Below are 55655 nucleotides of genomic sequence, written 5' to 3' on the forward strand. Positions count from 1 at the left end.
ACGGCCGGTACCCGAAGAAGAAACAGTGGTGCCTGGAGCACGTCCACCCGCGGACCGACTGGATCTTCTTCCTCGACGGCGACGAGACGCCCAGCGCGGAGCTGCTGGCCGAGCTGCGGCAGCTCTTCAGTCCGCCGCCCGGGCTCACGCTGCGCCCGGCCGCGTTCGACATCCCGCTCGGCTACTGGTTCGCCGGACGCCGCCTCCGGCACGGGTACACCATCGTCAAGCGGGTGCTGCTGGACCGCACCCGCTGCCGCTTCCCGGAGCCCGACGACCTGGCCGCACCGGGCATGGGCGAACAGGAGGGCCACTACCAGCCGCTGGCCGATCCGGTGGTGCGGCTTCGCGCCCCCATCGAGCACCGGGATCTGGATCCGGTGCGTACCTGGTTCGAGCGGCACAACCGGTACTCGGACTGGGAGGCGTGGCTGGAGCGGCACCCGGTCGTGCGCGAGCAGATCCGGCAGGCCAAGACCCGGCAGGGCCGCCTCTTCCACCGGGCGCCGCTCAAGCCGCTGGTGTCCTTCGCCTACGCCTACGGCTGGAAGCGGGGGTTCCTCGACGGCCGGGCCGGGCTGGACTACGCGCTGGCGATGAGCTTCTACCGCTGGCAGATCGGTCTCAAGGCCCGCGAGGGGGCCGCCGGGGAGCCGGCCGCGGTCACCGCGTCGTCGGCGCCGGGCGGGCGGCGGCACCGGCTCGTTCCCGCACCTGCCCGTACACCTCCCGCAGGGTGTCGACCACCGCGTCGAGAGTGAAGCTCTCGCGCGCCAACTGCCAGGCGGCCCGCGACGCGGCGGCACCGGCGGCCTCGTCCAGCAGTTCCAGCACGGCGCGGCCGATCCGGGGCCCGTTCTCCGGGTCGTCCGGCGCGCTGTCCACCACCCGCCCGGCGCCGGCCGCGGCCACGTCGGGCGCCAGACCGCTGGTGCGGGTGACGACGACCGGCAGCCCCACCGACAGCGCCTCCAGCACCGAGACGGAGAAGGCGTCCTTGATGGACGGCAGGACATACACCTCGCTCTCCCGCAGCCGCGCGAGCACCCCCGCGTGGTCGAGCGCGCCGACGTACTCCAGCGCGTGCCCGACCCCCAGCGAGCGGGCGCGCGCCAGCATCTCGCCGGCCAGCGCGCCGGTGTCCGGCCCGGCCAGCACGAACCGCGCCTCCGGGTACTTCTCCAGCACCGTCGGCATCGCCCCGACGAAGTCCTGGGGGCGTTTGCCCTCCTGCACCCGTGCGCAGTACAGCACCGTGGGCGGCCGGCCCGGTGCCCGCCCGGTGTTGCGGGCGGGCTGCGGGACGACGCCGTTGACCAGCCGGTACGCCGGACCCATCGGCTCCGGCGCCAGCACCGCCTCGGTCAGCTTCCGCTCCTGCTCGGTGAGATGGAGCACGGCATCGGCCTTGCGCAGGACCCGGCGCAGGCCCAGCACGTCCACGGCCCGGGCCACCCGCTTCTCGGTGGGGTCGATCATGCCGTGCGTCTGCAGCACCAGAGGGCGGCCCAGCGCGGAGGCCAGCAGCGCGACCGGGAGCGTCACCAGGTCGCGCATCAGGTGGACATGGACGACGTCGGCCGAGCGCAGCATGCGCGGCGCCGCCGCCAGCAGCGCCGCCGAGGTGATACCGCTGACCTCGAACTGCGGCAGCAGGGCGCGGGCCTGGAAGAGGCGGGCCGGGACGCCGTCCACGGTGCGCGGCAGCCGCCGGCCCGCGGGGAACCCGTCGCCCAGCGCCACCAGGGCCGCCTGGTCGCCCCGCGCCCGCAGCCCGCGGCACAGATTCAGGGCGACCCTGGTGGGGCCGCCGAAGTCATGGGTGGGCGTGTGCAGCGTGACGATGTGCAGCGCCTTCAATGGTGTCCCCTCCCCTGGCCGCGTCGACGATATTAGTCGGTATATCTGCTTCTGCTCTGCTCCTTCATGGTTTCCGCGGGTTCCGCGGGTTCCGCCTCCCGCCGCCGCGGGATGGCGCCGGTGCCGGGGGCAGCCATGAACACCGGAAGTCCGGCCACCGCGCCGCGGCAGCGGTTCGCCGCGACGGCGCCCCGCGCGGTGCTCTCCCGGGCGCTGGCCGTCCCGCTGGTGGCGGCACTCGTCGCGGTACTGCCCGCGGCGGTCGCCACCCAGCCCGGGCCCGGGCCGCACGACGCCGCCTACTGGCTCCAGTCGGCGACCTGCGCCTACTCCGGCACCCGGCTGGCGGCCATGGTGCTGACCACGCACCGCCGGCTCATCCAGGGCGCGTTCTGGCTGTTCTGCTACATCGCCATGGGAATCGCACCGCTGGCCCAGACGGTGCTGGCCAGCACCCCGACCCCGGTGGTCGGGCCGCGCGCGGACACCGTGCTGGCCTCGGCGCTGGTGCTGGCGGGTCTCGTCGCCTTCGACGTGGGCGCCCTGCTGGCCCGCCACCGGCCGCCGCTGCGCAGCCGGATGCACGAGCGCCACCGGCCCGCGGCGGTCGTCGGGCCGCGCAGGCTGTACGCGCTGTGCGCGGTGGCACTGGCGGGCAGCGGGCTGCTGATCGCCAGGCTGGACGGGCCGGGCGTCTTCTTCAGCAACCGGCAGGAGATCAGCGAGACGCTCGGCGGGACGGAAGCCGCCTCGCAGGCGGGCTCCGCCTTCCTGCGCGGGTTCGGCACCGTACCGGCGCTGCTGGCACTGCTCTTCCTCACCCGTTGGCTGGTGGTCTCCCGCGCGGCACGGCGCGGACCACTGGTCCCGGTGCTCTGGCTGGTGATGCTGGCACTCAACGGCATCGTCAACAACCCGGTCTCCAATCCGCGGTACTGGTTCCTGACAGTGCTCTTCTCGCTGCTGTTCACCGCGTTCCCGCGCAGCCCGGTGATGTACCGGGCCGCGCTGGCGACCGGGGTGGCGGTGGCCCTGGTGGTGTTCCCGTTCGCGGACCGGTTCCGCTACGAGGAGGGCGCCGACCGGCCGCGGCAGGCGACGGATTCGCTGCTGGAGCCGCTGACGATGAAGGACTACGACCAGGCCGGCATGCTCGCCAACACCGTCACCTTCGTCGAGTCGGGCGAGGGCCACAGCTACGGGCGCCAACTGGCGGGCACCGTGCTGTTCTTCGTGCCGCGCTCGGTGTGGGACGGCAAGCCGCACGACCCGGGTACCCGGGTGGGCACCTGGATGGGGATGCCCTATCCGAACCTCTCCTCGCCGCTGTGGGCGGAGCTGTGGCTGGACTTCGGGCCGCTGGGCATGGCGCTGGGCTTCGCCGGCGTCGGCTACGGCGCCGCCCGCGCGGACCGGCGCTACGCACGGCGTACCGCCGAGGAGGCCGCGGCGGGCCCCGGCCCGCGGAGGCGACGGGACCGGGCCGGGCCGGGGAGCGTGGCGGCGGTGGCGGTGCCGCTGGTCGCCGGCTACAGCTTCATCCTGCTGCGCGGCTCGCTGCTCCAGGCCATGGGCCGGGTGGCCATCGCGGTGCTGTGCCTGCTGATCGTCACATCTTTCCGGCAGGTCCGGCAGGACCGGCAGGACCGGCAGGACCGGCAGGACCCACGGGACCGGCAGGTCCGCCCGCCCCGGGGCCGGGAGCCGGCGCCGGATCGAACGCGCTGACGCCGCCCGCGCCCGCCGTGCGCAGCAGCCGGGCCGCGCGCAGCCAGCTCGCCGCACCCTTCGCCGCGGAGCCCAGGCACAGCCCCCAGGCCGCGCCCGGCACCCCGCCCAGCGCGTAGCCGCCCAGCAGGCAGCCGACGGAGGCGAGGGAGAAGACGAGTTGGAGGGGCAGCGTCGTGCGCGGCCGCAGCACCCGCAGTGTCAGCAGCCCGCAGGTGCCCAGGGCCATCGCCGCGTACTGGCTGCCGGTGGCGGGCAGCAGCCGGGCCGCGGAGGCCCAGGTGTCGCCCAGCAGCGCGCGCCCGTAACCGTCCGGCAGCAGCAGCAGAACGGCGGTCCAGACGGCCGCGGCCGCGGCGAGCACGCCTCCCGCGGCGGCTGCGGCACGGGCCGCCCGCCGTCCGCCGCCGGTGCGGTTCAGCAGCGGGGGGCCGAACCCGGTGGCGGCGTTGAACAGCACGTTCATCGGCCCGTAGAGCGTGCCGGCGCCCCGCAGCGCGCCCACCGCCAGCGGGTCGGCGAGCAGTCCCAAGCCGATGACGGCCAGTTGGCTGCCCGCGTTGCCCACCCCGAACTCGACGGCGAACCGGCGCCCCAGGTGATCCCGGCGCAGGCAGCGGGCCGGGTCCTGGCCCGCGCCCCGGGTGTGCCGCCCCAGCAGCCACAGCGCCACCGCGAGCGCGGGCAGCGACGACAGGCCCCAGGCGAGCAGGAGCCGCGCCGCACCGGCGCCGGAGGGCTGGGCGGCGAGCGCGGGCAGGACGGCCGCCAGCCGCAGCACGTCGGCCAGCAGCGCGTACCGGGGCCGGTGCAGGGTGGCGAAGGCGTACCGGGTGGTCTCCTGCGTCAGCGCGAGGGGCAGCACCAGCGCCAGCGCGGCCAGCGCGGTGCAGGTCCGGCCGCCGACCGCCCACAGCGCGGGCGCCGCGCACAGGGCCGGGGCCGCCGCGGCCAGCGCGGTGAAGGCCACCCCCGAACGGCAGGCCCGCGCCACCCGTTCCGGCGCGCCCTGCTCCAGGACGAGGGCCTGCCCCACGTAGGCGACGGTGAGGCCGAGGAGCACGGTGAAGACGGTGTAGACGAGGGAGAACGTGGCGAAGGCGTGTACGTCCGACCGTCGCGCCGCCACCACCAGGACGGCGATGTTCGTCGCCGCCGCCACGCCCTGGTCGGCGACGGAGCAGACCAGCGCGGTGCGGGCGCGCGGCATGCGCCGCTCCGGCTCCCGCGCCGGACCGTCACCGGGGTGCTGCACCCGGATCCCCCCTCGTCAGCCACCGGAAGCCGTCAGCGATCCAGCACCCGCAGGCCGACGCCCTCGCGGACGAACTCCTCGGGGCGGGGGCGCGGGGCCGCGCCCCGGTCCGGCGGCGCGGCGGGGCCGGATACGCCGCCGCGTCCGGAATCGCCGCCGGTGCCCTCGGAGTGGAGCAGGGCACCGAGCACGCAGCCGCCCGCGCCGGCGACCAGTTCCCGCACCCGCGCCAGATCGTCCCGCCGCACTTCGCGCGGGTCGCAGACGAGCAGGACGCAGTCGACCCGGTCGATGAGCGCGATGGCGTCGGCGTACGACAGCACGGCGGGCGCGAGGACCAGGAGCACGGAGTCGCTGTCGTCGGCGTGTCCGATGAGCCGGCTGACGGCCGAGGAGGTGAGCGCACGCGGCACCTTGCTGACGCGGTGCCCGGGCACCAGGTCGAAGACGCCCGACTCGCCCGCGTCGATCGGGACACGGGGCCCGGCGGGCCAGCCGATGGTGCCGTGGCCGGGAGCGCGGGCCCATCCCCCGGCCTCCGGTCGGGAGATGCCCCCAGGCCGGAGGCCGTCCGCGTGCCGCAGCCGCTCGGTGAGCGAGGGGGTGCGCAGATCGGCCTCCAGGAGCAGCACCTCCTTGCCCATCTCGGCGAAGGAAGCGGACAGGTTCACGGAGGCGGCCAGCGCGGTGTCGATGCCGCCGCGCGGCGGGACGACCAGGACGCGGCGGCGCCGCGCGAAGGTCTCGTCGTAGGCCAGCCGGAAGGCGACCGAGCGGTACTCCTCGGCGAGCCGGCCGCCGGCCAGCAGCGGACGGGCGCGCGCCCGGCGCTCGGCCCGCTTCCCGCGGCGGCGCCCGCGCCCGCGCGGCAGGGTGCCCAATACCGGGGCGTGCAGGGCGCGCACGACGTCGCCGGGGGTGCGGACGGCGGGGTCGAAGACGAGCCGTACCCAGGCGGCGAGCAGACCGAGACCGACGCCGACGGCGGCACCGAGGCCGAGCATCAGCAGCAGTCCGGGCCCGGCGGGCGCGTCGGGCGGGACGGCCTCGGTGACGACGCGGCCCGGGGTGGTGTCCTCGGCGCGCAGGTCGCTGATGCTGCCGTCGAGTTCGGCGATGCGGCTGACGACGGAGGAGTGCGCGGAGAGCGTGCCGTCGAGCGCGCCCTCCCGGCCGGAGGAGGCGATCTCCTCGGCGAGCCGGTCGCGCTCCTTCAGCAGCGGCTCGCGCTGCTTCTCGTAGGAGTCGACCATGCTCGCGGCGCGCGCCTCGGCGTCCTGCTCGCGGTTGCCGAGGTAGGCCGCGGCGAAGGCGTCGGCGCCGCGCGCCGCGGCCCGGGGGCTGTGCGCGGTGAAGGAGAAGCGCAGCATCCGGGTGTCGGGCGGGTTGGTGACCTGGAGGCCGGCGGCGAGCTGCTGGGGGCGGCGCCCGGAGTCCAGGGTGTCCGCGGCGCGTTCGGCGACGACGCTGCTGAGTGCGGTGCGCCGCTCGGAGCCCATGCTGGTACCGCCGGGGGCCGAGGTGGCGCCGCTGCTGTCGAGGGGCAGCGGGCGCACCGTGATCTCGGTGGTGGCGGTGTAGGAGTCGGCGCCGCTGACACCGAGCCAGCCGCCGCCCAGGATGCCGAGGGCGATGCCGAGCGCGATCAGCCGGCGGTAGCGCAGGAGCTGGCGGAACTGGTCGCGGAGCAGGTCGGGTTCGTCGTCGGGGTGGCCGGCCGGGGCCGGGTCCCGCTCGTCTCCGCCGCCGGGCGCGCCGCGGCCGGTCACGCCGGTCCGCCCTGCTGCCGGACGGTGCCGGCCGCGGCGCCCCGCGGGGAGCCGGGCCGGGCGGGGTGGCCGGTGCGGTGGCCGCCGGGTGCGGGGGCCAGGGCGCGGGCCTCGTCGAGCAGTGCGGTCAGCCGGGCCAGCGCCGCGGTGCGCCCCAGGTGGCCGGTGGCGTACGCACGGCCCGCGGCGCCGAGCGCGGCGGCGCGGGCGGGGTCGGCGGCCAGGCCGCGGAGGCCGTCGGCGAGCGCCGCCGGGTCCTCGGGCGGCACCAGGACCCCGGCGCCGGACCGGCGGATCTCGCCCGCGGTGCCGCCGCTCCCGGCGACGGAGGCGAGGACCGGGCGCCCGGCGGCGAAGTAGGAGGTGAGTTTGGAGGGGACGCTCATGTCGAGCACGGAGGCCCGCTGGGTGACGGCCAGCACATCGGCGGCGGCCAGCACGTCGGGGAAGTCCGCCTCGTCGGCGGGCGGCAGCAGTTCGACGCCGGGCAGCGGGGTCGCCAGCCCGGCGAGGTGGCGGCGCTGGTTGCCGTCGCCCATCAGGACGATGCGCAACCGCTCGCCGTGGAGCAGCCGGGCGGTCTCGAGCAGCACGTCCAGGCCCTGTTTGAGGCCCATGTTGCCGGAGTGCAGCAGGACCGTCTCGTCCGGCCGCCAGCCGAGCCGGGAGCGGGTCTCCGCACGGGGACGGGACGGGGCGGATATGTGCGTCCAGTTGGGCACGGTACGGATGTGGGAGGCCGGGACCCCGAGCGCGGTGACCCGCTCGGTGAAGCTCTCGTGGATGACGCCCACCAGGGTGGCCGCCGCCAGTACCCGACGCTCCACAGAACCGGCGAGGGCGGCCGCCCGATCGCCGCCGCGGATGCCGCTCTGCGCCGCCCCGGCGCCCATCAGGTCCTGGACGACCGGCACGAACGGCACTCCGGCCCGGCGGGCGAGCCGGGCGCCCAGCAGTCCGCCCGCGAGGCTGGGGAGCTGGGCGACGACGGCGTCGGGCGGTCCGCCGAGCCGGGGCGGCGCCAGCAGTCCGTGGACGAGCACGGACGCCTCGTACAGCGCCCGGCGCGCGGCGGTCTGCCGCGGCGGGACGGTGTGCCTGCGGCGGTGCACCCGGACTCCGCCCCGCTGCTCGGTGACCCGCCAGACGCCCCGGTAGGCGGGGTCCGTACGCCAGGCGGGGTAGTGCGGCATACCGGCCAGGACGTGCACGTCCCAGTCGGGGCGTGCGGCCCAGTGCTCGGCGAGCTGGGCCGCGTAGGGCCCGATGCCGGCCTGCTCGGGTGCGTAGTTGGTGGACACCAGCAGCACTCGGCGCCCGGACGCCTCCTCGCGCAGCCCACCGGGCGCGGTCCCGTTTCCGGGCACCGCGTCGCCGTTCACCATGGATCCCCCCACAGGTCCGCCGCTCGTTCCCCGGGGGCAGCGTAACGCCTGCCGTGCGGGCATTCGCCGACCTGTGCCTGATTCCCGCCGGTTGTGGTTGCATGCTGCGATGCGCGGCGGCCGGGGAGGGCCGCGGCGCGGTCAACGGCATGCGTCCTGGGGGGGGACTTCACATGACCCACACGGTCGGCTACGCACCCGGCGCCTACGACCTGTTCCACGTCGGCCATCTGAACCTGCTGCGGCACGCCCGCTCGCGGTGCGACTACCTGGTCGCGGGCGTGGTCTCGGACGAGATGGCCGGGCGCGCCAAGGGGCGGCCACCGGTGATCCCGCTCGTCGAACGGCTGCAGATCGTCCGCAGCATCCGGTTCGTGGACGCGGCGTTCGTGGAGACGGTGCCGGACAAGCTGGAGACCTGGCAGCAGGTCAGGTTCGACGTGCTGTTCAAGGGGGACGACTGGCGGGGTACGCCGAAGGGCGAGAAGTTGGAGGCCGACTTCCGTACGGTCGGCGTAGAGGTCGTCTACTTCCCGTACACCATGCATACCTCCAGCACTCAGCTGCGGCGCGCACTCGACACACTGGCCGCCCCCGCCGGGCCGGCCGCGCCGGTCACCCCGGAGGCGGGGCGGACAGCTCCCGGAACCATTTGACGGCGAACGCGGCGAGGAAGAGCGCGTAGCAGGCGAACAGGGCGGCGTACCCGGCGCGGAACAGCCCCGGGGCGCCGAGCAGCAGGAAGACGGCACAGAAGACGCCGTGGTCCACCGGGAGCAGTGCCACGGCCCGCAGCGTCGAGGGCGGCGCGGGGGCCGGCTCCGGGCCCGCACGGTCGGGCCGGGGGCGGAGCTTGTCGGTGAGCAGTCCACCGAAGAAGAGCAGCACCGCCACGAGCTGGAAGCCCAGCGGCAGCAGCAGCCAGCTCTCGTGCGGCAGGTCCGCGAAGCGGTAGAAGGAGATCAGCACGGCCGAGTGCAGTCCGGTGATCTTGGCGCAGTCCACCACGTGGTCCAGCCACTCCCCGGCCGGACTGCCGCCGCCCCGCAGCCGGGCGAGTTGCCCGTCGGCGGAGTCCAACGCGAAGCCGACGAGGAGCGCGGCCCACACGGCAGCCCCCAGCCCCCAGGACGGCCGCACCAGCGCCACCCCCGCCACCCCGGCGAAGCTGCACACCGCGCTCAGCAGCGTCACCTGGTTCGGGCTGAGCCCCGCGCGGTACGCGGCGGCCGCGAAGACCCTGCCCAACGGCCGGTTCACGTGCCGCGAATACAGCGAGACCCCCTTGGCAGTCTTCTGCGCGGCCCGTAACCGGCGCAGTGCCGTGCCGAATGCCGCGGCCTCCGTGGCCTGGACCATGCACACCCCCTCGGTCGTCCTGCCGCGCATACTGGGCCAGGTACCGCGCGGCACGCCAGACCCCGCAGGGTAGGGTGCGTTCGCCGACAGCACCGGGAGGGTGGGAACAGGTGAAGGGGTTGAGGGCTGGCAAGCCCCCGCGCATACCGCTGGCAGCGGCCGTGACGACCGGAGCGCTGCTCGCCTCGCTCACGGGCTGTGTGACCGTGCACGGCGAGAGCGCCGTGGTCCCCGCGCTGAGCAAAACCGAGGCGGCGAAGGTCCTCAAGACTTTCGTGGCGAAGAACAACCGCGCCAACACCGCCTACGACGCCGAGTTGAACGCCCGGATCGAGACGGGCGCCCTCGGCGCCATCGACCAGGCGGGCCTCAAGTCCCGCAAGGAGGTCCGCCCCAAGGGGAACCCGGACTACCAGCCGCTGAAGCTGACCGACACCCGCTATCTGATCCCCGAACAGGCGGGCTGGCCGAAGTTCTTCGTCACGGACTCGCGCAGCAACCGCAAGGGGCAGGGCCGCTGGTTCTTCGTCTTCCAGCGCCAGCGGGCCGACGGACCGTGGAAGGCGTCCTATCTGTCGGTCGTCGCCCCCGATCGGATCCCCCGCTTCGCGCGGGACGAGCACGGCCGGGTGAAGGCCGTACCGGTGGGCGGCGGCTCCGGGCTGGCCGTCCCGCCGGACGAACTGAGCAAGCGCTACACCCGCTATCTGCAGGAGGGCGCGGGCGACGACTTCGCCGCCGGCCGGCACACGACCGCGCTGCGCGAGAAGCGGGAGAAGGCGCTCAAGCGCGAGAACGTGCGCAACGAGTTCGCCGACCGGGCCGCGCAGCCGCCGCAGTACGCGCCGTTCGGGCTGCGCACGAAGGACGGCGGGGCGCTGGTGTTCTTCACCACCCTGCACCACCACAAGCAGACGCTGCCGCGGGGCTACAAGCCGCAGATCGAGGACCCGCTCGTGAAGGCGATGCTGTCGGGCACGCCGAAGCAGTCGGTGACCTTCGTACGGGTCTCGGAGCAGGCCGTCACCGTTCCGGCCAAGCGGGCGCAGGGGAAGTCCGACGGCGGCTCCGGCGGCAAGGTCGTCTTCCTGAGCCGCATCGAGGGGCTGACCGCCGCGCGCGGCGAGTGAGCCCGCCGGGCCGGGCCGGGGGGAGCGCCGGTCCGGCGGCCGCCCGCGCCCGGCCGTCGGGTTCGCGGGGTCACCGCGGGGGCGAGGCGGCGCCCGGCGGGCGGTCGGCACCCGGGCCTCAGCGCACCGGCCAGGGGGTGTGCTCCTCCAGGCCCTCCACCGTCACGGCGTACTCCGCGCAGGCGTCGGTGAGGGTCTCCAGCAGGGCGAGGGGCTCGGGGAGAGCCTCCCCCGGCTGCGGGGGGCGCAGCCAGTGGACGCCCTCGGCCGTGTCGGGCAGCCGCGAGGGCGGCAGCAGCACATAGCTGCCCCGGCAGTGCCAGCGCAGTCCGGGGTGCTCCTCCATCGTCTCGGGGTGGCTGTCCAACTCGCAGGGCCACCACTCGTCCTCGTCCTCGGGAGTGCCCCGGGTCTTGGTGAAGAAGAGCATCCGGTCGCCGCCGTGCAGCGCCACCGGCCCCAGCTCCGGCTCGGCACCGGAGTCGGCCGCCCGCTCCCGGTCCTCCAGCACGGCCAGCGCCGCGAACCCCGCCTCGGCGGGGACGTCCAGCACGTCGTGCGCGCGGCCGGTGGCGGTGATGAAGTTGGCCTCCGGTTCGGCCCGCAGCCAGCGCTCGACCTGAGCGCGGTCGGTGGTGGCCTGGGTCTGCCAGGCGAAGGAGACGGGGTGTCTGCCGGGGGTCGGACAGCCGATCCGCACACAGGAGCAGCCGTACCCGGACGGGTGAGCGGCGGGGGCCAGCGGAAACCCGGCCCCGGCGGCCGCGAGCAGGAGCGTTTCGCGGTCCTGGGCCGCTTCCGCCGCGGCGGTCGGCCGGTTGCCGCGGCCGCCCCAGCGCCGTCCCCCGGAGCCGCGGCCCGGAGCCGGGGAGCCGGTGTCGGACGGCTCGGTCGTGCCGTGCCCGGCCCGGCGGCGCAGCCATCGGGCGATCCTGCTCTCGCGTTCCATCTACCGCCTCACTCCGCGACCGGGAACCATGAACTCCGAGGGTACGCAGCCCCGCGGCGCGCTGAGGCGGATTCCACGGATCGCCGATGTCCCCCGTCCATCCTGCTCCTCCGGGTGGCGGCTCCGGCGGCCGGGGTGGGGACGTCACCCACGGGGGCGCACCCGGCCGGACGCACTGCCCGGCAGTCCGCCCGCTTCACACCTAGTTTGGGATCATGGTGACAAAGGCGGCTTCTGCTCCGATGGTCTCGTTGTTCATCCTGGCTCTCGTCGCGGTACCGACCGCACCGGCCGCCTCGGCCGCGCCCGTCGGCCGCACCGGCCCCTCCGCCCCCGAGCAGGAGGTCAGCCGCACGGTGGCACCGCGGCTCTCCCGGCTGTCCGGCACCACCGTCACGGCACACCGCGGCGGCGCCCTGGAAGTCCCGGAGAACAGCATGCAGGGGATGACCGCGACCCGGCGGCGCGGCTACGCACACGTCCTGGACGCGGACATCCGCCGACTGCGCGACGGCACGCTGGTGGCGATGCACGACGACACCCTGGACCGCACGACGGATCAGCACGGCAAGGTCGGCGCGCTCGACTGGAAGGCGTGGCAGAAGGTGCGCCTGACCCCGAAGAGGAGCCTGCCGGGGACGTGGCGGCCGGAGCGCCCGCCGGCCGCGCGGGAGATCCTCGACCGGTTCGGCGGGGACATTCTGCTGATGCTGGAGCTGAAGGACCCCGAGGGGCTGCCGCGGCTCGCCCGGCTGATCCGCGAGCGGCAGCTGACCCGCTCGGTCCTGGTGGAGTCCAACGATCCGCGGGTCGCCGCCGCAGCACACGAGGAGGGGCTGCTGACGGCGGTGTGGCGCTCGGCACGCCAGGCGGCCGGCGACCGGCCCGAGCGCTGGAAGGACTTCGTGACGATGCTCAGCATCGACCACCGGGCCGCGGCCGGGGACGTGCGCCGGGCCGTGCGCTCGGGGATCACCTACGTCTGGTCGCACACGGTCAACACCCGCGCGGCCCGGGACCGGATGCTGAAGCTGGGCTGCGAGGGCATCGTCACCGACCGGCCGGGCAGCCTGGCGCCCGTCGGGGCTGGGACGTGACGACGGGGCGGGGAGGCCGGCACCGCCGGTTCGGCCCGCCGTACCGCGCGGGGTGCGGCCCCCGGTGCCGCGCGGGGTTCAGTTCCCGGCGGGCCGGGGGGTGAGCGCGCGCAGGACCAGTTCGACCAGCCTGTCGGTGAACTCGTGGGTCAGCGGGCCGGTGCGGTTGAGCCAGCGCTGCTGGAAGGGGCCGAGCAGCAGCTCGACGGCGAGGTCGGGGTCGACGGCGGGGTCGATCTGCCCGGCCCGCTGCGCGGCGCGCAGCCGCTCCGCGTACAGCTTCCGGCCGGGCTCCTGGAGCCGGACGGCGAACTGCTCGGCCAGCTCGGGGTCGGCGGCCGAGGCGACGGCCAGCGCTCGGTAGGGAGCCTCGAACCCGGCGTCGGAGAACTCGTCCGCGGTGGCCCGCAGCACCGCCTTGAGGTCGGCCTCGAGGTCTCCGGTGTCCGGCAGGCCGCCGTGCTCCTCGGTGTGGACCAGGTCGGTGAACGCCTCCAGCAGCACCGCCGCCTTGGAGGGCCACCAGCGGTAGATGGTCTGCTTGCCGACGCCGGCCCGCGCGGCGATCGCCTCGATGGTCAGCCTCGGATACCCGACCTCGCCGACCAGTTCGACACTGGCCCGCAGGATCGCGGTGCGGGAGTGCGCGCTGCGCCGGGAGACGTCGGGGTTCTTCGGAGTCGTGGAGGGCATGACCCGAATCTAGCAGCGCTTTGAGACGAGACGAACCGTCTTGGCAGGGCGGAGCGTCGCGGGCACTCTCGTCTCACGGAAGACGAGACGATACGTATCGCCTCGATCGAGATCCGGCAGAAGGAGAGGAGACGCCCACGAGCAAGGGACGCGGCGGAAGAGTGCTCGGGGTCGGCGGTGTCCGCACCCATCTGTCCCGCGGCCGGCTCCGCGGCGCCGGGGGCGGCGACGGGGCTCCCGCGGGCGGGAACGACCCGCTGGCCCAGAAGCGCGAACTGCTGCGCAGGCTCCGGGAGTCCCGCATGTGACCCGGCCGCCGCCGTGCACTCACCCGCACTTGACCGGCAATCCACACGAACAGGCTCCTCAGGGAGCACCATGGGCGCACCGCAGCACGCACGTTCCCTGAGGAGCCTGAGATGTACGCAACCCGTCGCTATCTGATGTGTCCTCCGTCCCACTTCCGCGTCACCTACTCCATCAACCCCTGGATGGACCCCGGCAAGCCCGTGGACCTGCCCCTCGCGCTCGCCCAGTGGGAGGCGCTCCGCGACCGCTACCGCGCCCTCGGGCACACCGTCGAGCTCCTCGACCCGGTGCCCGAACTTCCCGACATGGTGTACGCCGCCAACGGTGCGACCGTCGTCGACGGGCGGGTGCTCGGCGCCCGGTTCGCACACCCCGAACGGGCCGGGGAGGCGGCCGCACACCGCGACTGGTACCGCGCGCACGGCTTCGGCGACGTCACCGAGCCCGCACACATCAACGAGGGCGAGGGCGACTTCGCCGTCACCGCCTCCTGGCTGCTGGCCGGCCGCGGCTTCCGCAGCAGCCCGCTCTCCCACGGCGAGGCCCAGGAGTTCTTCGGGCGCCCGGTCATCGGCCTCGACCTGGTGGACCCGCGCTACTACCACCTCGACACCGCGCTGTGCGTGCTGGACCCCGAAGCGGAGGACGTGATGTACCACCCAGCGGCCTTCTCCCCCGGCAGCCGGGCCGTGCTCGCGCGACTGTTCCCCGACGCGCTGCTCGCCGAGGAACCCGACGCCCTCGCCCTCGGCCTCAACGCCGTCAGCGACGGGCGGCACGTCTTCCTGCCCGAGGCCGCCACCGGCCTCTTCGGCCCCCTGCGGGACCGCGGCTACGAGCCCGTACCGGTGGACCTGACCGAACTGCTGAAGGGCGGCGGCAGCGTCAAGTGCGTCACCGCGGAACTGCGCTCCTAGCCGGCTCCCGCCACGCCGACCGGTCCCGGGCCGTCCTGGGCGGAACCGTGCCGCGCGGTCACCACGGGTCGCCCCAGGCGGCCTTGCGGGCCGCGCGGTAGTCGGCGCCCGCCCGCTTGGTGACGGGACGGCGGTGCACGGCGCCGCCGTCCTCGCACAGGTCCAGCAGCACCTGCCCCTTGCGGAGCTGCGGCCTGCGGACGATCCGGGCACCCGCCGGGGTGCCCGGCACCGTCTCCCGCACCGCCGCCACGTAGCTGAACTTCTCGTCCTCGTACGGCAACTCCCCGCCCTTCACCCGGCGGTGCAGCGACGAGCGGGCGACCCGCACGGCGAAGTGGCACCAGTCCTGGCCGGGCACCAGCGGGCAGGTTCCGTCGTGCGGACACGGCGCCAGCACGCGCAGCCCCGCCCCCAGCAGCGCGTCCCGGGCCGCGCGGATCCGCAGATAGCCCTCCGGAGTACCGGGCTCCACCAGCACCACGGCACCCCGCGCCGCGCGCGCCGCAGCGTCCACCACGGCGTGCCGGTCCTCCTCGGAGAGCTCCCCCAGCACATACGAGACGGTCACCAGATCGGCGGCCGCCGGCTCCGGCAAGCCGCCACCGGCCGTACCGCCGCCACCGCGCAGCGAGCCGCGGCGCCACTCGGCCCCGCGCAGCGCCTCCACCCCGGACGCCAGCGCGCGGCCCAGCGCGAGGGCCGGCTCCGCCCAGTCCAGGACGACCGTCGTACGGGAAGTCCCGCCGGCCCGCCACACGCGCTCGGCCGCCCACACCGCGGCGCCCGTGCCGCCGCCCACGTCCAGGTGGCTGCCGGGGGCCCAGTCCCCGGCACGCTCGGCCAGCTCGGCCAGCGCGGCGGAGGCGGCGGCGAAGGTGGCGGGCATCCGGTAGGCCGCGTACGCGGCCGCGTCGGCGGCGTCCCGCAGCACCGGGGCACCGGTGGGGGTCTCCCCGCGGTAGTGGGCGATCAGCCGCTCGACGGCGCCCGCCGCCTGCCGCGCGGGCAGCCCGTCCAGCGCTGCGGCGAGCGCGCCGCGCAGTTCTTGCTCGATCACTTCACCAGTGTAGGAAGTCCGCCGGCGTCCGCTCCCGGCGCCGGGCGCCGCCGTGCGGTGGCCGCGGGCCCGGCGGGGGCGCTCACCGCACGGCACGGGCCAGCAGGCCGGCCGCCGCGGCGCGCGGAGCGCTGTCGGGGGGCCGGCGTACCGGGTGGACGGTGTTGGCGAGGAGCACCAGGAAGGTGTCCGTCACCGGGTCGAGCACCAGACTGGTCCCGGTGAAGCCGGTGTGCCCGGCGGCCCGGGAGCCGGGCCCGGCCAGCTCGCCCATGAACCAGGGGGCGCCGGTGCGGAAGCCGAGGCCCGGCGGCTCCAGGAGCCGGGCGGCCGAGGCGGGCGCCAGGATGCGGGCCGGCCCGTAGGAGCCGCCCGACAGCAGGGTGCGGCACAGCACCGCGAGGTCGCGGGCGGTGGAGAAGAGTCCGGCGTGCCCGGCCACCCCGCCCATGGCGTAGGCGTTCTCGTCGTGGACCCGGCCGTGAACGAGGCCCCGGTTGAGCTTGGCCCAGGGTCTTCGCATGTCCTCCGTGGCGGCGATCCGGGCGCGCCAGGTGCGGGGCGGGTTGAAGCGGGTGTGGTGCATCCCGAGCGGTGTGGTGATGCCCTCACGCACCAGGACGTCCAGCGTCCGGCCCGTCACCTGGTACAGCACGCTCTCCAGCAGCAGCAGGTTGAGGTCGGAGTACAGGCGCGCGGAGCCCGGCTCGGTCAGCGGCTTCTCGGCCCACAGCAGCTCCGGGTGCTCGGCGGTGTTGTGCTCGTAGAAGGGCAGCTCGGCACGGAGTCCGGAGGTGTGGGTCAGCAGGTGGCGGACGGTGATGCCGTGGTCGGTGACCGGCGCGCCCGCCTGGAGATGGTCGGCGACGCGCGCGTCCAGCTCGAGCGCGCCCCGCTCGACCTGCTGGACGGCGGCGATGGCCGTGAACAGCTTGGTGAGCGAGGCGAGGTCGAAGACCGTGTCCACCCGCATGGGCAGCCACTCCTGGCGCGGCAGCTCGACCGGGAGCCCGGCGGCGGGATCCCAGGCGGCGTACCGCAGCGCCCAGCCGGTGGCGTGCTCCAGCGCGACGCAGGGGCCGCGGCCGGCCAGCACGACGGCACCGGCGCACCAGCCCGCCGCGGGCAGGGCGTCGGTGCTGTCGGCCAGCGCGGCCAGCCCTCCGGGGTCGAGCCCGGCCTTCTCCCGGAAGCGGCGCCGCGCCTCGGCACCGTCCAGGGAGGCCACGCTCCTCAGTCTCGTACGCGCCATGGGCGGCAGAGTGCCACGAAGGCGAGAGCGGCGAGGGTGACGGCACCGAACTGGACCAGCGCCATGGGCACGGCGGTCTGCTCGCCCGCCACGCCGACCAGCGGGGAGGCGATGGCGCCGACGAGGAACTGCGAGGTGCCCAGCAGCGCCGAGGCCGAGCCCGCCGCGTGCGGGGTGCGCATCAGGGCCTGGGAGTTGGCGTTCGGCATGATCAGTCCCATGCCGGACATCAGCACGCACAGCGCGGTGGCCAACGGCGCCAGCCCCACGTGCCCGAACAGGCCGGTGGTCATCACCAGCAGTGCCACGGTCGCGGTGCCGACCATGCACAGCCCGAAGGCGAGCACCCGGTCCAGGGACACCCGGCCGACCAGGACCTTCCCGTTGAGCTGCCCGAAGGCGACCAGGCCGATGGAGTTGACCATGAACAGCAGGCTGAAGGTCTGCGGCGAGGCGCCGTAGATCTCCTGGACGACGAACGGCGAGGCCGCGACGTAGGAGAAGAGCGCCGCGAACGCGAGGCTGGAGGCGAGCAGGTACCCGGTGAAGACCCGGTCGGCGAGCAGCCCGCGCATGGTGCGCAGCGCGTCCGGCAGCCCGCCCTTGTGCCGGCGTTCGGCCGGCAGGGTCTCGGGCAGCTTGCGCAGCACGACGAGGACGAGCAGCAGACCGATCCCGGCCAGGATGCAGAAGACTCCGCGCCAGTCGGTGAAGCGCAGCACCTGGGCGCCCAGCACGGGGGCGAGGACCGGTGCGGTGCCGGAGATCAGCATGAGAGTGGAGAAGAACCGCGCCATGGCCAGCCCGTCGTACAGATCGCGGACGACGGCGCGGGCTATCACCACCCCGGCGGCGCCCGCGAGTCCCTGGGCGAGCCGGAAGCCGGTGAGGGTGCCGGCGGTGGGAGCCAGCGCACAGGCGAGGCTCGCCAGGATGTAGCAGCCCATGCCGACCAGCAGCGGGCGGCGCCGCCCGAAGCGGTCGCTCATCGGCCCCGCGACGAGCTGGCCCACGGCCAGCCCGACGAGACAGGCCGTGAGGGTGAGCTGCGCGCCGGCGGCGGGGATGTGGAGCGCTCCGCTGACCTCCGGGAGGGCCGGGAGGTACATGTCGATGGAGAGGGGCGGGAGCGCGGTCAGCCCGCCGAGGATGAGGGTGAGCAGCAGCCCGGCGCGACGGCGGCGGGTCAGTTCGGGGCCGGCGGGTGCGACGGTGCCCGCCCCGGGGGCGGTGCCGGACCCGTCGGCGGTGCGGGCCGCCGGGGCGGCGGGTGCCTCCGGGGCGGCGCCGGACGCGGCTTCCCGGTCGGTGCGGGTACTGCGGGCGGACGGCGCCGCGTGGTGCGGGTGTTGCAGATGCTGCGGGTGCTGTGGGGCGTCGGCGGGTACGGCGGCCGGTTGCGGGGGGCCGGTCTTGGTCATGCACCTCTCCAGGAGATTGTCACGGACTCGAACATTCTCCCAGGAATTCCGGTACGGGCCCACACGTTTGTTCCCCCTTCCGGGAGCGGGACCGGACCGCCGCGCAGCCGGCGCCGCCCGCCGGGCAGGCCCGCGTACGCTGCGCCCATGACGCGCGAGAATCACCCGGCCCCAGAGGCACACCAGGCGGCACAGGCGGGCGACGCACCGGACTCCCGGACCGCCGCGGGGGCCGCGCGGACCGCCGGGGAGATGCCCCGGAGAGCTGCCGAGGTGCGGACCGCCGGTACGGCCCTGGTGACCGGGGCCGGCTCGGGGATCGGCCGGGCCGTCGCCCTCACCCTCGCCGACGCGGGCTGGACGGTCGTGCTCGCGGGCCGCCGCCGGGGGGCGCTGGAGCAGACCGCGCAGCTCGCCGGGGGCGCCGCCACCCGGTGCGTCCCCGCCGACGTCACCGATCCGGCCGCCGTCACCGCGCTGTTCGACTCCGTACGGGAGCACGAGGGCCGGCTCGACCTGCTGTTCAACAACGCGGGCACCTTCGGCCCCGCCGTACCGCTGGCGGACCTCTCCTTCGAGGACTGGCGCGCGGTCGTGGACGTCAACCTGCACGGCGCCTTCCTCTGCGCCCAGGCCGCCTTCCGGCTGATGAAGGACCAGCAGCCGCGCGGCGGCCGGATCATCAACAACGGCTCGATCTCCGCCCACACCCCGCGGCCCGGCTCGATCGCCTACACCGCGACCAAGCACGCCATGACGGGCCTCACCAAGTCCCTGTCCCTGGACGGCCGCGCCTACGACGTGGCCTGCGGACAGATCGACATCGGCAACGCCGCCACCGAGATGACGGCCGCCATGTCCCAGGGCGTCCCCCAGGCCGACGGGAACCGCGTCCCGGAGCCGACCATGAACGCCGACGACGTGGCACGCACCGTCCTGCACATGGCTTCCCTGCCGCTGGAGGCCAACGTCCAGTTCGCCACCGTGCTGGCCACCAAGATGCCGTACATCGGCCGGGGCTGAGCACGCGGAGGAGCACGGACGCCGCCGGGCCGCCGGCGCTGTCGGGGCGTTCGGGGCCGCCGGCGCCGTCCGGGGTGTGGCCATCGGCCGCCGGGGCGGAGAGACTCGGCCCGCAGCGACCCGCGAAGGAGCCCGCACGTGACCGACCCCGTACCTCCGCCGGAGAACTTCGCCGGCTACCAGAACGAGATCTACCTGCACGGCCTCGAGGACCGGATACCGCCCTTCACCACGGATGCCACCAGGCTCGGCGACTCGGCCCGCGCCCGGCTGGACGCGGGCGCCTTCGGCTACGTCGCCGGAGCGGCCGGCTCCGGCGCCACGCACCGCGCCAACCGGGCGGCGTTCGACCACTACCGGCTGGTCCCGCGCATGCTCACCGACGCCACCGACCGCGACCTGCGGACCCGGGTCCTGGGCACCGCCATGCCCGCACCGGTCGTCCTCGCCCCCGTCGGCGTCCAGTCGATCCTGCACCCGGACGGCGAGGCGGCGACGGCCCGCGCCGCCGCCTCGCTCGGCCTGACGGCGGCCCTGTCCACCGCCTCGTCCTACTCGCTCGAAGAGGTGGCGGAGGCCGGCGGCAGCGCTCCGCGCTGGTTCCAGCTCTACTGGCCGAACGACGACGAGGTGTGCGTCAGCATCCTGCGGCGGGCGCGCGACGCCGGCTACAGCACGCTGGTCGTCACCCTCGACACCTGGACACTGGCCTGGCGCCCACAGGACCTGGACCAGGCGTATCTGCCGTTCATCCGCGGGGTCGGCACCGCCATCCCGTTCTCGGACCCGGCCTTCCGGGCGGGCCTGGACAAGCCCCCGGAGGAGGACCTGGGCGCCGCGGTGCTGCGGTGGGTCCCGATGTTCACCGGGACCGACAAATCCTGGGACCGGCTGCCGTTCCTGCGGCGGCACTGGGACGGTCCGATCGCCCTCAAAGGCATCCAGCACCCGGACGACGCCCGCCGGGCCGCCGACGCGGGCATGGACGGCGTGATCGTCTCCAACCACGGCGGCCGCCAGGTCGACGGCGCCATGGCCTCCCTCGACGCGCTCCCCGGCGTGGTCCGGGCCGTGGAGGGCACCGGCCTGGACGTCCTCTTCGACTCCGGCGTCCGCACCGGCTCCGACGCGCTCAAGGCGCTCGCGCTCGGCGCCGGCGCGGTCCTGCTCGGCCGCCCGTTCGCCTACGGGCTGGCGCACGGCGGCGAGGACGGCGTCCGGCACGTGCTCCGCTCGTTCCTCGCCGACCTGCACCTCACCCTGGGCCTGTCCGGCCACCGCACGCCGGACGAACTGAGCCCGGACGACCTCTGGCATCGCTGACCGCGGCGTGCCGGGCCCGCGGGGCACCCGGGGGACGGCCGCGGTCCACCGGGCGGCGGGTAGGATGGGGCACACGGCGGACGAGCCGGCCGGGCGGCCGCGTCGGGGGTGCCCAGCACCCTCGCCGAGGAACGTCCGGGCTCCACAGGGCAGGATGGTGGGTAACGCCCACCCGGGGTGACCCGCGGGACAGTGCCACAGAAAACAGACCGCCGGGCCCGTCTGCGGACGGCAGCCCGGTAAGGGTGAAACGGTGGTGTAAGAGACCACCAGCGCCCAGGGTGACCTGGGCGGCTCGGTAAACCCCATCCGGAGCAAGGTCAAGAGGGGCCGCGACGCGGCCCTGCGCGGATGTTCGAGGGCGACCCGTCCGAGTCCGCGGGTGGACCGCACGAGGCCGGTGGCGACACCGGTCCCAGATGGATGGCCGCCACCCCGGCCGCCGCGAGGCGGCCGAGGCCACAGAACCCGGCGTACAGGCCGACTCGTCCGCCCCTACTTGGGGCTTCTCCCTGGAAAGTCCCAGGCGGACGCCGCCTCCAGCCCTTGTGGGGAAGGTCCGGCGCCACGCTCATCCGCCTTCCTCAGCCCGCCCCGAGGGGTCCTGGGTACGCGGCTCGGTGGCCCCAGGGCGTGCCGTATCTCTGCTGCACGCAGAACCTAGGACCTACACATTACGAGACCACGAGCGTCCAGGTTGCGTGGTGCCCCGTCGTGCCGCCCCGTGACGCTTCTCCTGATCAGACCGTGTGCGGCACGTTGACCCGCACTACCCCGTGATGCACCGTCCAAAGGCGTCTGTCCACCGACGGGGCCGTTTGGCCGGCAACCTCTCGCCGTCCCACCGCTTCCGACGAGACCTCTGAGTCGAAACGATATCTCCCATGATCGATAGATGGTATCGTTTCACTCACGAGAGTATCTGCGAAGGGACCGTCCACATGGCCAGAACCGTCATCGACCTCGATGAAGACATGGTCACCGAGGCCATGCGCATCTTCGGGACCAAAACGAAGGCCAAAGCCGTCCGCCTCGCCATGGAAGACGCCGTCAAGCGACACCTGCGACAGGAGTTCTTCGACGCCATGGATGCCGGCGAGCTCGACTTCAGCGAGATCGTCGAGAGCACCGGCCCCCGCAACGCCGACGGCTCCCTCAAGCACGACGGTGACCGCAGCGGGGGCCAGGCGGCCTGATGCAGGACCGCTACCTGATCGACAAGTCCGCCCTCGCCCGCTGGACGAAACCGAGCGTCAAGGAGGTGCTCAAGCCCCTGCACGAGCGTTACCTCCTCGCGGTGTGCCGGCCCACCGAGTTCGAGATGATCCACTCCGCACGGGACAGTTCAGAAGCAACACGGATCAGCAGCTGGCTCCATGCTTTCGACTACCTCCGCACCGACGACGACACCTTCACCCGCGCGCTCGAGATCCAGCGCCATGCCCTCAACGCAGGCTTCCACCGCGCTCTGTCCCTCCCCGACCTGCTGATCGCCGCCACAGCGGAACTGAACCGGCGAACGGTCCTCCACTACGACGGAGACTTCGACATGATCGCCTCCCACACCGGACAACCCACCGAATGGGTCGTCCCGCCCGGCAGCGCCGACCGATGAGAATGCGGCCTTCCCCCACCTCCGATGAGATGTCTGACGCGGTGCACTGGAGTGGATTAGTTGGGCTGTGGCCGAACAACGCGCGGCCCGACGCGCATGGCCATGCCTCCTCGGGAAGAAGCGGCTACCGAACATGACTTCATCTACTCCGCCTAACCTCGATCTTGCGTGACGGTCCTCGTCAACTGTGCTGACGAGGACTTCTTGCTTTTCGGGTCGATTTTGGGGCGGCGGCAGGCTGGTGGCCCGGCTGTCGCGTCGGGTGGGCGCGGGGTTCCACTGCTCCCAGGGCTGCTTTGCTCGTGCGGACAGGGCTTTTGTGCTGGTCAGCCGGGGTTGGGGAGGAGTGCGAGTCGAGCGTGAGCGGTGAGCAGGTGATCCGTCCAGGGCCAGTGGGCGGCGAAACTGAGTGCGCGTTGTCGTCCGGTGTGGATGATGCGGGCGGCGGCGGAGAACAGTCGCAGCCGTAGTTTCTTGATCTCCCAACGGCGGGCGTCACCGTGTAGGGCGAGCATGGGCATCCAGGCGATCAGGTCGAGCGTGAGTTGGACGATCTCGAGCCAGATCTGGTTCTGCCCGGTGGTGTGAAGGGGAAGGTTGCGCAGGCCGGTGTTGCGGGCGGTGCGGATGCGGTCCTCAGCCCTGGCGCGTTGGCGGTGGCGAAGTTCGAGGTCGGCGAGCTGACCGCCCTTGGTGTTGGTCGCGAAGCAGGTCAGCCGGTTGCCGTCGGCATCGGTGAATCGCAACTGTGCTCCGGGGTGCGGTCGTTCGGCGCGGGCGATCAGCCGCAGGCCCTCCGGCCAGGTCGTCAGGTCGAGCATGTCGGTGATCTCCGCGAGCCAGACACCTTCTCTCGCCTGTCCGTCGGCGTTGCAGGCGGGTGTCCAGGCCCACTTGGGTATGCGGGTGACCGCATGGTGAATCTGCTCGGTGATGGTCATGCCGACCGAGTAGGACAGCCACCGGCCGCGGCGGGCGAGCCAGTCCAGGAAGACGTGGGTGCCGCCGGCGGAGTCGGTTCGCACCAGCGTCCGCCGCCCTCGCCGATGCTTCACAGGCAGCTGTGCCAGCGCCAGCTTCGCGACGGTGATGTGGTCGCCGGCGGTGTTCGCACCGGCCCGGCCGGGCCGCAGCAGCGCGGCGGCCGGCTCACCCGTTCCATCCGGCCCATGGTCGATGAAGGCCAGCAGCGGATGCCCGAAGGTCTTCTTCCAGGTCGGGGTGGCGTCTTCCTTCTCCGAATGCGCAGTGACCAGGGCGGCATCGATGTCCAGGACGACCTGGCCGTCCCCGCCGACGGGGCTGTGGTCGCCGGCCAGGGACCACACTCGCTGCCGCACGGCGGCCCGTGCGGCGCGGATCGCCGCCAGCACCTTCGGCCCGGAACCGGCGAGGCGCTCGACCAGGCGGGAGACCGTGGGGTCGGATGCGACCGAACCGAAGACGCCCGACTCAGCCCGCAGCATCCCCACATCGGCCAGGCAGTCACCACCGAGAGCGACCGATAGCGCCAGATCCAGCAGTGTCTTGCCCGGGTCGTGGACCGCACGCGGCTTCCGCCACGGCGCCAGGGCCGCCGACAACGCGGTATCCAGACCGGACTTGCGCACCGTCTGCACCAGCAAAACACCGCCGGCCTGCGAGACCACCGCCGACGGGCTGGAGCGGGTACGGACACGCGGATACAACCCGGTACGCTTCATCACCTGAAAGTGCCTCCGACGGCGCGGGAACATGGGCCTAGGCAATCCACATTCTCGCAGGTCAGAGGCACTGTTTATTGGGACGACCACCTGCCGGACAGCCCGTCTCATGAAAGCCCGGGGCTAGCACCCGTAAAGTCTTCCTGTGAAACGATCAGCGCCGCTGAAAACCATGGGATTCCCTCGGCTCGACAGTGAGCAATTTTGCCTCGAACGTCGATACAGCCACGACATTTCGAGGAATACTTCAAGTCAACTGCCGGGCCGGAGTGGGGAACCATCTCCCCGGCCCGGCAGCCATGCGACGGACCCACACCGCCCCCCTCAAGCGGATGACCACCCGGCTGCTACTACCAGAGCATCCACCCGGGTTGCTCGTCCGCGCTCCCCGCTGAGAGTTATCGCATGACCTGGTGGATCGGGTCGTCGAAAGCGGCGAACTCGCCGTCCGGGAGGTCGTACTTGCTCCTGAGGCAGAGGCCGTTCGTGAACCAGAGGGTGACCTTGCCACCGAGCATGTTGTATGCGGCGTGCGGCGCCTCGGCGCCCTCCGCCTTCGCGTTATAGCAGATGCTGCCCCACTTTGGCGTCATGCCCCAGGCCTTGCCGGAGTAGTTCTCCTTCTCGTAAAAGCACACTTGGCCCGGGTTGCATACCGGCGTGACGCGAAGCGACTTCAACCGGTCGGAGATCTTCTCGGCCCCTTGGTCGGGCTTCACGATCCCGTACGGCTGGCCGGAGCAGGAGTCGTTGTCGTACGCCTGAACCTGGAAGCGATACTTGTTGGAGAGCGAAGCGATGCGGGACGTCGTGCCGCCAGGCCAATTGGCCTGCGGCTTGAAGCACTGCCCGAGGCTTCCCTGCACTTCCTTGAACTTGCCGTTGAAGGCAGGCTCGGACCAGACGCAAATGTGTCCGGTCGAACATTGATCCACCGCCGCCTGGGCCGGGACCGCGGTGGGAAGCGCCGCGGCGATGGCAGTGATGACACCGGCGGATGCGAGTAGTTTGCGCATGAGGTGCTCCTTCAATCGGGTGCGGAACGATCACATTCTCGGCTCGTTCTGCGGCTCCGAGCGGGTGTTGGCCCGGTGATCACTCGATCGAGGACGGCGGCCTTTGAACTACCCCCTGGCCTCGGGTAAAGAAACTTAGCCTCGATCTTTCGTGACGGTCCGTCGGTTTCTTCGGCGGGCCGTTTCGGTTGTTCGGGGTCGGTGGTGGGCACGCTGATGGCCCGGCTGTCACGTCGGGCGGGCGCCGGGTTCCACGGCTCCGGTCGGGGTGGTGCTGGTTGCAGGGACGGGAACGCGCTGGTCAGCCGGGATTCGGGAGAGTTTCGAGCCGCGCCAGGGCGTCGGTGATCACGTCGGTCCAGGGCCAGTGGCGTGGGAATCTCAGGTGCCGGCGGCGGGCGGTGGTGATGATCTGGGCGGCGGCGGAGAAAAGCCGGAGCCGGAGACGGCTGGGTTCCCACCTGCGGGTTTTGCCGGCCAGGGCGAGCATGGGCATCCAGGCCAGCAGGTCCAGGGCGAGCTGCATGACGCCGGTCGGCCCCTGCTGCTGACGCAGATGAGCGGTTGCCCGGTCAGGAGATATTGCCTCGGCAAAGCCCAGCCCCCATAATGTGAACATGTTCAGCGAACATGTTCAGTCAACGCGTGCCGAACAGAAGCGACGCACGACGACCAGCATCATCGAAGCGGCCGCACGGCTCTTCCAGGAACAGGGCTTCCAGGGCACGACTGTGCGGCAGATCGCTGCCGAATCGAGTGTCTCCGTAGGCGCGGTCATGGCCGCGGGAGACAAGGAATCTCTGCTCAGCATGGTCTACGACGAGGCCATCGCCGCACGAGTGCCGGCGCCACCGACGGCACGGTCCGTGACGTCAGCCGTCGACTACCTGTCCCGCTACTTCGACCCCTTCCTCGAGCTGTTCACCGAGAACGAAGAACTCGCACGGGCGTACTTCCGCGCGCTGACCCGGGGCCGGCCGGAGAACGCGGCCCTCGGCGAGCTGCGCACGGTGACGGAGCACAACCTCACCACCGCAATGGTGAACACGGGGACACCGGAGACCCGCGCCCGGCTCGGCGCCCAAGTGATGTTCACCAGCTACCTGGGCGAGTTGATGCTGCTCGCCGCAGGCTCCACAGCGCACCAACAGACGGCAGCCCGAATCCGGCACACCGCTGAATTCGTCACCGCACACGAACAGTAAGACGACATGTCTCTCTCCGAACTCCCCTCCCCGGTCTGGCCGATCGTGGTCCTCCTCGTGATCCAGGCCGCCGATGCGGCCGTCCTGCTCCGCCCGCCGAAGTTCGTCGTCGACTGCCTGGAGAGCGTAGGGTTCCCGCGCGACTGGTGGTGGGCGCTGAGCATGGCCAAGGCGGCATCGGTCGTGGGACTGACCGCTGGAATCTGGATCCCCGGCGTCGCCATGACCACCACCGCGGCGGTCATCGTCTACTTCACCCTGGCCGCGGCGGCCCACATCCGCGCGCGTGCCCTGACCACCACTTTCTGGGTGAACTGCCTGGGGATGCTGCTGCTGTCCTTCGCAGTGCTCGTGGTGAGCTTCGTGCGCTGGTGACCTGCTGATCACTCCATGCGGCGTCGTGGGATGCCGAAGGAGTCAGGATGAAGGCGTGCCGTGCGCACGTCGGATGAGCGGCACGGATCAGGACAACCGGTCGTCGGCCTCACGCCCCCGGCCCGGCCGGAGAGGCCGGTGTCATGAGGGCGTTGGCCTCGGCGTAGGGGATCGCGTCCGCGCCGAAGGTGAAGGTGCCCAGCTCCTGGATCTCCCGGGCCGCGCGGACGACGGCGCCGAGCGCGGCCCGGGAGAGCGCGGAACCCACGCTGATCCGGCGCACGCCCAGCGCACCGAGTTCAGGCACGCTCAGCCGCAGGGCGGGCGATCCCATCAGGACGTTCACCGGGCGGCCGACGGAGGAGCAGACCGCACGGATCGCCTCGGCGTCCGGCAACGCCGGCGCGTAGAGCACATCGGCGCCCGCCTCCTCGTACGCCTGGAGGCGGCGGATGGTGTCGGGCAGATCGGGCCGTCCCTGGAAGAAGTTCTCGGCCCGGGCGGTGACGGTGAAGGGGAAGTCGAGTTCCCGGGCGGCGGCCACGGCCGCGCCGACCCGCTCGGCCGCCTCGCCCAGAGGGCGGACGGGGTCCTCGTCCCGGCCGGTGGAGTCCTCGACGGAGCCCCCGACCAGACCGGCAGCGGCGGCGCGGCGGATCGTCTCGGCGACGTCGTCGGGCGTCTCGCCGAAGCCGCTCTCCAGGTCCGCGGAGACCGGCAGCGGCGTGGCGTCGACGACGGTCCTGGCGTTGTCGAGAAGGACCTCCCGGGTGACGCGGCTGTCCGGCAGTCCGCGGGCGTGCGCCAAGCCCGCGCCGGTGGTGGCAAGCGCCGCGAAACCGAGCCCGCTCAGGACCCGCGCGGTCCCGGCGTCCCACGGGTTGGGCACCACGAAGGGGTCGGGCCCCTCGTGCAGCGACTGGAAGGTGACGGCACGTCGGTACTGGTCGGGGACGGCAGCGGGCTGCTGCATGGTGGGCCCTCTCCACGGTGCGCTGTTCGGCTCTGTGCACTGCTCCCGGACGCCGTTCGGACGCGGCCACGCGCGCCCCGGCGCCCCCGGTCGGCCAGGGTGCGGCCGGATCACCCGGCGTCGAGATCGACGCGGACGGTCAGCAGATCGGTGCCCACCGCGCGGACCACGGCGCTGTTGAGCCGCGGCAGCACGGCGAGGCGGGCGTACGGATCGTCGTCGGGGAGGAGCCGGGCCGTCCCGGTGTGCCAGCGGCCGGAGACCCGGACCCGCACCCGCGGATCGGCGCGGATGTTGCGTACGTACTGCGCCCGGTCGCCGTGCTCGGACACCAGCCAGAACCGCCGCCCCTCGCGGCGCCCGCCGACCGGTGTGCGGCGCGGGAGACCGCTGCTGCGGCCCGTGGTCTCCAGCAGGGTCTGCCCCGGCATCCGGCGGGAGAGCGGATTGACCACATGGCGCTGAAGCGCCGTGACGGCCCGGAACTTCGCCGCACTTCCCCTGCCCGCCGCGCCCGCCATGTGCGCCCCTTCCCTCATCCGTCGAGCGGCCCCGCCGCGCTGTCGGCGGGGCCTTCCGTCCACACGCAGCCAGCATGTTGGTTACGGATGCCCAGAAGTCTGCCACCGGCCACTGACAACGGCTCCGGGCAGGCGCAGGAGCCGGCCGGCACGGGGGGCGGGGCCGCTGCCACAGATGCGGGCCGTTGGCCAAAGTTGCACTCTGGAGTTATGACTCCTCCGATCGTCGTCCACCCTCCGTCCGGGACCGGTGGACGGAAAGTGACCGCACACACCGAGAGCCTCGGCTTCGCGCACCGGCCCGAGGACGTCGTCGAGTTCCTGCGCCGCGCCGGGCTCGACCCCGCCGAGATCCAGCTCGACGACCCCAACCTGATCGAGTGGCGCGGCGGCGGCCCCGACGTATGGCGGTGACCTCTCGCGGCACCGACCGGGCGAGGTCACCGCGGCACCGACCGGGCGCGCCGGCACGGCGCGTGCCTGCGAGCCCCGGCACCGTCGACCGCGTGATGGCCGCTGGGCGCGGGGCCGGGCGTACGGAACAAGAGGCAGGTGTGCGGCCGATTCGGGCACCGGAGTACCGTCGGGTACGCCCCCGGGCCGCGAAGTGAGGAGCTTGATCACACCATGCCGCCAACGCCGACTCCCCTGCCGATGCCGTCGCACGTGCCGTCCGGGCGGGGCAAGCAGGGCCAGCAGGTCCCACAGGAGCAAGGCAACCGCACCGCTCTGGTCGAGGACCTCATGGAGCGCTTTCCGCACATTCCGCGGGAGGCCGTACTGAAGGAGGACCTGCTCCGCGGCGGGATGGCCTTCGACGACTCGGCGCTCAGCGACACCGCCGACAAGGCGACGGGCGAGATCAAGCCGAAGTCCTACTTCATCTTCTCCTTCGACCACCGCACCCTGCCCGAACTGGGCGAGGCCGCGCTGCGGCGGCCACCCGAGGAGGTCGTGCTGACCGGTGGTCCGTACGACCTGAGCCGCACCGTCGTCTCCGTACGGGTGAACCCGAGTTCGCCGTACCGGGTGCGGGCCGGCGAGGACGGCGCCCTCGGCCTCTACCTCGACGGGCGGCGGATCGCGGACGTCGGGCTGCCGCCGATGCCGGACTACTACCGGCACACGCTCGCCAACGGCAAGTCCGTGATGGAGGTGGCGCCCACCATCCAGTGGGGCTACCTGATCTATCTGACGGTCTTCCGGGTGTGCCAGTACTTCGGCGCCAAGGAGGAGTGCCAGTACTGCGACATCAACCACAACTGGCGCCAGCACAAGGCCGCCGGGCGCCCGTACACCGGGGTCAAGCCGGTCGAGGAGGTGCTGGAGGCGCTGCAGATCATCTCGGACCACGACACGCTCGGCGCCTCGCACGCCTACACCCTCACCGGCGGCTCCATCACCTCGCAGGTGCAGGGCAAGGACGAGGCGGACTTCTACGGGCAGTACGCGCAGGCCATCGAGGAGCGTTTCCCGGGCCGCTGGACGGGCAAGGTCGTGGCGCAGGCGCTGCCCAAGGACGACGTCAAGCGGTTCCACGACCACGGCATCCGCATCTACCACCCCAACTTCGAGGTGTGGGACAAGCGGCTGTTCGAGCTGTACTGCCCCGGCAAGGAGCGCTATGTCGGCCGCGAGGAGTGGCACCGTCGCGTGCTCGACTCGGCGGACGTCTTCGGGGCGCGGAACGTGATCCCGAACTTCGTCGCCGGCGTGGAGATGGCCGCGCCGTACGGCTTCGACACGGTGGACGAGGCCATCGCCTCCACCACCGAGGGCCTGGACTTCTTCATGTCCCACGGCATCACCCCGCGCTTCACCACCTGGTGCCCGGAGCCGACGACCCCGCTGGGCAAGTCGAACCCGCAGGGCGCCCCGCTGGAGTACCACATCCGGCTGCTGGACGCCTACCGCTCGGCGATGCAGCGGCACGGGCTCTCCTCCCCTCCCGGTTACGGTCCGGCGGGCGCGGGCCGCGCGGTCTTCTCCGTCAGCTCGTTCATGGACACCCTGCCGGCCGAGGAAGGCGCGCCGGTCGGGTGAGGCCGACCGTTCGTCACCGATGATTCCCGCCGAGGGCCCCGGTCTCTCCTCCAGCAGGAGAGACCGGGGCCCTCGGCACGCGGGGACCGGAGGCACCGGGACACCCGGGAAGAGACACGGAGGCGAGGACCATGGCCAAGCTGACGCTGACCACGATGCTGTCGCTCGACGGCGTGATGCAGGCACCCGGCGGTCCCGAGGAGGACCCGCGCGACGGGTTCGACCTCGGCGGCTGGGTGGTGCCCTACGCGGACGAGGGACTGAACGAGCTCGTCGGGGACTGGATCGCCCGTGCGGGCGCCTTCCTCCTGGGGCGGCGCACCTACGAGATCTTCGCGGCGTACTGGCCGCAGGTCGGCGACGAGGAGGACCCGGTGATCGCCCGGCGGCTGAACTCGCTGCCCAAGTACGTCGCCTCGACCACGCTGCGGAACGCCACGTGGCAGGGCACCTCGGTGCTCGGGGGCGATGTGGTGGAGGCGGTGCGGGAGCTGAAGCAGCAGCCGGGCGGCGACCTCCAGATCCACGGCAGCGGCGTGCTGGCCCGGTCGCTGATGGCGCACGGCCTGATCGACGAGTACCGCCTGCTGGTCTTCCCGGTGGTACTGGGCAAGGGCCACCGGCTCTTCACGGAGGGCGGTGTGCCCGCCGCGCTCGCGCTGGAGACCGCCGAAGCGCTGCCTTCGGGCGTCACGATGCAGACCTACACCCCGGCGGGGCGGCCGGCGTTCGGCTCGTTCTGAGCGCCGCCGGCCGGCCGCCCGCCCGCCGTTCGGCGGGGCGGGTCCGACCCCGGTTCAGCGGCCGGTGGCGCCGTCGGTCTGCTCGCGGAGGATGTCGGCGTGGCCCGCGTGCCGGCCGGTCTCCTCGATCATGTGCACGAGGATCCAGCGCAACGTCGGCGGCGGGGTCTCGCGCAGAGAGCGCGCCCCTGGCCGGTCGAGGTCGTCGCAGTCGGCGATGATCGCGTCCGACGCGTTGATCGCCTCCTGGTACGCGGCGATCAGCGACTCGCCGGTCTCGCCCGCCTCGGGCGGCGCGTCGTCGTCGAGGAGTTCGCCCTGCCCGGCGTAGGCATGGCCGAACCAGTTGCGCTCCACCAGGGTCAGATGCCGCACCAGACCCAGCAGGCTGGTTCCGGAGGGGACGCCCGGGGCGAGGCCGACCTCGTCGGTGAGCCCGGCGGCCTTGGCGATCACCGCCTCACGCAGATACCGCAGGAACGCCAGCAGGGTTTCCTTCTCGCCACCCGCCACGGCAGGGGGCCTTACATCGCCACGCGCGGAAAAGCCGGTCACATCAGTCATGCCGCCGACTGTAACCAGAATTGGCTGGCGGGGGTGCGGTGGTACTGGTTGGCTTCCGGGGTGACCGTCACCCGCACCCCGCCACCGCGAGGCGCGACCGGTCGTCCCCGGTGGCCCACCGCACCGGCCCGCGGGGCGGGACGCGCCGCCGTACGGCGCGCTCGCGGCCCGGGACGCCGGTCCACGCCCCGGGGTCCGGACGGAACCGCCTCACCCGCCGGTCCGTCCCCTCCCACAGCGGAGTGGATCTTCATCGAGAAGGGGCGGGACGAGCGGAGCAGGGGGCAGCGCAGATGCCGGGAGCGGCGCCGGAGGCGGGGCGCGGAGTGTCGCGGCACGGGGCAGCGGCGGGGAGCGCGGCAAGGAGCGCGACAGCGGCCAGGGGGACGCGGATGACGGAGTGCGGGACGGGCCCGGGGAACGGGAGGGACACAGCGAACGCGGGGAACGCGGGGAACGCGGGGGGCACAGCCGGCCGGACGAACCCGGCGAGCGCGACCGGCACGGCCGGCACGGCGAGGACCAGGAGCCCCGCGAGCACGGCGAACGCCGGGACCGCCGGGACCGCCGGGAACAGCGCGAGCGCGGCGTGGCGGGCGCTCGGCAGCGGGCTGGACGGAACGTTGCTGCGCCCCGGCGACCGGGACTTCACCGCGGCACGCAAACTGTTCAATCCGCGGTTCGACGCGGTGCGCCCGGCCGCGGTGGCGTACTGCGCGGGGCCCGGCGACATCGCCGAGTGCCTGGCGTTCGCGCGCCGCAACCGGATACCGGTCTCGGTTCGCAGCGGGGGCCACTCGTCCGCGGGCTGGTCCAGCGGCAACGGCCGGCTGGTGATCGACGTGCAGCGGCTCGCCGGGGTGCACGCCTCCGGGCGCCGGGCCACAGTGGGCGCCGGGGCCAAACTGATCGACGTCCACGCCGGTCTGGCGGCGCACAAGCGGACGGTACCCGCCGGGTCGGGGCCGACCGTGGGGATCGCGGGGCTGGCGCTGGGCGGCGGGATCGGCGCCGTCGCCCGCGCATACGGACTGACCTGCGACAGCCTCACCGGGGCCAGGATCGTCACGGCCGACGGCACGCTGCGCGAGGTGTCCGCGGACGGCGGGGCCGACGACGCCGAACTGTTCTGGGCGCTGCGGGGGGCGGGGAACGGCAACTTCGGCGTCGTCACCTCGCTGGACTTCCGCACCCATGTGGCGCCCGGCTGCCAGACCTTCTTCCTCTCCTGGCCCTGGTCGCGGGCGGCGGCCGTGGTGCGCGAGTGGCAGCGGTGGGCCCCGGTGGCGCCGGAGGAGATCTGGTCGCATCTGCGGCTGTCGGCCCCGGCGGGCGGCCGGCCGGGCAGTGTGCGGCTGGGCGGGCTCTCACTGGGGGCACGCCGCGAGGTGGAGACGCAACTGGACCGGCTGGCGGGCCGGATCGGCACGACCGCCGACCTGTCGCTGCGCAGGCACGGCTACCTGGACGCGCTGAAGGTGCTGGGCGGCGTCTCGGGGTGGACGCTCGCCCAGGCGCACCAGCGCGGCACCCTGCCCGGCCGCACCAAGCGGGGAAGGGTGGCCCGCGAGTCGTACGCCGCCCGCTCCGACTTCTACACCCGCCCGCTGCCGCTCGCCGGGATACGGGCACTGCTCGACCGGGTGGAGCGGGTCGCCGAACTGCGCGGCGGTGGCGCCGGGAGCGTCGTCCTCGACGCGCTGGGCGGTGCCGTGAACCGGCCTCCGCCGGACGCGACGGCCTTCGTGCACCGGAGCGCGCGCTTCCTGGCGCAGTACGCCGTGGCCTGGCCGGACGGCTCCGACGCCGCGGCGGTGGCGGGACACCGCGGCTGGCTGGATGCCACCCACGCCGCGATGCGGCCGTGGGCGAGCGGGTTCGCCTACCAGAACTGCCCCGATCCGGCGCTGCGCGACTGGCGGCGGGCCTACTACGGTGCCAACGCCGAGCGGCTGGCCGGGGTCAAGGCCGTGTACGACCCGGACCGGGTCTTCTCGTTCCCGCACGCCGTGTGAGTCCCCGGGGCGGGTGCCCAGCGGCGGTGCGCGTACGGACCCGTACGCTGGGGTCCCCCTCCGGCGGCCGGAGGGGATCGCACCACCGGCGTCGCAGGCGGGCGCCGTACCGAGGAACCGAGGAGAAGTGCCGTGCTCGTGCTGCTGCCGCCGTCCGAGGGGAAAGCCGAGGGCGTGCGGGGGCGCCCGCTGGACCTGGACGCGCTCTCCCTGCCGGGGCTGAATCCGGCGCGGGAGACGGTGCTGGAGGAGCTGGTTTCGCTCTGCCGGGCCGACGAGGAGAAGGCACGCGCCGTACTGGGGCTCGGGGAGGGACTGCGCGGCGAGGTCGCCAAGAACACCCGGCTGCGGACCGCGCCGACCCGTCCCGCCGGGGAGATCTACACCGGGGTGCTCTACGACGCGCTGGAGCCGGCCACTCTCAGCCCGGCGGCCAAGCGGCGTGCCGCGCGCTCGCTGCTGGTCTTCTCCGCGCTGTGGGGGGCCGTCGGGGTCACCGACCGGATCCCCTCCTACCGGCTGTCCGCCGGTGTGAAGCTGCCGGGCACGGGTGGGCTGGGCGCCTTCTGGCGCGGCCCGATGGAGTCGGTGCTGCCCGAGGCGGCGGGCGGCGGGCTGGTGCTGGATCTGCGCTCATCGGCGTACGCGAGCATGTGGAAGCCGAAGGGAGAGCCGGCGCGCCGTACGGCGACCGTGCGGGTCCTGCAGTCCCGCCTGGTGGACGGAGTGGAGAAGCGGTCGGTCGTCAGCCACTTCAACAAGGCGACCAAGGGCCGCATCGTACGGGCGCTGCTGGAGTCCGGTGCGGCGCCGAAGACCCCCGCGGCGCTGGCCGGGACACTGCGCGAGCTGGGGTACACCGTGGAGGGCGACGCGGGTCCGGACACCCGGGCACTGGATGTGATCGTCACCGAACTCTGACCGCCGATCCGATCTGATTGCACATATCGCAACGGCCGTTGCGAAGCATGCTGCCCGCGGGCACGATACGGGCATGACTTCCGCGCCCTCCGTGCTCGACCTCGCCCCCGTCCTCCCGGTCGTCGTACTGGAGGACGCGGCGGACGCCGTCCCGCTGGCCCGGGCGCTGGTGGCCGGCGGCCTGCCCGCGATCGAGGTGACGCTGCGGACCGGCGCCGCACCGGAGGCGATCCGCGCCGTCGCGGACGCCGTCCCCGAGGCCGTCGTCGGCGCGGGCACGGTGCTGGGTCCGCCGGACGTGGAGACGGCGGTGGCGGCGGGTGCGCGCTTCCTCGTCAGCCCCGGCTGGACCGACTCGCTGCTGGAGGCCATGCGGGGCTCCGGAGTGCCCTTCCTGCCCGGGGTCGCGACCGCCTCCGAGGTGATGGCCCTGCTGGAGCGCGGAGTGACGGAGATGAAGTTCTTCCCCGCGCGCGCGGCAGGCGGCACGGGCTATCTGAAGTCCCTGGCCTCCCCGCTGCCGCGGGCCCGCTTCTGCCCCACCGGCGGCATCGCGGCAGACGACGCGGCCGACTACCTGGCGCTGCCCAACGTCGGCTGTGTGGGCGGCACCTGGATGCTGCCCGCCGACGCACTCGCGGCCAGGGACTGGGAACGGATCCGCGGGCTGGCCGCCGAGGCGGCGGCGCTACGGGGAACCCGGTAGACGGTCAACCCCGCCCCCGCGCCCGCACGCCGACCGGGCACGGCCGCCGCCTGCGCCACGGCCGCCCCGCGCACCCGACCCGCCCCGGCACCGCGACCGTCGATCACACCGCGACCGCACCCCCGTCCAGCGCGAGCCGCCTCCCCTCGAACCGGCCGCGCAGCGCACGGTCGTGCGTGACCAGGACCACCGCGCCCGGGTAGCCGGTCAGGGCCTCCTCCAGTTCCTCCACCAGGGCGGGGGAGACATGATTCGTCGGCTCGTCCAGGAGGAGCAGGTCGACGGGGTCCGCGACCAGCCGGGCCAGGTCGATGCGCCGGCGTTGGCCGTAGGAGAGGTCGCCGACGCGCAGGTACAGCTCCGCCGGCCGGAAGAGGCCGAGGGAGAGCAGCGCATCGGCGTGCTCGTCGGCGGATCCGGGACGGCCCAGCGCGAAGGCCTCCGCCACCGTCAGGCCGGGGGGCCACGGTGTCTCGTCCTGGCGCAGATGGCCGGCCCTGCCCGGCACCCGCACCGCGCCCTCGTCCGGCCGCAGCTCGCCGGCCAGCAGCCGGAGCAGGGTGGTCTTGCCCGCGCCGTTCGGTCCGGTGACCAGCAGCCGGTCGGTGGGGCCCAGGGCGAGGGACTCCAGGTGGAGGCGGTCTCCCACCCGGACTCCGGTGAGTTCGGCGGCCGCGCCGGACTCGGCCGCCGCAGTGCGGATACGGGCCGTGAAGGAGAGCGGATCGGGCGGCGGCGCGACCGGTTCGGCCCGGAGGCGGTCGACGCGCTCGCGGGCGTTGCGGATACGCGCCATCGCGCCGTGCGCGCGGCCGCGGGCCCGGAAGCCGCCGTGGCCGAAGTTGGCCAGCGGCACCTTGCGCGGAATACCGTCCAGGCGGGCGGCGTTGCCGGCGGCCAGCCGCTCGTTGCGGGCCAGCTCCGCGCGCCACTCCTCGTACTCCTGCAGCCGGCGGCGGCGGTCGGCGGCCTTGGCGGCGCGATAGCCCAGGTAGCCGTCGCCGTAGCGGGTGATCCTTCCGCCGTCGGCCTCCAGGATCGTCGTGGTCAGGCGCTGGAGGAAGACGCGGTCGTGGGTGACCGCGAGCACCGTCCCGCGGTGTGCCCGCAGTTGCTCCTCCAGCCAGGCGACGGCCCCGTCGTCCAGATCGTTCGTCGGCTCGTCCAGCAGAAGCAGCTCCGGGCGGCCCGCCAGGACCGCGGCCAGGGAGAGCCGGGAGCGCTCGCCGCCGGAGAGCGTGCCGACGCGGCGCTCGCGGGGCAGCCCGGGCAGGCCGAGGTGATGCAGGGCGGTCTCCACCCGGTGGTCGGCCTGGTAGCCGTCCCGGGCCTCGTAGCGCTCGACGAGCGCGGCGTACGCCTCCGGGCTGCCGCCGTCGCCGAGTGCCCGCCCGGCCCGGCGCAGCTCGGCCTCCAGCGCGCGCAGGTCCGCCATCGACAGGTCGATGGCCTCCTGGACGGTGGCGGTCGGCGGGAGCGGGAGGGTCTGCGGCAGGTAGCCGACGCCGCCCGCCGCGGTCACGGTCAACTCGCCGTGATCCGGGTGCTCCCGCCCGGCGAGGAGCTTGAGGAACGTCGACTTGCCGGAGCCGTTGTCCCCGATGAGGCCGGCCTTCTCCCCCGGCTTGAGCGTGCAGGAGACCTGGTCGAGGACGGTACGGCCGGAGTAGCGCTTGGTGACGCCGCGCAGGGTGAGTTGTGAGGTGCGCAAGGGTCGGTCCCTCCTGGCCCGGTACGGGCCGGAACGAGGCGAATGACGGCTCGGCGGGGCGCGGGACGGCGGAGCGGTGCTCTACGCGGTCGGCGCCATCGGTCTCAGAGGGAACCCATGAGCAGAAAGGTACGGCACATCCGACGCTTTGACAAGACGAAACGTCTCGCCTCGTTCAGGTGTTTCACGAGCCCCGGCGGCGGGTCGGCAGAGGGCGCTGCGGCTGCCCGAACCCCCGGCCGCACCACCGCCGCAGACCCGCTTCCGCTCCCCCCACCGGCGACCGAGAGCGCGCCCCGGACCGGCCCGGGGGGCCGGGTCCGGCCCGTACCGAGGACCGTCGCCGCCGAACTCCCGGTACGGGGCCGCCTCGAACGCCGGTAGGTTGCCCGCATGGCGACTGACAGCGCGCCCGGCGGCGACGGGGCGATATGCCCCGGCTGCGGCGGCGGCGAAACACGACCCGTGCCCGAGGCGCGCACCGGCAAGGGCGCGCTCCGCAAGGAGCTGGGCACCCGGCTGGCCAAAGGGCCGGAGAAGACCGGCGACGGCTGTATGCACTTCCTGGAGGGCATGGTGCTCACCGGAATAGGTGTGGCGCTCGCCTGGACGGGCATGGACCAGGACAAACCGCTCCACCTCGGCGGCGGCATCCTGCTGGCCGCCGTGTGCTTCATCGGCACCATCGTCGTGGTGCGCGGCGACCGGCAGGAACAGGACGCGGAGTCGGCCGGTGCGGCGCGGGCCGACGCACTGTGGGCGCCCGCCCGCTACTGCTACGGCTGTGAATCCGTCTTCTGCCCCGGCGGGGAACCCTGGCCCGGTGTGCTGACGCCGGAGGAGTTCCGCACCTACGTGTGGACGGAGGCCGGCTACGCGGACCAACTGCCCCAGCACGCACCCCGCAGCGGGGCACGCGGCGGCCGCCACCGGGGCACCGGCTAGCGCACGGCCGCGCGGGCGCCCCGCCGTGCCCCGCTACCGGCGCAGATGCCCCGTGTCGTTCAGGAGCCGCAGCGAGGCGTTGCCGTCGGCGTAGTAGGCGACGGCGGAGAGGGAGCCGGCCGACAGCTCCATCCGGAACAGCGCTTCGGCCGGGGCGCCCAGCGCGAGCCGGGCCAGCGTCTTGACCGGGGTCACATGGGTGACGAGCAGCACGGTGCGACCGGCGTAGCGGGCCAGCAGCTTGTCCCGGGCCACCGCGACCCGGCGGGCCACCTCCTCGAAGGACTCGCCGCCCCCGGTGGGACGGGCCCCGGCGGAGGCCAGCCAGGCGTCCAGGTCCTCCGGGTGGCGCTCGCGCACCTCGGCGAAGGTGAGGCCCTCCCAGGCGCCGAAGTCGGTCTCGCGCAGCCCCTCGTCGGTACGCACGCTCAGCCCGAGGCGGTCCGCGACAGCGGTCGCCGTCTCCTGGCAGCGGCGCAGCGGCGAGGCGACCACGGCCTGGACGGTGCCGCGCGCGGCGAGCGCCTCGGCGGCCGCGGCGGCCTGCTGACGGCCGACCGCGGAGAGTTCGGGGTCGGAGCCGCCGCTGCCGGAGAACCGTTTCCCGGGCGTGAGCGGCGTCTCCCCGTGCCGCAGCAGCACGAAGGTGGTGGGGGTGCCGAGGTCGGGCCCCCAGCCCGGGCGGGCGGCGGGAGCGGCGGTACCCGCCGTGCCGGTCCCGTCGTCCGCCGCGGAAGAGGGCGCCCTCGCCGCGCTTCCCGTGCTCCCGCCGGAACCGGTGCGGCCCGTACCGGACCCGTCCTGGCCGGCGCCGGACCCGCTCGGGTGCGCGCCGGGCCCGGTGTCGAGCTCCGCCCGGGAGACGTCCGGCTGCCAGCGCCCGCCCCGCTTCCCGGCGTCCATCGCCTCGTTGGCGAGCCGGTCCGCGTGCTTGTTCTTCTCGCGCGGGATCCACTCGTAGCTGACCGCGTCCGGCGGGAAGACCGCGGCGGCCTCCGCTGCGAGGGGCCGCATGTCCGGGTGCTTGATCTTCCAGCGGCCCGACATCTGCTCGACGACGAGCTTGGAGTCCATCCGCACCAGCACCGCGGCGTCGGCGTCGAGTTCGCGCGCGGCGCGCAGCCCGGCGACCAGGCCTCGGTACTCGGCGACGTTGTTGGTGGCCCTGCCGATGAACTCGGCGGTCTCGCGGAGGGTCCCGCCCGAGGCCGCGTCCTTGACCACGGCACCGTATCCGGCCGGGCCGGGATTGCCGCGCGAGCCGCCGTCGGCCTCGACGACGAAGGTGCGGCGCGCCTGGCCCCCGCTCATCGCGGACCTCCGCAGGCCACCGGGCTCACAGCCCCGACTCCGGGGTGCGCACCAGGATGCGGCGGCAGTTCTCGCAGCGCACGACCGCGTCGGCGGGCGCCTCGCGCACCTCGTTCAGCTCGGTGATGTTCAGCTCCAGCCGACAGCCCTCGCAGCGGCGCTGGTAGAGCTTGGCGGCGCCGACCCCGCCCTCGCGCTCCCGGATCTTGTCGTAGAGCTTGAGCAGTTCGCCGGGGACGGCGCCGGCGACCGTCTCGCGCTCCTTGCGGACCCGCGTCAGCTCGGCGTCGATCTCCTCCAGCGCGGCGTCCCGGCGCGCGGTGGCGTCCTGGACCCTGGCGCCGACGGACTCGACCCGCTCGCCCAGTTCGGCGGAGCGCTCGGCGGCGGACTCGCGGCGCTCCATGACCTCCAGGACGACGTCCTCCAGGTCGCTCTGGCGCTTGGCGAGCGAGGCGATCTCGCTCTGCAGGTTGGCCAGGTCCTTGGGGTTGGTCACCGCTCCCGAATCGAGGCGCTGCTGGTCGCGGACCGCGCGCTGACGGACCTGGTCGACGTCCTGCTCCGCCTTGGTCTGCTCGCGGGTGGTGTCGCTCTCCTCGGTCTGCGCGGCCACGAGCAGGTCGCGGAGCTGGGCGAGGTCGGCGTCCAGCCGCTGGATCTCCTCGTGCTCGGGCAGGGTCTTGCGCTTGTGCGCGAGCTGCGTCAGGCGCGTATCGAGTGCCTGGACGTCGAGCAGGCGGATCTGATCGGCGGGCGCGGCGTTCAGTTGGGGGCTCCCGGAGTGAGGTCGTGGTCGGTCGATGCGGTCTGCTGGGCCGTGGCCGGGCGGGAGAGCGGTGACTCCTGCGGCAGCGAGGGCGCGTGCGCGGTCCACGGGTCGGTGACGGTACGCGAGACCTCGGTGCGCAGGTCCCAGCCCTCCCGCTCGGCGACGGCGTCGAGCTGCGCGGCCGCCTGCTCGCACCAGGGCCACTCGGTGGCGAAGTGCGCGGCGTCCAGCAGGGCGAGCGGGGAGTGTTCCCGGGCCTCGGAGGCGGGGTGGTGGCGCAGGTCGGCGGTGAGATAGGCGTCGACGCCCGCGGCGCGCACCGTCTCGAAGAGGCTGTCGCCGGAGCCGCCGCACACGGCGATCGTCGCCACCGGCATGGCGGGGTCGCCCGCGGCCCGGAGGCCCTGCGCGGTGACGGGCAGCGCGGCGGCGGCCCGCTCCAGGACGTCGCCGAGCGGCAGCGGGCGCTCCAGTTCGCAGATCCGGCCCAGCCCGCGCCGGCCGGCGGGGTCGGTGGGGTCGGGCACCAGCGGCCGCAACACGCGCAGCCCGAGCGCCCCGGCGAGCGCGTCGGAGACGCCGGGGTCGGCGGTGTCGGCGTTGGTGTGCGCGACGTGCAGGGCCACGCCGTTGCGGATCAGGGTGTGTACGACGCGGCCCTTGAAGGTGTCGGCCGCGACGGTGGTGGTGCCCCGCAGATAGAGCGGATGGTGGGTGACCAGCAGCTCGGCACCCTTGGCGACGGCCTCGTCGGCGACCTGCTGCACGGGGTCGACGGCGAACAGGACCCGGCTGACACGTGCTTGCGGGTCGGAGACGTCGCCGCAGACGGTGCCGACGGCGTCCCACTGCTCGGCGCGGTCGCGCGGCCACAGGGTGTCGAGCGCGGCGATGACTTCGGAGAGTGTGGGCTGTGCTGGCACGGGGGCAAGGCTACCTGTCCGCGGCGACGGCGCTCCCGGCCCGGTGGGCATACCCGCACGCACCCGGCACCGGCCTCGGAGCGGGCGGCGCGACACTCCTGGACCACCCGCGGACGAACACGAATTCGGTCACTCGTACGCGTGAAGCGGCTCAGCTCCCGCTGTCCGCGCCCGAATCCGGGGCCTAGCTTCGTGACCGGAGGTGACCGCAAGATGACGGTGAGTGCCGCCAGGGTCATGAACGAGAGCTTCACGGTCGCGGCGGACGGCTCCTACGCCGCCCGGCTCACCGCGCACGCCGGGACGGAGCTCTGGTATCCGGAGCGCTGGACTCTCGACGGACCGGAGCCGTACGCGGTGCCGCTCCCCGTGGCGCAGCCGGAGGACGCGGACAGCGGCGTGCTGCCGCTGTCGGACGGGCGGGTGCTGATCGCCCGCCGGACGCAGGGACGTTGCTCGCTGGCGCTGCTCTACCCCTCGGGCCGGGAGACCGGCGAGCGGCGGCTGGGCACCGTGGAGACGGATGCGCTGCGGCTGCTGCCCCCGGCACCGTGCGGGACGCGGGCCTATGCGCTGGCCCGGGAGCCGGACGGCAGCGCCACCGGCGTGTGGCTGGTGACCGACGGCTCGGCCCGGCCGCCCACGCGGCTCGCCCGGCTGCACGGCCGCTGGTCGGGCGGCGCGTGGCTGGACCGGGAGGGCCGGATGCTCGCGCTCGACACCGCCGGACCGGACGGCGGCGGCCCCACCAGGACCGTCGCGGTGGACCTCGGCGCGGACGGCGAGACCTCCCCGCTGCTGGAGATCGCCGAGGGAAGCGACGACCGGCTGCTGCTCGCCGATCCGGACAGCGGCCTGCTGCTCGTCCGCTCGGACGCCCCCGGCGAGCCGCGGCTGGGCTGGGGGGTGCTGGGCAGCCACCGCCCGGTCCGGTTCCCCGAGGCGCTGCACCCCAGAGGCACCCGGCTGACGCCGATCGCCGTCCAGCCGGGGCAGACGCTGCTGCCCGAGCGGTGCGCCGTGGCGCTGCGGGTGGACGGGCCGCAGGGCACCTGGCTCGCCGTGTGGCGGCCCGGCCTGCGCGAGGTGCGGCACCTGGCGAGCCCGGCCGGGTGGCTGGCGGGCCACGGGCTGTGGACGGCCGGCGGCGAACTGCGCGTCCCCTGCTCGACGGTGCACACTCCGTGCGGACTGGCCCGGATGCGGGCCCCGCTGCCCGACCCGGAAGTCCCCCGAGCCGCACCAGCACCAGCGCCCCCTCCCCCACCCGCACCGGCAGCGCCACCGGCCCCGGCGGACCGGAGCTCGACGGGGGCGCCCGTCGCGCCGGACGGAGAGCCGCCGCGCACCGCACCGCGGCCGCCCGAGCGGCCGGAGCCCACGGCTCCGCCCGTCGGCGACGTCACGTCTCTACAACATCACGATCACGGAGGGCCACCCTCCGGACTGCTGGGTTCCCTGGTGGGCAGAGGAGTTTCCGCAGGCAGTACGGCACCGTTCGGGGCTCTGGAGGACGCGGCGCGGAAACCGGTCCCGCTCCAACAGGCTCCACTGCCCAGCGGAACGGCGTGACCAGCGGATGGAACGCCCTGAAGGACGTCACCCCGGCTCGATAAACTCCGCCGGGTACGACGGCAGAGCAAGAGATTGACGGAGTGACATCACGATGTCGGACACCCAGACCGAGACGCCCAGCACCACGCAGACGGCCGGCGAGGGGACTCACCGGGGGAAGCACAGGGGGGAAGCCGCCGCACAGGAGGAGCAGACCGTACCGGCGCAGGGCCGGCACCGCCGTCCCGAGCCCGCACAGTAGCCGACGGCAGGCCGTCGGCCGGCGCCGCACAGGCGCAACGGCACCTGGCGGGGCCCCGGCCACCTTCCGACCGATGGTGGCCGGGGCCCTGCCGTGTGTGCGGAAGGAGAACCAGCCCCCGCCCGGCTCCCCCGCGGGCCCGGCACCCGACCGGGCCGTGGCCGGCCAAGGCCGGCAGCAGATGGTGTCCGAGGCTCTTCCTCCCTCTCGGAGTGGCATTTTCCGTTGCGTCGACCATCTGGCGGACTCCACAGGGCGCGCGGTGAGTTTCCCTGCGGGCGATCCGACCAGTGAGTTGGTAAAACCACACCTTCGACCCTTTCCACGAATGCGATTTCCGAAATCTCCACTTTGCGATATTCCCGGGCGCCGCACTTCAAAGCGACAACTACGTGGATATTCCACGGAGTTCGAGGGTCGCGGTCGGTGACACCGACAGACCGATCACCACCCTCTGTTGAACGGCCATCAGGCGAACCGGCTTCAGCGGGCATCGAGGGCCGTGCGGCCGGCGGATCACGCCATCCCGGGTGCGGCGATCAGGACCGTCAGCGACACATCACCGGGAGGGAAATCCGGTTCGGGGAGGGATCCGAGTCGGCATTCAACAGACCTGTCACGACGGTGACGGCATCATTCGCATGCCGCCCACCGATGTCACACTCGCGTCACTTCCGTTGATATTCGCAACTGAGTCCTATAGGAACGGCATGTGGGGAGACATTCACCACTGAGCAGCACAAGGAGTCAAATGAACCGCACCAGAGTGGGCATAGCGCTCGGATCCACCGCGCTCCTGTCCGCCACCGCCGTCGCAATCGCTCCGGGCGCTACCGCTGCCCCGGCATCGGCGCCGGCACTGAAATCGGCAGCTGTCGACTGTTCCTGGTCCAAGCCCGGCGACAAGGACCACTCCTCGTACAAGGGCCTCCGGAGCGGAGTGTACTCGGCCCCCGTACGGAAAGGACCGTACGGCGACTGCAGTGCGACGAGGTGGCTCTACACGGACGATGCCCCGATGATCGATTACCACTGCTACGTCACCAACTCGTACGGCAACACGTGGACTTACGTACGCGTGCAGACCGGAACCCTGAGCGACTACGGCTGGATCTACGACGGCAACCTGCCCTCCAACGGCAGCGGCCACGGATCACCGGTGCACTGCTGATCTCGCTCTTCCGGGAGGGTCCGCCGACGGAGTCGGTGGGCCCTCCCCCTTTTCGGAGTCGACGACGCGCAGCCGAGGGCCCGGTTGCCGCGCCGGCCGCAGCGCCGGCTACGGCGCCTCGGCGGATGCCGGATCGGATGCCGGGCCGGCCGCCGCGGAGGTCCGGTCGCGCACCGTGCGGGGCAGCGCGACGAGCATGAACAGCACGCACGCGCCCAGCAGTACGGCGCCCGCCCGGAAGGCGCTGCCGTATCCGGCGGCCAGCGACGCGGGGTCGTGCCGCCCGTCGGTGCGAGCCGCGGCGACAGTGGAGAGCACCGCCAGGCCGAGCGCGCCGCCCATCGTGCGGCCGGTGCCGAACAGCCCGGAGAGCAGGCCCGCCTCGCCGGGGTCGTCGGTCGCGGTGGCGATGGTCGCCAGGGGCGTGGCGGCCAGCCCGGCGCCGAGGGCCATCAGCACTCCGGGCGCCAGGATCGTCGTCGCGTAGGCCCCGTCCGCGTCCATGGTGCTCTGCCACATATAGCCCGCTCCCGCCATGGCGGCACCCGCGACGGCCAGCAGCCGGTCTCCCGTCCGCGCCATCAGGAACGGGGCGATCTTGGAGCCGAGGACGATCGTCATCGAGTGCGGGATCAGCGCCAGGCCCGCCTGCAGTGGCGTGTAGTCCAGCACGTTCTGGGTGTAGAGGGAGAGGAAGTACCACATGGCGAACATCGCGAGGCCGTTGATGAAGATGGCGGCATTCGCGGCGGAGACGGCCCGGCTGCGGAACAGCCGCAGCGGCACCAGCGGTTCCCGGGAGCGGGCCTCGACGGCGACGAACAGCGCGAGCAGCACCAGCCCACCGCCCAGCGGCCCCAGCGAGCCGGCCGCCGCCCAGCCCACGCTGTCCGTGCGCACGATGCCGTAGGCCACCGCGCCCAGTCCCAGGGTCACCAGCAGCGCCCCGGGCACGTCCAGGCGCCGCACCGAGTCCTCCCGGCTCTCGGTCAGCCACCAGGCCGCCGCCGCCAGTACCAGCACGCCGACCGGGACGTTGATCAGCAGTACCCAGCGCCAGGACAGCGCATCGGTGAGCACTCCGCCCACCAGGCCGCCCGCGGCGCCGCCGCCCGCGCCGACCGCCGACCAGGTGGCGACCGCCTTGGTGCGGGCCGGGCCCTCCGGCACGGACGTGGTCAGCAGCGTGAGGGTTGCGGGTGCCAGGATCGCGGCCCCGGTGCCCTGGATGCCGCGGGCCGCCAGCAGTTGCCAGGGCTCCTGGGCCAGTCCGCCCGCCAGGCTCGCGGCGGTGAACAGCGCCAGCCCGGCCAGGAACACCCGCTTGCGGCCGAAGAGGTCGGCAGCGCGGCCGCCGAGCAGCATCAGGCCGGAGAAGGTGAGGGTGTAGGCGTTGACCACCCATTGCAGCCCGGTCTCCGAGAGGGCCAGGGTGGCCCGCATGGAGGGGAGGGCGACGTTGACGACGGAGACGTCGAGCACGACGAGGAACTGGCCCGCGCAGGCGGCCAGCACGACCGCCCACAGGCGGGGCGCCTCGGCGGCTGCGGGGCCGGATATGGAGCGGGAGCTCGCGGGCTGTGCGGTCTGCGGCATGCGCGTAGTGTGACACCTGCCATGCCGCCCCTCGCGCTCGTTTTCGGGCGGAAGTCGGGCGGCTACTTCGGCGGCTCCGGTCCCGTCACCCGCACCGTTCCGCATCCGACCCGCTTCGCCTCGGCCGCGACGTAGTCCGGCAGCAGTTCGACCGTCGGGTCGTGCTTCCTGAGCAACGACTCCTGTCGCTGCACCAGGAAGGCCACCGGGCCGGTCTGGCAGGTGGCGACGTAGACGCTCATGTCGCCGAAGACGCTGCCGAACCCGTCGCCGCGGAACCGCGGGGTCCCGCTGTAGCCCAGCGGGATGACGAAGGACGCCAGCCGCGGGTCCTCGATCGTGGTGAGCCGGACGCCGTCCAGGTCGAAGTCCCGGCCGTACTCGCACGAGTGGGCGAGCCCCGAGGTGTCGCCGGTGGTCCGCATCGCCCGCGCGGAATCGTCCTCGCCCGTCAGCCAGGACGGCGCGGGGACACCTTTCAGCCCGCACAACCGGTCCTTCGAGTGGGCGCCCGGCCGCTGCCGCTCCACGACCCGCGCCAGCTTTCCCGGTGCCGGATAACTGCCCCGGCACTTCTTCTCCGCCAGCACTCCGTTGGCCAACTCGACCACCGCGCCGGCCATCGCGGCCCGATAGCGGCGCCGCCCGGCCGGATCGTCGTCGTCGGAGGAGCCGAGCCGGCCCGAGGAGAGCGAGACGACGGTCGGCGGGTCGTCGTGCCGCCCGCCCACGCAGGACTCGGGCAGCGCCACCCAGGCCCGTCCGGCGGAGACCATGCCCGGAAGGTCGCCGCCCAGCGGCACCATGACCGGGGAGAGGAACTCGCGCGTCCACTCGCGGGCGCCCCGGCCGTCGAACTGCGCGAGCTGCTCGATGCGGGCCGATATCTCCCACTTGAGCTCGTCGTCCTTCCACCGCTGGAGCCGGCATTCGGCGCTGTACCCGCCCGCGCGGCCGAGGCTTCGGAGCGACAGCTCCCGGGTGCGGATCTCCCCGTCCGAGAACAGCCGGTCGACCGCGTCCGACGAGAGCGCGCCCCAGCACCTGTCCCGGGAGGTGAAGGGCAGTTCCCCGGCCTGCCAGGCCAGGCCCCCCGCGGCCAGCAGCGCGCCGACGACCGCACCGATCACGGCCGCGCCGGACCTGCCCCGCACCAGGCGCCGCAGCCGCCCCGACGGCCGCGGCCCGGGACGCGGTGCCGCGGCGGGCTCGGGAGCCGGCTCGGTGACGGGTTCGGCGCCCGATTCCGCGGCGGATTCCGCGGCGGGCTCGGACTCGGGTTCGGACTCCGCGGCGGGCTCGGGCCCGGATTCCACGGCCGGGGCGGCGTCCGGCTCAGGATCCTGCTGCGGGGCGGGCCGCTCGGCATCGGCGGCCGGCTCCGGACCGGACCGGGCATCCCGCGCGGAGCCCTGCTTCTCCTCGGACATCTGGTCCCTCTCCCTGTGCTGTTCGCCGCTCATGACCGGGGTGCCACCGCGGGGCAGCCGAGGCGGTCGGCGACGGAGTTGGCGGCGGCCGCGAACACCCGGCGCGGATCGGGATCGGCCTGCGCCGCCAGGAAGGCGTCCAACTGCAGGAAGAAGACGGTGGGCCGACCGGCGCAGGTCGCGGTCAGCACCCCGTGCTCCTCGCCGACCTCGCCCGTGCCGCGCCAGCCCTCGCCCGGGGGCCCGTCGCCCGCCAGACCGGTGAACAGGGCCGTGAGCCGGGGCCGGGAGACCGCCGCGAACAGCGCCGCCCGGACGGGGTTGCGCACGTCCGCCGTGTCGAGCACCGAGCAGGTCTGCAGATCGTCGCGGACGGCACCGACTCCGGCGTCGTAGTGGTCGTCCTTGTCCAGGTCGAAGCGGAGTCCGGGAATCCGGCACAGCTCGGCGCCCTGCGCGGTGAGGCTGTCGTCGGCGTCGGCCCGGGCGAGCGGCGAGACGGCCTCGAACGGCTCCTCCGGCGCGCAGCCCGACGCGTGGGCCGCCGTGCCGGCCAGCGACAGCAGCAGGTCGGCGACCTCCTCCTCGGTTCCCATGGACGCGGCCAACGGGGAGGTCCGGGCCCCCTCGACGGTCACCGCGGTGGGCAGCCCGTCCGCGCTGTCGCACTTCTCGGGGAGGACGAAGACGGCGCGGGCCCTGCCGACCAGGCCGGGCAGGCCGTCCGGCAGCGGCGCCGAGTCCGCGTCCAGGTAGGTCCGCAGCCAGTCGCGCCGCTCCTTCGAGCCGCGCGGCACCGTCGCGACCTCGGCCTCGATCCGCTCGTCGTACCCGCTGCCGCTGGTGTCCCGGAGGGTCACGGAACAGGTGGCGCGCCGCCCCTTCCGAGGCGGCGCCGACTGCTCGCCGCTGCGCTCCTCGTCCTCCGGCAGCTCGTCCAGGACATGGGGGACCCGGTCGCCCTCGCGCACCTCCCAGGCGCCCCAGCAGTAGCTCTGCCGGTCGAAGGGCCAGGTCTCGGTGGCCCGGGTCCCCAGACCGGCGCCCGCCAGTACGGCGATCCCGAGCAGGACCGCCAGGCCCCTTCGGCGACGCGCGGCGGATCCCGCGGACTTGTCGCTTCCTGTCATTCCACTCCCCCTGAGCCCCCTGTGCCCCCCTGTGTGCCGGGACCGGCATCGCCGCACTCCCGGATCGACAGTCCGTCGAGGCTACCTGTCGCCCGGAGGGGTGGCGGCGGTAGGGCAGCATGGCACCGAACGCGCACGCCGGGCGTGCGCCCTCGCCGCGCGCGGGCGCACCGCGACCGTGCGCGAGCGAGCACAGCGGCCGCGAGTGAGCACATCGGCGGCCTCGGACAAGAGCAGACGACAGCGGACAACAGCAGAGGAACGCGTGATGAACCCTCAGGTACCCGAGGCCGGCACCCTGGCCGCGTTCGAGGCGGCGAAGGGGTTCATGCCGCTGGACGAAGGACTCGCGCTCTACGCGGCCGCGGCCGAGGCGGGCGCCCTCGGGCTGCCGCTGCTGGAGGTCGGCACGTACTGCGGCCGCTCGACCCTGCTGCTGGCCGACGCCGCACGGCAGGCAGGCGTGACAGCGGTCACCGTCGACCACCACCGCGGCAGTGAGGAGCAGCAGCCGGGGTGGGAGTACCACGATCCGGAGGTCGTCGATCCGGTCGTCGGCCGGATGGACACACTGCCCGCCTTCCGCCGCACGCTGCACGCGGCAGGACTGGAGGAGCACGTCGTCGCGCTCGTGGGCCGCTCGCCCCGGGCCGCCGCGCTGTGGGGCACGCCGCTCGGGCTCGTCTTCGTCGACGGCGGTCACACCGAGGAGCACGCCACCGCGGACTACGAGGGCTGGACGCCGCATCTGGCACCGGGCGGACTGCTGGTCATCCACGACGTCTTCCCCGACCCGGCCGACGGCGGCCAGGCCCCGCACCACCTCCACGAACGAGCCCTGGCCTCGGGCGACTACACCCCCGGCCCCGCCACCGGGTCGCTCCGCGTCCTGCGGCGGAGGTGAGGAGGCGGGACCGGCCTCGAAGAACGCGGAGGACAGGCTCTACCATCTACGCCTGTGTCGAATGGATGCGCTTCGTGAGGCGGCGGTCAGCCCGGCGGACGACGGCCCTGCTGATCGCGGGGGCCGTGTGCGCAGGGGCGGCCGGGTGCGGGATGTCCGGCGGCCATGGCGGCGGCTCGGGCAGCAGCGGCAAGCCTTCCCGCTCCCCGTCGGCCGGGAAGAGCTCCGGCAAGGAGACCGGCGAAACCGGCGGGAGCGGCAGCAAGCACGGTGGTGCGGACAGCCGCGACGAGGACGGCGGACAACACTCCGGACCGCACGGCGGCAAGACCCCGCTGCGCGGCAAGGTGATCGTCGTCGACCCCGGCCACAACCCTCACAATCGCGACCAGCCAGGCAAGATTTCCCGGTCCGTCGACATCGGCACGGGAAAGAAGGAATGCGACACCACGGGCACCGCGACCAATTCCGGTTACAGCGAGGCCGAGTTCACTCTCGCTCTCGCGCACCGCGTCCGCACAGAGCTGCGGAAACGGGGAGCGACCGTGAAGTTCACCCATGACGGCGAGGAGCCGTACGGTCCGTGCGTCGACGAGCGCGCGGAAAAGGGGAACCGGGCGCACGCGGACGCCGCCGTTTCCCTCCATGCGGACGGCGCCCCCAGCGGCAGCCGCGGTTTCCATGTGATTCTTCCCGCATCCGTGCACCGGGGGGGCGCCGACACCCGGGCCATCGCGGGCCCCTCGCGGCGGCTCGGCACCGACCTGCGCGACGCCTTCCGGGAGGCCACCGGCGAACGCCCCGCCAACTACCTCGGGAATGGCGAAGGACTGGACACCCGGGGCGATCTGGGCGGTCTCAACCTCAGCACTGTTCCCAAAGTCTTCCTCGAATGCGGCAACATGCGGGACCCGGCCGACGCCGCACTCCTCACCTCCGGGAAGTGGCGGGAAAAGGCGGCCCGGGGGATCGCGGACGGAATCTCCGCTTTCCTCACCTGAAGGGTGAGGGAAACGTGGAACCGACAGGCGAACCCCCGGGGTCTACCCGTAGTGTCGTCCGTACGATGGGGTGCTCACCCCCGGCGAACCTCAACCATGACAAGATCGACTAAGGACCCCACGTGAACATCCGCTCGCTCACCCGAGGCGACGGCGCGGTGATAGGAGCAGCGGTGCTGCTGTTCATCGCTTCGTTCCTCGACTTCTTCTCCGCAGACTGCGATGGCTCGTCCTGCCCCGAGTTGCCCAACGCCTGGGACACGGACATCCTCCAGCTCACCCTCCCGTCGATCTTCCTGGCGGGGCTCATCGGCACCGGTCTGCTGGTCGGTGGTCGTTTCCTGCCGGAGGGCCGCAAGTTCGGTGCGGTCTCGCTCCCGCAGGCGGGTGTGACGCTGCTGCTGGTCGCGCTGTGGTCCTCAGTCTGGAAGATGGCTGTCGCACCGGACCAGGCCGACATGGGGGCCGGCGCCATTCTGGCGCTGATCTCGCTGCTGATCGGCGCGGTGATCGCGATGATCACGCCGGTCGTCCCGGCGCTGGCGGCCCCGCTGCTGCCCGCGAACACCGGCGGCCCCGCGCCGTACGGCCAGCAGTACCCGCAGCAGGGTGGCGGCTACGGCTACCCGGGCGGCCAGCCGGGCCCCTACGGGCAGCAGCCCGGTCAGGGCCAGCCGCCCTACGGGCAGCACCCGGGTCAGCCGCAGGACGTCCAGCCGGGCCACCAGCCCGGGCAGCCGGGCCCCGGCCAGTCCCCCGGCGGCCAGCAGGGCGCCGCAGCAGGCGCCCCGGACCCGAACTTCCAGCCGTTCTGGTTCGCCGTCCCGATGGCGCGCCCGCTCTTCCCGGAGGACGGTTCACCGCAGCCGATCGCCGAACTGGCGCCGGGCACCTGGTACCTCGCGGTGGAGCAGCGCGGTCAGGCGCTGATCGCGCAGACGCAGGACGGCCGGCGTGGCGTCCTGCAGGACACCTCCAACATCCAGCGCGGCTGAGCCCTCCGGCTCCGCCGTGCGCCGGTGGCCCCTCGCCCTTCCGGGCGGGGGGCCGCTGCCGTACGCTGCCGCAGCAGCGGGCTGACAGCCTGTCAGCTGAGCGCCGTCGGCAGGGGAGGCGGCCCCGATCCCCAGCGGGTGACGGCGGCGGATCCGGTGACGCTGCGGGTGCCGGCCGAGTTGAACGGCTGGCCCCGCGCGGTGGCGCGAGGCGATGCAGCGTGCTGCCCGGCCGGACGCTTCAGCCCTGGACGAAGTCGAGTGCCGCGTCCACGACCCGGGGGGCGCCGAGGACGGCGCGGTGGCCGAGCCCGCGGGTGACGACGAGCTCGGCCCGCGGGCCGTGGGCGGCCAGCAGCCGGTGCGCCTGCCGGAGCGGGACCATCCGGTCGTTCTCGTCGTTGATCAGCAGCATCGGGGTGTCGATCTGGGCGGGCCAGTGCGCCCCGTCGAAGCGCGCCCAGGGATCGGGCACGTGCGGGAACAGGTCCGTCTCGATCCGCCGGCGCAGTGCCGTCCACAACTGCGGGCGCAGACCGAGCAGTTCGGTGAACCGGTCGGCCAGGAATCCGAACTCGCCCACTCCGGCCACCGCGACCAGCCGTCGGGCCGTGATGTCCCCGCGCAGCGCCAGCAGGGCGCAGGTGACGCCGAACGAGTGTGCGAGCACCGCGTCGAAGGTGCCGTACCGCTCCTGGAGCCGGGCGGCGATCTCGACGTTCCGCAGAATCGTCGTCGTCCGTCCGCCCGAGTCGCCGTGGCCGGGCGCGTCGAACGAGACCGGGGTGAGACCCAGGGACCGCAGGCGCGGCACGTGGGCCGCGAAGCGGGAGGCCCGGGACTGCCAGCCGTGCAGCAGCAGCACCGGGCGGCTCCCCTCGCCCCACCGGTAGGTGACCACCCGCTCCCCGTCCACCTGCAACTCCTCGGCCACCGCCTGCGCGTGCACGGCGCTCTCGCCCGGCAGCACCCGCGCCCTGCCCAGCGGGGAGCGGAAGAGTGCGAAGGCCGCTCTGCCGGCGAGCGCGGGCGACAGCACGGCGGTGGCGTTGAGCGCCGCTCCGGTCGCGGCTTCCCGGCTCGTCCGTCCCCGGACCCCGGGGCCGGACGCCGGACCACCGTCCGGTGCGGTGTGCGTTCCGTGTGCCGGTGCCGCCGCTGTCGATCCGTCCTGCTCCTGTGCGCGCATGTCCACAGCCCCCTGAGCATCGTGGCTCCGCGGCCCGTCACCGGACGGAGGTCGCGGATACCGCCGAGAAACTCTACGTACGATCGTGCAGTTAGTGTGCCACAGCCTGGCACAGTGACCGAACGGTCGTCCACCGAGTAGGGTGCTGTACCGGCAGGGAACGGCAGGGGAACGGCCTGGACAGCGCTGCGGCGTACCTGCGCAGCGCGGACGGAGGGCGGAGGAGCGTGGCGGCGACACGGCTCGACGGACGCGTCGAACGCGGCAACCAGACCCGGCGGCTGATCCTGGACCGCGCCGCGCGGATCGCCTCCGTGGAGGGGCTGGAGGGGCTCTCGCTGGGGCGGCTGGCGAAGGAGCTGGAGCTGAGCAAGAGCGGGGTCTTCACCCTGTTCGGCTCCAAGGAGGAACTCCAGCTCGCGACCGTGGAGGCCGCACGCACCATCTACACCGAGCACGTCGTACGGCCCGCGCTGGAGGCCCCGGCCGGGCTCGCCAGGATCGTCCGGCTGTGCGACCGCTGGCTCGCCTACTCCGAGGAGCGGGTGTTCCCCGGCGGCTGCTTCTTCTTCTCCGTCGCCGCCGAGTTCGACGCGCGCCGGGGCCGGGTCCACGACAGCATCGTGCAGGCCCGCACCGCTTGGGCCGCGTTCGTCACCCGCACCCTGGAAGAGGCCCTGCACCGTGGCGAGCTGACCCCGGACACAGATATTCCGCAGCTCGCCTTCGAGGTCATGGCGCTGCTGGAGGCCGCCAACGCCGACTCGCTGCTGCACGACGAGGAGCAGCCCGCCGGTGTCGGTCCCTACCGCCGGGCGCGCCGGGCCATCCTCGGCCGGCTCACGGGTGCCGCCGCCGACCCGTCGGCACTACCGGCCGCGGCCGACTGAGAACCGCGGCCGTCCGAACGGCGACCTTCGGCCGGAGCGGCCGCCGGGCGCACCCGTCGGGCCGGGCCGCGGCCCGACGCGATCAGCAGCAGTCCGGCTCCAGCCCCGTCGGCAGCTCGTCGCCGCGGAAGACCTGCACTGTCGCGTCGTCCCCGCCGAGCGCGGCCACCGCCAGCAGCACCGCACCCGCCGTCCAGGTCGTCCGCTCCTCGGGCCAGACCTTCTCGTCGTCGAAGACGTACCCCGTCCAGTACATGCCGTCCTCGGCCCGCAGGTGCTGCATCCAGCGCAGGATGTCCAGCGCGTGGTCCGACTCGCCCGTCGCCCACAGCGCCAGGGCCAGCTCGGCGCTCTCCCCGCCGGTCACCCACGGGTTGGGGACCACGCAGCGGACGCCCAGACCGGGCACGACGAAGCGGTCCCAGCCCTCCTCGAGGCGCTCCTTGGCCGCGGGCCCGCGCAGCGCCCCGCCGAGCACCGGGTAGTACCAGTCCATCGAGTAGCGGCTCTTGTCCAAGAAGCGCTCCGGGTGGCGGCGGACGGCGTGCCCGAGCCATCCGGCGGCCAGCTCCCAGTCCGGCTGCGGCTCCTCCCGCCGTTCGGCCAGCGCCAGCGCGCACCGCAGGGCCTGATAGACCGAGGAGGACCCGGTCAGCAGCGCCTCGGGGGTGGCGGTGCCGTCCGCGTCGCGCTTCCAGCCGATCTGGCCGCCCGGCTGCTGGAGGCGCAGCACGAACTCCACGGCGGCCACCACCATGGGCCACATCCGGTCGACGAAGGCGTCGTCGCCGGTGGACAGGTAGTGGTGCCACACGCCGACGGCCGCGTACGCGCAGAAGTTGGTCTCCCGCGTGCGGTCGGTGGGGCGGGCCGCGTCCCCGTCGGCGTAGGCCGCGTACCAGGAGCCGTCCGGCAGTTGGTGGGCGGCCAGCCAGTCGTAGGCGGCCGCGGCGCGCTCGTGCTCACCGGCGGCGTCCAGTGCCATCGCGGCCTCGACGTGGTCCCACGGGTCCAGGTGGTGGCCGCGGAACCACGGCAGGGCGCCGTCGGCGCGCTGTCCGGCCAGGATGCCCTCGACCGTCGACCTGGCCTGCTCGGCGGTCAGCACGCCGGGCAGCACCAGCCGCTCGGTCCGCTCCGGGCTGGTCACTTGGCCGCCGCCGCGGACGCGTCCGTCGCCTGCCGGCCGGCGGCCGCGTCCGTCGGCTCGCCGACTTCCGGGCTGTGGGGCACGGGGGGCAGATGAGGTTTGGTGGCGTAGGCGACGAAGCTCTTGCCGATCAGCGGGTCGAGAGCGCGCTCGGCGACGCGGGTGGCCAGCGGCCGCTTCATGATGTCCCAGACGAGCAGTCTGTGGTACGCGCGCACCGGCAGGGCCGCCCGGTCCCCGTCGCGGTCCACGCCGAACGCGCACTTGAGCCACCAGTAGGGCGCGTGCAGTCCGTGCGCGTGGTGGGTGCCGTAGGGGCGGAGTCCGGCCTCCCGCAGCCGGGCGAGGAGTTCGGTGGCGCGGTAGATGCGAATGTGGCCGCCCTCGACCTCGTGGTAGGCGTCGCTCAGCGCCCAGCACACCTTCTCCGGGCCGTAGCGCGGCACGGTGACGGCGAGCCGGCCGCCGGGCCTGAGCACGCGCACCATCTCGGCCAGCACACCCTTGTCGTCCGGGATGTGCTCCATGACCTCGGAGATGATGACCACGTCGAAGCTGTCGTCGGGGAAGGGAAGCGCGAGCGCGTCGCCCTCCATCGCGGTCGCCGTGGCGCCCTCGGGCGCCTCACCCGCCTCGGCCATCGCCGCGAACCAGGTGGCGACTTCGCGGATCTCCTCCGCGTTGCGGTCGAGGGCGACCACACGGGCGCCGCGCCGGTAGCACTCGAAGGCGTGCCGCCCCGCCCCGCAGCCCAGGTCGAGCACGCGATCGCCGGGGGCGAGCGGGAATCGGGAGAAGTCCACGGTCAGCACGGGGGATCAGCCTTCCACATCAGCGTCTGGGGGCGGGGGCAGGGTGCGGCGAACGGGGTGCGGGGGGGGGCAGCGCGGGGTCCGGGTACGGCTGTGCGCTCACCGGCTCTGGGCGAGGGCGGCGGGCGGCTCGGCGGGCCGTCGTACCGCGGGGGGCCGGGTCCGGCGGGCGGGCTCCCCCATGGCCGCGCGATAGCACTCCACGGTGCGCAGCGCCGCCTTCCGCCAGGTGAACCTCTCCAGCACGCGCTCCCGTCCGGCCGCACCGAGCCGGGCCCGCAGCTCCGCGTCGCCCAGCAGCCGCGCCAGTCCGTCCGCCAGTGCCCCGGCGTCCCCGGGCGGCACCGCCAGGCAGGTCTCGCCGTCCCGTCCGGCCACCTCCGGGATCGCTCCACCGGTGGTGGCCAGCAGCGGGGTGCCGGTCGCCATGGCCTCGGCCGCGGGCAGCGAGAAGCCCTCGTAGAGCGAGGGCACACAGGCGACCTGCGCCGAGCGGACGAGCCCGGCCAGTTCGGCGTCGCTGATGCCCTTGACGAACTCGACGGCCCCGGCGAGCCCGTGGGCGGCGATCGCGTCGGCGACCGGCCCCTCCTCGGGACGTGTGCCGACGACGACCAGGTGCGCCTCCGGACGCTGGATGCGCGCCTTGGCCAGCGCCTCGATCAGGAACGCCAGGCCCTTGAGCGGGACGTCGGCGCTGGAGGTGGTGACGATCCGGCCCGGTACCTCGGGCACCGCCGGGTCGGGGGCGAACAGGCGGGTGTCGGCGCCGATGGGCACCACGTCGATGCGCTCGCGCGCCACCCCCAGATCGTCGGCGATCTCCTGCCGGGAGGAGCCGGAGACGGTGACCACCGAGGGCAGCCTGCGGGCGACACGGCGCTGCATGCGGGTGAAGCCGTACCAGCGGCGCACCGAGGCGTTCTGCCGCCATCCGGTGGCCGCCGCCAGCTCCAGCCGGCGGTCGACGGTGATCGGA

52 protein-coding genes, 1 other RNA gene and 1 pseudogene (2 of these 54 cut by a window edge) are annotated in these 55655 nt (G+C 73.7%); 27 read left to right on the forward strand and 27 right to left on the reverse strand.

Going from position 1 to position 55655, the window contains the following annotated elements; all coding sequences use genetic code 11:
- Positions 1-761: the 3' portion of a glycosyltransferase family 2 protein gene (locus tag P2424_RS08210; RefSeq protein WP_276475117.1), read on the forward strand. Its footprint begins 181 nt before the window's first position; the window shows 761 of its 942 coding nt (coding positions 182-942); its start codon lies beyond the left edge, outside the window; its stop codon occupies positions 759-761.
- Here the strand turns inward: P2424_RS08210 and P2424_RS08215 are convergent.
- The gene (locus P2424_RS08215; protein WP_276475118.1) at positions 664-1860 is read right to left on the reverse strand and encodes a glycosyltransferase; all 1197 of its coding nucleotides are present in this window, start codon (positions 1858-1860) and stop codon (positions 664-666) included. The genes P2424_RS08210 and P2424_RS08215 overlap by 98 nt on opposite strands.
- A gap of 135 nt (positions 1861-1995) precedes the next feature.
- On the opposite strand from P2424_RS08215, the gene P2424_RS08220 reads away from it, so the two are divergent.
- On the forward strand, positions 1996-3588 hold the full coding sequence (locus tag P2424_RS08220) for an O-antigen polymerase (RefSeq protein ID WP_276475119.1): 1593 nt from the start codon (positions 1996-1998) through the stop codon (positions 3586-3588).
- On the opposite strand, the gene P2424_RS08225 is transcribed toward P2424_RS08220, so the two are convergent.
- The 3 genes from P2424_RS08225 to P2424_RS08235 form a co-directional block, all read right to left on the reverse strand.
- Positions 3470-4798: a hypothetical protein gene (locus tag P2424_RS08225; protein WP_276475120.1), complete on the reverse strand. Its 1329-nt coding sequence runs from the start codon at positions 4796-4798 to the stop codon at positions 3470-3472. The genes P2424_RS08220 and P2424_RS08225 overlap by 119 nt on opposite strands.
- Positions 4799-4875: 77 nt before the next feature.
- Positions 4876-6612, reverse strand: coding sequence for a lipopolysaccharide biosynthesis protein (locus P2424_RS08230; RefSeq protein ID WP_276475121.1), 1737 nt, complete (start codon positions 6610-6612; stop codon positions 4876-4878).
- Positions 6609-7997 carry a glycosyltransferase family 4 protein gene (locus P2424_RS08235; protein ID WP_276475122.1) on the reverse strand — a complete coding sequence of 463 codons (1389 nt, stop codon included), beginning with the start codon at positions 7995-7997 and terminating at the stop codon, positions 6609-6611. Before P2424_RS08235 ends, P2424_RS08230 begins: the two co-directional genes overlap by 4 nt.
- Before the next feature lie 173 nt (positions 7998-8170).
- Here P2424_RS08235 and P2424_RS08240 point away from each other — a divergent pair, with 173 nt between their 5' ends.
- Positions 8171-8653, forward strand: a complete 483-nt coding sequence (locus P2424_RS08240) for an adenylyltransferase/cytidyltransferase family protein (RefSeq protein ID WP_276475123.1) — start codon at positions 8171-8173, stop codon at positions 8651-8653.
- Here P2424_RS08240 and P2424_RS08245 read toward each other — a convergent pair.
- Positions 8613-9356, reverse strand: a complete 744-nt coding sequence (locus P2424_RS08245; protein WP_276478878.1) for a CDP-alcohol phosphatidyltransferase family protein — start codon at positions 9354-9356, stop codon at positions 8613-8615. The two genes, P2424_RS08240 and P2424_RS08245, sit on opposite strands and share 41 nt — an antisense overlap.
- A gap of 161 nt (positions 9357-9517) precedes the next feature.
- Between P2424_RS08245 and P2424_RS08250 the strand changes: the two genes are divergently transcribed.
- On the forward strand, positions 9518-10486 hold the full coding sequence (locus P2424_RS08250; RefSeq protein WP_276475124.1) for a hypothetical protein: 969 nt from the start codon (positions 9518-9520) through the stop codon (positions 10484-10486).
- Positions 10487-10604: 118 nt separating this feature from the next.
- Here the strand turns inward: P2424_RS08250 and P2424_RS08255 are convergent, their stop codons facing one another.
- Positions 10605-11435 carry a bifunctional DNA primase/polymerase gene (locus P2424_RS08255; RefSeq protein ID WP_276475125.1) on the reverse strand — a complete coding sequence of 277 codons (831 nt, stop codon included), beginning with the start codon at positions 11433-11435 and terminating at the stop codon, positions 10605-10607.
- A 215-nt stretch (positions 11436-11650) separates the two neighbouring features.
- Here P2424_RS08255 and P2424_RS08260 point away from each other — a divergent pair, with 215 nt between their 5' ends.
- Complete coding sequence (locus P2424_RS08260) at positions 11651-12532, forward strand: glycerophosphodiester phosphodiesterase family protein (RefSeq protein WP_276475126.1); 882 nt, start codon at positions 11651-11653, stop codon at positions 12530-12532.
- Positions 12533-12610: 78 nt separating this feature from the next.
- Here the strand turns inward: P2424_RS08260 and P2424_RS08265 are convergent, their stop codons facing one another.
- Positions 12611-13225 carry a TetR/AcrR family transcriptional regulator gene (locus P2424_RS08265; protein ID WP_276475127.1) on the reverse strand — a complete coding sequence of 205 codons (615 nt, stop codon included), beginning with the start codon at positions 13223-13225 and terminating at the stop codon, positions 12611-12613.
- Positions 13226-13386: 161 nt separating this feature from the next.
- On the opposite strand from P2424_RS08265, the gene P2424_RS08270 reads away from it, so the two are divergent.
- Entirely contained in the window at positions 13387-13533 is a 147-nt protein-coding gene (locus P2424_RS08270; RefSeq protein WP_276475128.1) for a DUF6243 family protein, read from the forward strand.
- Positions 13534-13644: 111 nt separating this feature from the next.
- A complete protein-coding gene (gene ddaH, locus P2424_RS08275) occupies positions 13645-14451 on the forward strand; it encodes a dimethylargininase (RefSeq protein ID WP_276475129.1) in 807 nt (268 codons plus the stop codon).
- A gap of 58 nt (positions 14452-14509) precedes the next feature.
- On the opposite strand, the gene P2424_RS08280 is transcribed toward ddaH, so the two are convergent.
- The 3 genes from P2424_RS08280 to P2424_RS08290 form a co-directional block, all read right to left on the reverse strand.
- Entirely contained in the window at positions 14510-15511 is a 1002-nt protein-coding gene (locus P2424_RS08280; RefSeq protein WP_276475130.1) for a small ribosomal subunit Rsm22 family protein, read from the reverse strand.
- 82 nt (positions 15512-15593) lie between these two features.
- On the reverse strand, positions 15594-16763 hold the full coding sequence (locus P2424_RS08285) for a serine hydrolase domain-containing protein (protein ID WP_276475131.1): 1170 nt from the start codon (positions 16761-16763) through the stop codon (positions 15594-15596).
- On the reverse strand, positions 16745-18184 hold the full coding sequence (locus P2424_RS08290) for a multidrug effflux MFS transporter (protein ID WP_276475132.1): 1440 nt from the start codon (positions 18182-18184) through the stop codon (positions 16745-16747). Before P2424_RS08290 ends, P2424_RS08285 begins: the two co-directional genes overlap by 19 nt.
- A gap of 252 nt (positions 18185-18436) precedes the next feature.
- Here P2424_RS08290 and P2424_RS08295 point away from each other — a divergent pair, with 252 nt between their 5' ends.
- The 5 genes from P2424_RS08295 (at position 18437) to P2424_RS08315 (ending at position 22145) form a co-directional block, all read left to right on the forward strand.
- Positions 18437-19207 carry an SDR family oxidoreductase gene (locus P2424_RS08295; RefSeq protein ID WP_276478879.1) on the forward strand — a complete coding sequence of 257 codons (771 nt, stop codon included), beginning with the start codon at positions 18437-18439 and terminating at the stop codon, positions 19205-19207.
- Between the two features lie 138 nt (positions 19208-19345).
- On the forward strand, positions 19346-20530 hold the full coding sequence (locus P2424_RS08300) for a lactate 2-monooxygenase (protein WP_276475133.1): 1185 nt from the start codon (positions 19346-19348) through the stop codon (positions 20528-20530).
- An 81-nt stretch (positions 20531-20611) separates the two neighbouring features.
- An RNA gene (rnpB, locus tag P2424_RS08305) (RNase P RNA component class A) lies at positions 20612-21022 on the forward strand.
- Between the two features lie 449 nt (positions 21023-21471).
- Entirely contained in the window at positions 21472-21726 is a 255-nt protein-coding gene (locus tag P2424_RS08310) for a type II toxin-antitoxin system VapB family antitoxin (protein ID WP_276475134.1), read from the forward strand.
- On the forward strand, positions 21726-22145 hold the full coding sequence (locus P2424_RS08315; protein WP_276475135.1) for a PIN domain nuclease: 420 nt from the start codon (positions 21726-21728) through the stop codon (positions 22143-22145). The genes P2424_RS08310 and P2424_RS08315 overlap by 1 nt, the downstream gene beginning before the upstream one ends.
- A gap of 326 nt (positions 22146-22471) precedes the next feature.
- Here the strand turns inward: P2424_RS08315 and P2424_RS08320 are convergent, their stop codons facing one another.
- The 3 genes and pseudogenes from P2424_RS08320 to P2424_RS08330 form a co-directional block, all read right to left on the reverse strand.
- A complete protein-coding gene (locus P2424_RS08320) occupies positions 22472-23848 on the reverse strand; it encodes an IS1380 family transposase (RefSeq protein WP_276475136.1) in 1377 nt (458 codons plus the stop codon).
- Positions 23849-24246: 398 nt separating this feature from the next.
- A complete protein-coding gene (locus tag P2424_RS08325) occupies positions 24247-24864 on the reverse strand; it encodes a peptidase inhibitor family I36 protein (protein WP_276475137.1) in 618 nt (205 codons plus the stop codon).
- Positions 24865-25165: 301 nt separating this feature from the next.
- Positions 25166-25393: pseudogene (locus P2424_RS08330) on the reverse strand (transposase); the annotation flags it as partial.
- Between the two features lie 88 nt (positions 25394-25481).
- On the opposite strand from P2424_RS08330, the gene P2424_RS08335 reads away from it, so the two are divergent.
- Positions 25482-26069, forward strand: a complete 588-nt coding sequence (locus tag P2424_RS08335) for a TetR/AcrR family transcriptional regulator (RefSeq protein WP_276475138.1) — start codon at positions 25482-25484, stop codon at positions 26067-26069.
- A gap of 6 nt (positions 26070-26075) precedes the next feature.
- Positions 26076-26444, forward strand: coding sequence for a DoxX family protein (locus P2424_RS08340; protein WP_276475139.1), 369 nt, complete (start codon positions 26076-26078; stop codon positions 26442-26444).
- A gap of 109 nt (positions 26445-26553) precedes the next feature.
- Here P2424_RS08340 and P2424_RS08345 read toward each other — a convergent pair whose 3' ends face one another.
- Positions 26554-27417 (reverse strand): isocitrate lyase/phosphoenolpyruvate mutase family protein, encoded by an 864-nt coding sequence (locus P2424_RS08345; protein ID WP_276475140.1) that lies wholly within the window; start codon positions 27415-27417, stop codon positions 26554-26556.
- A 110-nt stretch (positions 27418-27527) separates the two neighbouring features.
- Positions 27528-27938: a nitroreductase/quinone reductase family protein gene (locus P2424_RS08350; RefSeq protein ID WP_276475141.1), complete on the reverse strand. Its 411-nt coding sequence runs from the start codon at positions 27936-27938 to the stop codon at positions 27528-27530.
- A gap of 261 nt (positions 27939-28199) precedes the next feature.
- Here P2424_RS08350 and P2424_RS08355 point away from each other — a divergent pair, with 261 nt between their 5' ends.
- From P2424_RS08355 to P2424_RS08365, 3 genes are all read left to right on the forward strand, one after another.
- A complete protein-coding gene (locus P2424_RS08355; protein ID WP_338068924.1) occupies positions 28200-28352 on the forward strand; it encodes a hypothetical protein in 153 nt (50 codons plus the stop codon).
- A 330-nt stretch (positions 28353-28682) separates the two neighbouring features.
- Positions 28683-29981, forward strand: a complete 1299-nt coding sequence (locus P2424_RS08360) for a radical SAM protein (protein WP_276478880.1) — start codon at positions 28683-28685, stop codon at positions 29979-29981.
- Between the two features lie 131 nt (positions 29982-30112).
- A complete protein-coding gene (locus P2424_RS08365; protein WP_276475143.1) occupies positions 30113-30724 on the forward strand; it encodes a dihydrofolate reductase family protein in 612 nt (203 codons plus the stop codon).
- A 54-nt stretch (positions 30725-30778) separates the two neighbouring features.
- On the opposite strand, the gene P2424_RS08370 is transcribed toward P2424_RS08365, so the two are convergent.
- The gene (locus P2424_RS08370) at positions 30779-31288 is read right to left on the reverse strand and encodes a DinB family protein (protein WP_276475144.1); all 510 of its coding nucleotides are present in this window, start codon (positions 31286-31288) and stop codon (positions 30779-30781) included.
- A gap of 623 nt (positions 31289-31911) precedes the next feature.
- Here P2424_RS08370 and P2424_RS08375 point away from each other — a divergent pair.
- The 3 genes from P2424_RS08375 (at position 31912) to eda (ending at position 34930) form a co-directional block, all read left to right on the forward strand.
- Positions 31912-33303 (forward strand): FAD-binding oxidoreductase, encoded by a 1392-nt coding sequence (locus tag P2424_RS08375; RefSeq protein WP_276475145.1) that lies wholly within the window; start codon positions 31912-31914, stop codon positions 33301-33303.
- Positions 33304-33435: 132 nt separating this feature from the next.
- Positions 33436-34224, forward strand: coding sequence for a peroxide stress protein YaaA (gene yaaA, locus P2424_RS08380; protein WP_276475146.1), 789 nt, complete (start codon positions 33436-33438; stop codon positions 34222-34224).
- A gap of 73 nt (positions 34225-34297) precedes the next feature.
- Positions 34298-34930 carry a bifunctional 4-hydroxy-2-oxoglutarate aldolase/2-dehydro-3-deoxy-phosphogluconate aldolase gene (gene eda, locus P2424_RS08385; RefSeq protein ID WP_276475147.1) on the forward strand — a complete coding sequence of 211 codons (633 nt, stop codon included), beginning with the start codon at positions 34298-34300 and terminating at the stop codon, positions 34928-34930.
- Positions 34931-35033: 103 nt separating this feature from the next.
- Here eda and P2424_RS08390 read toward each other — a convergent pair whose 3' ends face one another.
- On the reverse strand, positions 35034-36641 hold the full coding sequence (locus tag P2424_RS08390) for a TlrC/CarA/OleB/SrmB family ABC-F type ribosomal protection protein (protein ID WP_276475148.1): 1608 nt from the start codon (positions 36639-36641) through the stop codon (positions 35034-35036).
- A gap of 393 nt (positions 36642-37034) precedes the next feature.
- Between P2424_RS08390 and P2424_RS08395 the strand changes: the two genes are divergently transcribed.
- Positions 37035-37586, forward strand: coding sequence for a hypothetical protein (locus P2424_RS08395; RefSeq protein ID WP_276475149.1), 552 nt, complete (start codon positions 37035-37037; stop codon positions 37584-37586).
- 33 nt (positions 37587-37619) lie between these two features.
- On the opposite strand, the gene P2424_RS08400 is transcribed toward P2424_RS08395, so the two are convergent.
- The 3 genes from P2424_RS08400 to P2424_RS08410 are packed head-to-tail and all read right to left on the reverse strand — an operon-like array spanning position 37620 to position 40592.
- Positions 37620-38897: a bifunctional RNase H/acid phosphatase gene (locus tag P2424_RS08400; protein ID WP_276475150.1), complete on the reverse strand. Its 1278-nt coding sequence runs from the start codon at positions 38895-38897 to the stop codon at positions 37620-37622.
- 25 nt (positions 38898-38922) lie between these two features.
- Complete coding sequence (locus P2424_RS08405; protein WP_276478881.1) at positions 38923-39666, reverse strand: C4-type zinc ribbon domain-containing protein; 744 nt, start codon at positions 39664-39666, stop codon at positions 38923-38925.
- The gene (locus P2424_RS08410; protein ID WP_276475151.1) at positions 39663-40592 is read right to left on the reverse strand and encodes a Nif3-like dinuclear metal center hexameric protein; all 930 of its coding nucleotides are present in this window, start codon (positions 40590-40592) and stop codon (positions 39663-39665) included. The genes P2424_RS08405 and P2424_RS08410 overlap by 4 nt, the downstream gene beginning before the upstream one ends.
- 213 nt (positions 40593-40805) lie before the next feature.
- On the opposite strand from P2424_RS08410, the gene P2424_RS08415 reads away from it, so the two are divergent.
- Complete coding sequence (locus tag P2424_RS08415) at positions 40806-42164, forward strand: hypothetical protein (protein WP_276475152.1); 1359 nt, start codon at positions 40806-40808, stop codon at positions 42162-42164.
- A gap of 1262 nt (positions 42165-43426) precedes the next feature.
- A complete protein-coding gene (locus P2424_RS08420; RefSeq protein WP_276475153.1) occupies positions 43427-43579 on the forward strand; it encodes a hypothetical protein in 153 nt (50 codons plus the stop codon).
- A gap of 108 nt (positions 43580-43687) precedes the next feature.
- Here P2424_RS08420 and P2424_RS08425 read toward each other — a convergent pair whose 3' ends face one another.
- The 3 genes from P2424_RS08425 to P2424_RS08435 form a co-directional block, all read right to left on the reverse strand.
- Complete coding sequence (locus P2424_RS08425) at positions 43688-45175, reverse strand: MFS transporter (protein WP_276475154.1); 1488 nt, start codon at positions 45173-45175, stop codon at positions 43688-43690.
- Positions 45176-45237: 62 nt separating this feature from the next.
- A complete protein-coding gene (locus P2424_RS08430; protein ID WP_276475155.1) occupies positions 45238-46605 on the reverse strand; it encodes a hypothetical protein in 1368 nt (455 codons plus the stop codon).
- A 29-nt stretch (positions 46606-46634) separates the two neighbouring features.
- A complete protein-coding gene (locus P2424_RS08435; RefSeq protein WP_276475156.1) occupies positions 46635-47735 on the reverse strand; it encodes a hypothetical protein in 1101 nt (366 codons plus the stop codon).
- A 268-nt stretch (positions 47736-48003) separates the two neighbouring features.
- On the opposite strand from P2424_RS08435, the gene P2424_RS08440 reads away from it, so the two are divergent.
- The 3 genes from P2424_RS08440 (at position 48004) to P2424_RS08450 (ending at position 50635) form a co-directional block, all read left to right on the forward strand.
- Positions 48004-48639, forward strand: a complete 636-nt coding sequence (locus tag P2424_RS08440; protein ID WP_276475157.1) for a class I SAM-dependent methyltransferase — start codon at positions 48004-48006, stop codon at positions 48637-48639.
- A 65-nt stretch (positions 48640-48704) separates the two neighbouring features.
- On the forward strand, positions 48705-49640 hold the full coding sequence (locus tag P2424_RS08445; protein WP_276475158.1) for an N-acetylmuramoyl-L-alanine amidase: 936 nt from the start codon (positions 48705-48707) through the stop codon (positions 49638-49640).
- A 122-nt stretch (positions 49641-49762) separates the two neighbouring features.
- Positions 49763-50635 (forward strand): DUF5336 domain-containing protein, encoded by an 873-nt coding sequence (locus tag P2424_RS08450; RefSeq protein ID WP_276475159.1) that lies wholly within the window; start codon positions 49763-49765, stop codon positions 50633-50635.
- 241 nt (positions 50636-50876) lie between these two features.
- On the opposite strand, the gene P2424_RS08455 is transcribed toward P2424_RS08450, so the two are convergent.
- The gene (locus P2424_RS08455) at positions 50877-51824 is read right to left on the reverse strand and encodes an alpha/beta hydrolase (protein ID WP_276475160.1); all 948 of its coding nucleotides are present in this window, start codon (positions 51822-51824) and stop codon (positions 50877-50879) included.
- Between the two features lie 227 nt (positions 51825-52051).
- Here P2424_RS08455 and P2424_RS08460 point away from each other — a divergent pair, with 227 nt between their 5' ends.
- The gene (locus P2424_RS08460; RefSeq protein WP_276475161.1) at positions 52052-52714 is read left to right on the forward strand and encodes a TetR/AcrR family transcriptional regulator; all 663 of its coding nucleotides are present in this window, start codon (positions 52052-52054) and stop codon (positions 52712-52714) included.
- A gap of 82 nt (positions 52715-52796) precedes the next feature.
- Here the strand turns inward: P2424_RS08460 and P2424_RS08465 are convergent, their stop codons facing one another.
- The 3 genes from P2424_RS08465 to P2424_RS08475 all read right to left on the reverse strand — a co-directional run.
- Positions 52797-53864, reverse strand: coding sequence for a prenyltransferase (locus P2424_RS08465; RefSeq protein WP_276475162.1), 1068 nt, complete (start codon positions 53862-53864; stop codon positions 52797-52799).
- The gene (locus P2424_RS08470) at positions 53861-54676 is read right to left on the reverse strand and encodes a methyltransferase domain-containing protein (protein WP_276475163.1); all 816 of its coding nucleotides are present in this window, start codon (positions 54674-54676) and stop codon (positions 53861-53863) included. Before P2424_RS08470 ends, P2424_RS08465 begins: the two co-directional genes overlap by 4 nt.
- A 99-nt stretch (positions 54677-54775) precedes the next feature.
- A protein-coding gene (locus P2424_RS08475; RefSeq protein ID WP_276475164.1) for a glycosyltransferase family 4 protein crosses the window boundary here: on the reverse strand, positions 54776-55655 show its 3' portion. Its footprint extends 512 nt past the window's final position; 880 of the gene's 1392 nt are visible here — the last part of the coding sequence; its start codon lies beyond the right edge, outside the window; the stop codon is at positions 54776-54778.

The organism is Streptomyces sp. WMMB303 (assembly GCF_029351045.1).
Classification (GTDB): domain Bacteria; phylum Actinomycetota; class Actinomycetes; order Streptomycetales; family Streptomycetaceae; genus Streptomyces.

What these genes read in the sequence shown, in the direction of transcription:
- P2424_RS08370 (WP_276475144.1), bottom strand. Translation starts at nt 31,288, where the DNA reads ATGACTGATGTGACCGGCTTTTCCGCGCGTGGCGATGTAAGGCCCCCT.
- P2424_RS08430 (WP_276475155.1), bottom strand. Translation starts at nt 46,605, where the DNA reads ATGTCCGAGGAGAAGCAGGGCTCCGCGCGGGATGCCCGGTCCGGTCCG.
- P2424_RS08345 (WP_276475140.1), bottom strand. Translation starts at nt 27,417, where the DNA reads ATGCAGCAGCCCGCTGCCGTCCCCGACCAGTACCGACGTGCCGTCACC.
- P2424_RS08360 (WP_276478880.1), top strand. Translation starts at nt 28,683, where the DNA reads ATGGAGCGCTTTCCGCACATTCCGCGGGAGGCCGTACTGAAGGAGGAC.
- P2424_RS08340 (WP_276475139.1), top strand. Translation starts at nt 26,076, where the DNA reads ATGTCTCTCTCCGAACTCCCCTCCCCGGTCTGGCCGATCGTGGTCCTC.
- P2424_RS08325 (WP_276475137.1), bottom strand. Translation starts at nt 24,864, where the DNA reads ATGCGCAAACTACTCGCATCCGCCGGTGTCATCACTGCCATCGCCGCG.
- P2424_RS08285 (WP_276475131.1), bottom strand. Translation starts at nt 16,763, where the DNA reads ATGGCGCGTACGAGACTGAGGAGCGTGGCCTCCCTGGACGGTGCCGAG.
- P2424_RS08350 (WP_276475141.1), bottom strand. Translation starts at nt 27,938, where the DNA reads ATGGCGGGCGCGGCGGGCAGGGGAAGTGCGGCGAAGTTCCGGGCCGTC.
- P2424_RS08225 (WP_276475120.1), bottom strand. Translation starts at nt 4,798, where the DNA reads ATGCCGCGCGCCCGCACCGCGCTGGTCTGCTCCGTCGCCGACCAGGGC.
- P2424_RS08315 (WP_276475135.1), top strand. Translation starts at nt 21,726, where the DNA reads ATGCAGGACCGCTACCTGATCGACAAGTCCGCCCTCGCCCGCTGGACG.
- P2424_RS08335 (WP_276475138.1), top strand. Translation starts at nt 25,482, where the DNA reads ATGTTCAGCGAACATGTTCAGTCAACGCGTGCCGAACAGAAGCGACGC.
- P2424_RS08220 (WP_276475119.1), top strand. Translation starts at nt 1,996, where the DNA reads ATGAACACCGGAAGTCCGGCCACCGCGCCGCGGCAGCGGTTCGCCGCG.
- P2424_RS08395 (WP_276475149.1), top strand. Translation starts at nt 37,035, where the DNA reads ATGGCGACTGACAGCGCGCCCGGCGGCGACGGGGCGATATGCCCCGGC.
- P2424_RS08260 (WP_276475126.1), top strand. Translation starts at nt 11,651, where the DNA reads ATGGTGACAAAGGCGGCTTCTGCTCCGATGGTCTCGTTGTTCATCCTG.
- P2424_RS08425 (WP_276475154.1), bottom strand. Translation starts at nt 45,175, where the DNA reads ATGCCGCAGACCGCACAGCCCGCGAGCTCCCGCTCCATATCCGGCCCC.
- P2424_RS08290 (WP_276475132.1), bottom strand. Translation starts at nt 18,184, where the DNA reads ATGACCAAGACCGGCCCCCCGCAACCGGCCGCCGTACCCGCCGACGCC.
- P2424_RS08445 (WP_276475158.1), top strand. Translation starts at nt 48,705, where the DNA reads ATGCGCTTCGTGAGGCGGCGGTCAGCCCGGCGGACGACGGCCCTGCTG.
- P2424_RS08235 (WP_276475122.1), bottom strand. Translation starts at nt 7,997, where the DNA reads ATGGTGAACGGCGACGCGGTGCCCGGAAACGGGACCGCGCCCGGTGGG.
- P2424_RS08415 (WP_276475152.1), top strand. Translation starts at nt 40,806, where the DNA reads ATGACGGTGAGTGCCGCCAGGGTCATGAACGAGAGCTTCACGGTCGCG.
- P2424_RS08255 (WP_276475125.1), bottom strand. Translation starts at nt 11,435, where the DNA reads ATGGAACGCGAGAGCAGGATCGCCCGATGGCTGCGCCGCCGGGCCGGG.
- P2424_RS08400 (WP_276475150.1), bottom strand. Translation starts at nt 38,897, where the DNA reads ATGAGCGGGGGCCAGGCGCGCCGCACCTTCGTCGTCGAGGCCGACGGC.
- P2424_RS08240 (WP_276475123.1), top strand. Translation starts at nt 8,171, where the DNA reads ATGACCCACACGGTCGGCTACGCACCCGGCGCCTACGACCTGTTCCAC.
- eda (WP_276475147.1), top strand. Translation starts at nt 34,298, where the DNA reads ATGACTTCCGCGCCCTCCGTGCTCGACCTCGCCCCCGTCCTCCCGGTC.
- P2424_RS08455 (WP_276475160.1), bottom strand. Translation starts at nt 51,824, where the DNA reads ATGCGCGCACAGGAGCAGGACGGATCGACAGCGGCGGCACCGGCACAC.
- P2424_RS08265 (WP_276475127.1), bottom strand. Translation starts at nt 13,225, where the DNA reads ATGCCCTCCACGACTCCGAAGAACCCCGACGTCTCCCGGCGCAGCGCG.
- ddaH (WP_276475129.1), top strand. Translation starts at nt 13,645, where the DNA reads ATGTACGCAACCCGTCGCTATCTGATGTGTCCTCCGTCCCACTTCCGC.
- P2424_RS08310 (WP_276475134.1), top strand. Translation starts at nt 21,472, where the DNA reads ATGGCCAGAACCGTCATCGACCTCGATGAAGACATGGTCACCGAGGCC.
- P2424_RS08245 (WP_276478878.1), bottom strand. Translation starts at nt 9,356, where the DNA reads ATGGTCCAGGCCACGGAGGCCGCGGCATTCGGCACGGCACTGCGCCGG.
- P2424_RS08365 (WP_276475143.1), top strand. Translation starts at nt 30,113, where the DNA reads ATGGCCAAGCTGACGCTGACCACGATGCTGTCGCTCGACGGCGTGATG.
- P2424_RS08320 (WP_276475136.1), bottom strand. Translation starts at nt 23,848, where the DNA reads ATGAAGCGTACCGGGTTGTATCCGCGTGTCCGTACCCGCTCCAGCCCG.
- P2424_RS08295 (WP_276478879.1), top strand. Translation starts at nt 18,437, where the DNA reads ATGCCCCGGAGAGCTGCCGAGGTGCGGACCGCCGGTACGGCCCTGGTG.
- P2424_RS08440 (WP_276475157.1), top strand. Translation starts at nt 48,004, where the DNA reads ATGAACCCTCAGGTACCCGAGGCCGGCACCCTGGCCGCGTTCGAGGCG.
- P2424_RS08435 (WP_276475156.1), bottom strand. Translation starts at nt 47,735, where the DNA reads ATGACAGGAAGCGACAAGTCCGCGGGATCCGCCGCGCGTCGCCGAAGG.
- P2424_RS08420 (WP_276475153.1), top strand. Translation starts at nt 43,427, where the DNA reads ATGATCGATTACCACTGCTACGTCACCAACTCGTACGGCAACACGTGG.